This window comes from Ruegeria sp. YTSA075, from assembly GCF_059610245.1.
This window is the reverse complement of sequence record NZ_JBXWNG010000002.1, coordinates 1-57,671: the sequence shown is the minus strand read 5'-3', so window position 1 is coordinate 57,671 and position 57,671 is coordinate 1. Positions and strand designations below refer to the sequence as shown.

Here is a 57,671-nt window from a genome sequence, read left to right as displayed (position 1 = left end):
TTGCAAATTCGCCATGGGCGCCGGGGCCTATCACGGGCGGCTTTACTTCAACAACAGCGACTCGATGAAAGAATCCACCGGCCATGGCTCTCCGCTGCCCCATATGGTCCATGGCGGCCCCGGCCGCGCCGGTGGCGGCGAGGAGATGGGCGGCGTGCGGGGTGTGAAACACTATATGCAGCGCACTGCTATACAGGGGTCTCCTGACATTCTGGCAGCGATCGGGTCCAAATGGGTTCCGGGCGCGACAGAAATCAAAGGCCCCGCCCACCCCTTCACCCGCCGCTTTAACGATCTTGCCATTGGCGAGACACTCCACACACAGCCGCGCATAGTAACGATGGACGACATCGAACATTTTGCGGAATTCACAGGCGATACGTTCTATGCGCACATGGATCAGAATGCGGCGGAGAGGAACCCGTTCTTCCCTGGTCGCGTCGCACACGGATACCTGCTTTTGTCATTCGCCGCCGGGTTGTTTGTCGAACCGAACGAGGGCCCTGTCCTGGCGAATACGGGCCTTGAAGGGTTGCGTTTCATGAAACCGGTTGTGGCCGGGGATACCATTAAGGTGCGCCTGACCGTCAAGTCGAGGACCAAGCGCAATGACGCGTATGGCGAGGTGCGCTGGCACGTCACTTTGACCCAGCAGGATGATGAGCTTGTCGCTGAATACGAGTTGCTGACGATGGTGGCCTACTAAAGGTCTTGGGCCGGATGGCAATTCAATCCGGTCCGCCTATACTGCGGCCATGAAAGACGCGCCTACCGACTGGTTTGACTCTTGTGTCAGTCAACTGACATCCACCGCCTCCCTGCGGGTGTGGTCGGTGTTGGTCACGATTTTTGGCGATCTTGCGCAACACAAATCAGACCAGATCAGCGGTACGCTGATTACGGCGTTGACGGGTCGTGTTGGCATCAAGTCCGAGGCAACAAGGGTTGCCTTGCATCGATTGCGCAAAGACGGGTGGATCGATAGCACCCGCATCGGGCGCGCCAGCACCCATCACCTTACGGAATATGGCCGCAATCAAAGTGCATCCGCCGCGCCGCGCATTTATGGACGTGAAGTAGATATGCCGAATATCTGGCATGTGCTGATTGCAAACAACACCGACACATCCCGAAAAGAACTGGCAGACCTCTTGCTGACCGGGGACTATGTATCGCTCAATCCGGCAAGCGCAATGGCGTCAGGACCAATGCCGGATGGTCTGGAGGAATTGCTGGGTTATGAAACCAGCGCCATTTCGGTTCCTGAATGGTTGCGAGACCTGTTCGGGCCGGAACCGTTGAAAGCCGCATATGCTGATTTCCTTGAATCTGTTCATGTCGTCGATGGTCTTCTACCCAGAACCGGTGCGGATGATCCGATGGAAACCGCGATGTTACGCGTTCTCGTCGTGCACAATTGGCGCCGCATCGTACTGCGCCACCCGGTCTTGCCAGCAAATTTTCTTCCAGTTGATTGGAAAGGGCCTGAATGCCGAGCGGCTGTTTCCGACCTTCTGGACCGGTTGCCCCGGCCAAAGCTCTCTGCGCTGGAAGCTGAATTGAACAGCTAAGCTGGATCACGGACAACTCGTGGCAAGCATCGGTGGTGACGATTCGATATGTTACAGAAATCGTAAAATATGCTATTCTTCGGTAACATAATGCTTGCCGCGAATCGGCGGGAACCCTATAAACCGACCATACGGTCTATGAATAACGTGAGCACGTAGGAGACTTCACGGATGGATGCATTCATTTGCGATGCGACGCGCACTCCGATCGGGCGATATGGTGGTGCGCTGTCCTCGATCCGCACGGATGATCTGGCGGCTATTCCGCTGGCCGCTTTGAAAGAACGGAACCCGCAAGTGGACTGGTCCAGCGTGGATGATGTCATCTATGGGGATGCCAATCAGGCTGGTGAAAGCAACCGGAATGTGGCGCGGATGGCTGCCTTGTTGGCCGGATTGCCGGTCGAGGTGCCTGGAACCACGGTGAACCGTCTGTGTGCCAGCGGGATGGATGCGGTTGGAATGGTGGCCCGCGGGATCAAGGCAGGGGACTATGACCTGGCGATCGCGGGCGGGGTTGAAAGCATGTCCCGCGCGCCATTTGTGATGCCCAAAGCGACATCCGCGTTCACGCGCAGCAATGCGGTTTATGACACAACGATTGGCTGGCGTTTTGTGAACCCCAAGATGAAGCAGGCCTATGGCGTTGATTCAATGCCACAAACCGCTGACAACGTGGCGGAAGACTACGGTATCAGCCGCGCAGATCAGGACAGTTTCGCCGCGCGCAGTCAGGCCCGATGGGCCGCCGCGCACAAAGCGGGTCTGCTCGCGGATGAAATCACCCCGGTCTGGGTTCCCCAGCGCAAGGGCGATCCGGTTGTAATCGATACTGACGAACACCCGCGCCCGGGCACAACGGCAGAAAAACTGTCGGGCCTCAAAGGGGTGAACGCTCCAGAAAACACGGTAACAGCGGGTAATGCATCGGGCGTCAACGACGGTGCGGCGGCGATATTGATGGCGAATGAGGGGGCGGCTGCAAAGAGCGGCCTTACCCCGATTGCGCGGGTCGTGGGTATGTCCGTTGCCGGGGTTGAGCCACGCGTTATGGGGATTGGCCCAGTTCCGGCCAGCCGAAAGGTGCTGGCCCGGGCCGGGCTGACCATCGAACAGATGGATGTGATAGAGTTGAACGAGGCCTTCGCCGCGCAAGGATTGGCAACGCTCAGAGAGTTGGGCCTGCCTGACGACGCAGTGCATGTAAACCCCAATGGCGGCGCTATTGCCTTAGGCCACCCGCTTGGCATGTCCGGCGCGCGATTGGTGCTGACGGCTGCGTATCAATTGCGCCGGACAGGCGGTCGTTACGCGCTATGCACCATGTGCGTCGGTGTCGGACAGGGTGCTGCTTTGATTTTGGAACGGGTTTGACAGGCAGATCACCGAACGGACAGTGCTGATCGGTTCAAGTCTGGGTCACCTGAATGGAGGACACAAGATGTACGCACAAATGGTTAAATCCGAGGCGACGAATGATGACCCCGAAAAGCTTGCCAAATTTCAGGCAAAGATCGACGCGGACATCAAGATTGAGCCGAAGGACTGGATGCCGCAAGGCTATCGCAAAACGCTGATCCGCCAGATTGGTCAGCACGCCCATTCCGAAATCGTCGGACAACTGCCCGAAGGCAACTGGATCACCCGCGCGCCCACATTGGAACGCAAGGCGATCCTGCTGGCCAAGGTGCAGGATGAGGCCGGACACGGGTTGTACCTCTATTGCGCGGCGGAAACTCTGGGCGTCAGTCGGGACGAGTTGACCGAGATGCTGCTGGACGGTCGGATGAAATATTCCTCGATCTTCAACTACCCCACGCTGAACTGGGCCGATATCGGCGCGGTGGGCTGGCTGGTCGACGGGGCCGCGATCATGAACCAGGTGCCGCTTCAGCGGACATCTTACGGGCCGTACTCACGCGCCATGGTCCGGATTTGCAAGGAAGAAAGCTTTCACCAGCGTCAGGGGTACGATGCCATTCGCAAGATGGCCGAAGGCACACCCCAACAGAAGAAGATGGCACAAGATGCCCTGAACCGCTTCTGGTACCCGTCGCTGATGATGTTCGGGCCATCCGACAAGGACTCGGTGCATTCGACCCAATCTATGGCCTGGAAGATCAAGATGAATACCAACGACGAACTGCGTCAGAAATTCGTCGATCAGACCGTGCCGCAGGCTGAATTCCTGGGGCTGACCGTCCCGGACCCGGACCTGAAATGGAACGAAGAACGCGGCCACTATGACTTTTCAGAACCGGACTGGTCCGAGTTCTTTGATGTGATCAAGGGCAATGGTCCTTGCAACACCGACCGTCTGGCCGCGCGCAACAAGGCCTGGGACAACGGGCAATGGGTGCGGGACGGCCTGCTGGCCCACGCCAAGAAGAAACGCGCCCGTCAAGTGGCCGCTGAATAAGCCTGACCTGAGGAGGAAACCCGATGAAAAACGAATGGCCCCTTTGGGAAGTCTTTATCCGCGGTCAGCACGGTATGAGCCATCGTCATGTCGGCTCACTGCACGCCCCAGATGCGGAAATGGCGATCAAGAACGCACGTGATGTCTACACCCGCCGCAACGAAGGCGTGTCGATCTGGGTGGTCGAGGCGAACAATATCTCGGCCTCATCCCCCAGTGACAAAGGCCCGCTCTATGAGCCCAGCGAAAGCAAGGTCTACCGTCACCCGACATTCTTCGACATCCCCGATGAATTGGGGGCGATGTAATGACCCGCGATGAGGCTTTATTGCAGTTTTTGCTCCGGATGGGGGACAATACCCTGATCCTCGGCCACCGCGTCAGCGAATGGTGCGGTCATGCCCCCGTGCTGGAGGAGGATATCGCACTGGCCAATACCGCACTGGATCTGATCGGCCAAACCCAGATGTGGCTTGGCCTTGCAGGCGAAATCGACGGTGGCAAAAGCGCAGATGAGCTGGCGTTCCTGCGCGATGCCTGGGATTTTCGCAATGTTCTGCTGGTCGAGGTTCCGAACGAAGACTTTGGCCGAACCCTGATGCGCCAGTTCCTGTTTGATGCATGGCATTCGATTATGCTGGGGCGTCTGATCAAATCCTCAGACGACCGTGTCGCGGCCATTGCGGCCAAGGCCAGCAAAGAGGTCACCTATCACCTGGAACGCTCAAGCGACACGGTTGTTGGATTGGGCGACGGAACGGCGGAAAGCCACGACCGGATACAAGCGGCGCTGGACTATCTGTGGCCCTATGTTGGTGAAATGTTCTCCGGCGACAATGTCGACGCAGAGATGGCAGGCGCTGGCATCGCCCCCAATCCCGCCGATCTGCGCACCGAATATGACACATTGGTCCAACGTGTTCTGGCGGATGCAACGCTGACCATCCCCGACAGCGCATTTGCACATAAGGGCGGGCGCAACGGGCAAATGCATACCGAACATCTGGGGCACCTGCTGACTCAAATGCAATGGCTTCAACGCGCCTATCCCGGCGCCAGCTGGTAAGCTGATATGGACCGGGTGCCGACAGACCAGATTTGGAAATGGCTGGATGCTGTGCCCGACCCTGAAATCCCTGTGATTTCAGTGGTCGATCTTGGGATCGTGCGCGATGTGCAATGGGATGCTGGAACGCTGACCGTGACGGTTACCCCAACCTATTCCGGTTGTCCTGCAACTTCTGTCATCAGGATGGACATCGAAACGGCGCTGCGGGATCACGGGATCAAGGATCTGAGGATCAAAACCACCATCTCGCCCGCCTGGACCACAGATTGGCTGAGTGACAAAGGCCGCGCCCGGCTGGAAGAATACGGGATCGCCCCCCCGCAACCGGCAGGCGGCCCCGAGCGTTGTCCACATTGCGGCAGCAAGGCAGTTGAAAAGGTCAGCCAGTTTGGCTCGACCCCGTGCAAGGCGCACTGGCGTTGCACCGACTGTCTGGAACCCTTCGATTATTTCAAGTGCATCTGAGGAGAAGAACCGGATGGCACGTTTCCATGATCTGAAAGTCACCGATATTCACAAAACGATCCGCGATGCGGTGGTTGTGACGCTCGAACCCATGAACGGGGCGGCGGATCAGTTCGACTTTACCGCCGGTCAGTACCTGACATTCCGGCGCGATTTTGAGGGCGAAGAACTGCGCCGATCCTACTCGATCTGCGCAGGCAAGGACGATGGCGTTTTGCAGGTTGGCATCAAACGTGTTGATGGCGGCGCGTTCTCGGGCTGGGCAAACGCTGAACTGAGTGTCGGAGACATTGTGCAGGCCATGCCGCCTATGGGCAGCTTCCACGCTCCCATCGATGCTAGTGCCGAAAAGCAATATCTCGGTTTTGCCGGTGGATCTGGCGTGACGCCGGTTCTGTCGATCCTCAAAACCACCCTCGCCCGTGAACCCCAGTCTCGGTTTACGCTGATCTATGCCAACAAAGGCATCAACACGATCATGTTCCGCGAGGAGTTGGAGGACCTCAAGAACCTCTATATGGGCCGTTTGAATGTAATCCATATTCTGGAAACGGATTCCCAGGAAATCGACCTGTTCACCGGGTTGGTCACACAGGAAAAATGCGCGGACCTGTTCAAGCACTGGGTCGATATCGAAAACGTCGATACGGCGTTCATTTGTGGGCCTGAACCAATGATGCTGGGGATTGCCGCCGCCCTGCGCGACCACGGGCTGGATGATGGCCAGATCAAGTTCGAACTGTTCGCCAGCGCGCAGCCCGGTCGCGCAAAGCGCAAGGCGAGCACGGCCGATGCCGACCGGACGGACAATCAGACCAGTGCGTCCATTACGCTGGATGGCTCAACGCAGACCCTGACCATTCCCAAGGACATGTCCGTGCTTGATGCCGCCTTGGAAAACGCAATGGACGCCCCCTTTGCCTGCAAGGCCGGCGTGTGTTCGACCTGTCGCTGCAAGGTACTGGAAGGCGAGGTTGAGATGCTCGCCAACCATGCGCTTGAGGATTACGAGGTTGCGAAGGGCTACGTGCTGAGCTGTCAGGCCTATCCGCTGACAGACCGCGTGGTCGTGGATTACGATCAGTAGCGAGGAACCCGATATGAACGACGCTATGACCCTCGACACCTATCTTGCCTCGGGCGGTGTATTGACCAACCCGTCAAACGTTCCGCCACGCTATCGCGCAGAACTGTTGAAACTGATGGCAACATTTGTCGACAGCGAGCTGGCAGGGGCAGCAGGTTTTGCAGATGTGATCAACCTTGGACCCGGTATCAAGGAACGCATAGCGGCCTCAAAGATCGTGCTTGAAAAAACGGATCATGCAGACCGCGTTTTGAACATCATGGGCGAATTCGGCGTCGATACGGAACGTTATGCCAATCATCACCCCTGGACGGCGCGGCTGAATCGGGATGCGGATATCGGGGCCACCCGATCCGAACACGACATGCGTCTGGCTGTGTTCAACTATCCGTTTTCGGGCTGGTCAGACGCGGTGATCATGAATCTGCTCATGAGCGGTGCTGTGGCCGAGCAACTGGCCGAATACTTAACGATTTCATATCAGCCGCTGGCCGAAGCTTTCCGCACAATCGCTCCGACCGAAGCACATCATGGTGAGTTGGCGAAAGAGGGGGCGATCATACTGATCGAACAAGGCGAGGCTGAGCTTTTGCAAGCCTCGGTCACCTACTGGTGGCCCCGCGTTGCTGGCTCATTCGGTGGTGACGATGCAAAGCGGTTCGCGCTTCTGAAATCACTTGGGCTGCGGCGGAACACAAACGCTTTGTTGCGCGACCGTTGGCACAAGACGATGGCTGAGATCCTGAAAACGTTGGGAATGTCGGCACCTTCCTAAAAACAGGGGGTTGGCTTCAGGTCTCAACACCGTCCAGATCCATGGCCGAGCGCGGCTTGGCCTGCGGGTCCTTGTCCAGAGCATGATGCATGCGCTCCATGACTGTGTAGAATGTTGCCAATTCGTCTGGGCTTGCAACCGCCAGCAAACGGTCTTCGATCTCTCGGGCGGCAGGCAATATGCCAGCCAGCGCTTGGTGCCCGGCATCGGTCAGAGAAATCGAAACAAGCCGCGCATCCGTATCACCCGGCACCTTTGTGACCAACCCGTCCGCTTCAAGCTTGGAAACCGCGCGACTGACCCGTGGCTTTTCAAGATTCACATAGGTACGAATATCGCGGACCGATGCAGTTCCACAGCGCTGCAGATGCACCAGCACCCGCCATTCGGCGGCAACCAGCCCATGCGTCCGTTCATATTCAACCGACAAGCGGCGGCTGACCCGTTCGGACAATATCGCAAGCCGGTACGGTAAGAAGGAAGACAGGTTAAATTCGTCTGACATTTCGGCAGAATCCAAGATCGTTGCATCTAAAACGATATTGACTTTTATCTCATTTGCAAAGACAAACAACTCGTTGCATATGAAACAAACTGCCGTTCAGCGTTCAAACGTGCGGTTGCAAGAGGGAGAAGCCGATCATGGCAAAAGCATTCGCAAGCCAAGGGGATATGTCCGAAAAGAATATCTCTTTCACCGAGATCGGCGATGGGCTTTATGCATTTACTGCCGAGGGCGATCCGAATTCGGGCGTGATCATCGGTGACGACAGTGTCATGATAATCGAGGCTCAGGCCACCCCGCGCCTTGCACAAAAGGTGATCGACTGCGTGCGCAGCGTGACCGATAAGCCAATCTCACATGTGGTTCTGACCCACTACCACGCTGTGCGTGTGTTGGGGGCCTCAGCCTTTGGTGCAGATCAGATCATCATGTCCGATGCGGCGCGCGCCATGGTTGTGGAGCGCGGGCAGGAAGATTGGGACAGCGAGTTTCAGCGTTTCCCACGCCTGTTCGAAGGACATGAAAGCATCCCCGGTCTGACCTGGCCTACAACAACCTTTAACGATCAAATGACCGTCTATCTGGGCAACCGCAAGGTTGTCATCAAGCAGATCGGGCGAGCGCATACGGCGGGTGACAGCATCATCTGGGTGCCCGATAGCCAGACGATGTTCACCGGTGATATCGTTGAATATCACTCGGCCTGCTACTGCGGTGACGGCCATTTCGAAGATTGGGGCGCAACACTGGATGCGGTCAAATCCTACAATCCGCAAAGTATTGCTCCCGGACGTGGGGATGCGCTGGTCGGGCGTCAGATGGTCGATGCGGCACTAGCCAATACCCGCGACTTTGTAGACAGCACCTATAATGCGGTGAAACCTGTTGCTGCGAAGGGCGGCTCGCTCAAAGACGCGTGGGATGCGGTGCGCGCCGAATGTGATCCAAAGTTCAAGGATTATGCCATTTATGAACACTGCCTGCCCTTCAACGTCGCGCGCGCCTATGACGAGGCTCGCGGCATCGACACCCCCCGGATCTGGACCGCCCAGCGCGATCTGGACATGTGGGAGGCCCTGCAGGGGTAAACCGCCATGGTTACAGCGCGATATCAAACGGCCTTTCAGCTTTATCCCTATGAAAGGGTCCCCGATCAGGACGAACCCAGACCCAACCGCCATCCGGTTGTGATCGTGGGTGGTGGCCCCGTTGGGATGGGGCTTGCACTGGATCTTGGTAAAAAAGGCGTTGGTTGCCTTGTCCTGGATGACCATGACGGAGTGGGCATGGGCAGCCGCGCGATTTGCTTTTCCAAGCGAACATTGGAAATTTGCGACCGTCTTGGATGTGGCGATCCGATGGTGGAGAAAGGCGTGGTCTGGAATCTGGGCCGGGTCTACCGTGACACGGAAGAAATATATTCGTTCAACCTATTGCCAGAAGAAGGCCACAAACGCCCCGCCTTCATCAACCTGCAACAACCCTATTTTGAGCAATTCGTCATCGAGGAAATTCGCCGCCAACAGGCTTTAGGCGCACCGATTGAGATTCGCGGACAGAACCAGGTTACCGCGCTGACACAAAACCAAGATCACATCCTTTTGGATGTCGATACCCCGGACGGGCCCTATCAGATCGAAGCCGACTACCTTGTGGCCTGCGATGGTGCGAGTTCGCCCACGCGCGAGATGCTGGGGCTTGGTTTCGAAGGTCGCGTGTTCGAGGACAACTTCCTGATCGCCGATATCAAGATGAAGGCTGATTTCCCGGTCGAGCGTCGGTTCTGGTTTGATCCCCCCTTCAATCGCGGTGAAACCGCCCTCATGCATAAGCAGCCCGACAATGTCTGGCGACTTGATTTCCAGCTTGGGTGGGACATTGATCGCAAGGCCGAACTGGACCCTGATAAGGTCGCCTCCCGTGTATCGGCGATGATCGGGGAAGACGTCGAGTTCGAGCCGGTCTGGTCATCAATCTATACGTTCCGTTGTTGCACGATGAAAGACTATCGCCATGGTCGGATATTCTTTGCAGGCGACAGCGCCCATCAGGTCAGCCCCTTTGGTGCCCGCGGCTGCAATGGCGGCATTCAGGATATCGACAATCTTGGCTGGAAACTGGCAGCAGTAATCCAGGGCGATGCGCCAGATACGTTGCTCGACAGCTACCATACCGAACGCAAGCATGGCGCCATGGAGAACATCAAAAACTCCAGCCGCAGCGCTGATTTTCTAACGCCTCGGAACCCTGCGCATGCGTTGTTCCGCGATGCGGTGCTTGATTTGGTCACCGATTTTGATTTCGCACGCCCTTTGGTGAATTCAGGCCGCCTGTCGGTGCCCTGCACCTATGATCATTCGCCGCTGAATAGTGACGACGGGGTGCCCGATGGGCCAGCCTGCACACGACCCGGCAGCCCGCTACCTGATGCGCCTTTGGAAAACGGGTTTCTACTGGATCGTCTCAACACTGGTACATTCTCGATCCTCGCACTGAATTGCGATCTACCCAAGCAGCTAGAAGTGGCTGAGCAGTCACTGGATTGTCTTACCTTGCAGAACGTCACAGGCCATTTGGCCGAACGCTATCTGGGCGAGGCTCAATCAGTCATTTTGTTGATCCGCCCCGATCAGCATGTCGCCGGTCGTTGGCCACAGTTTGATCCCAGTGTCATTGAGACAGCGATGCAAAAAGCCTCGGGGAGGGGCTAAACCGTGTCACACCTGATCCTGACCCAGAACTTCGACAATGGCGACGATTTCTATGAGGCGCTGCTGAATGCCCATGACGGGTTGAACGAAGCAGACGTCCACGCGCTGAACGCCCGATTGATCCTGATCCTGGCCAATCACATTGGCGATCAGTCGATACTCGAGGCCGCACTGAATGCAGCCCGAAAAGCTGCGAAACCCAATTCTAGCTAGGGGCTTAGACGTGGGGGCAGCCCATTGAACGTCCGACCGATTCAGCTGCGGACAGCCCTCCAGAGCAGTGCGGCTAAACTCTTACTTACGATCGCGCATAGCCGAAGCGGATGGGCATGTTTTGCGAACCAGAGAATACACGCGCATAATGTTGAAGCTTGAAATTTTATACTTGAAATAAATATCAAGCTGAAGAATGCTGGGCCTGAACAAGTGAAAAGGCGGCCCTTATGCGTATTGCATGTCTGGGTGGAGGTCCCGCTGGTCTCTACTTTGCAATCTCGATGAAACTACGTGATCCATCGCATGAGGTCACCGTGATCGAGCGCAACAAGGCAGATGATACCTTTGGCTGGGGCGTGGTTCTGTCGGACGAAACGCTCGACAATCTCGCCAGGAATGATCCCAAAAGCGCCGAAGCAATCCGCGCGAACTTTGCCTATTGGGACGATGTCGCCTTGCACTACAAAGGCCAATGCCTGACCTCCTCAGGTCACGGGTTTTGCGGGATTGGGCGCAAGAAACTTCTGCTTCTGCTGCAGGAGCGGGCGCGCGAACTGGGCGTCGACCTGCGGTTTGAGACCGAGGTCGGCAATGTTGAAACCTATGCCAAAGACTACGATCTGGTGGTCGCCAGCGACGGGCTGAACTCCAAAACGCGCGCGCAGTTCGCCGACACGTTCAAGCCCGAGATCGACCTGCGCCATTGTCAGTTCGTCTGGCTTGGGACCCATCAGCGGTTCGACGATGCATTTACATTCATCTTTGAAGAAACCAACAAGGGCTGGGTCTGGGCCCACGCCTATCAGTTCGATGGCGACACGGCGACGTTCATTGTCGAATGCTCGCAAGACACGTTTGATGCCTATGGTTTTGGCGACCTGAGCCAGCAGGACAGCATCGCAATCTGCGAACAGATTTTTAAGGACCATCTGGGCGGGCACAGCCTGATGACCAATGCAAATCACATTCGCGGCTCGGCTTGGCTGCAGTTTCCGCGAGTGCTGTGCGAAAGATGGCACAAGGATAACGTGGTTCTGCTGGGCGATGCGGCGGCGACCGCACATTTTTCCATCGGTTCCGGGACAAAGCTGGCCTTGGAATCCGCTATTTCACTCGCCGAGCTGCTGCATAAAGAAAACAGTATGCAGGCGGCGTTTGAGCGCTATGAGGAAGACAGGCGGCTGGAAGTGCTGCGCCTGCAATCGGCAGCGCGAAACTCGATGGAATGGTTCGAGACTGTCGAACGGTGTTTTGTTCTGGACCCGGTTCAGCTGAACTATTCAATGCTGACACGATCCCAGCGGATCAGCCACGAAAACCTGCGCGAACGCGATAGTGCCTGGCTTCAGAGTGCGGAACGCTGGTTCATGACACAGGCGGGCGTGCCCGGCGATGCGCCTATACGCGCGCCGATGTTCGCGCCGTTCAAACTGCGCGAAATGGCCCTGAAATCTCGCACCGTCGTCTCGCCCATGGCACAATACAAGGCCGTCGATGGATGCCCAACGGACTGGCATTTGGTCCATTACGGCGAGCGCGCTAAGGGCGGCGCGGGGCTGGTGTTCACCGAGATGACGTGTGTCTCGGCCGAAGGGCGGATCACACCGGGTTGCCCCGGTCTGTATGCGCCCGAGCACGAAACGGCATGGCGATGGTTGACCGATTTTATACATGCGGAAACAGACTCCAAGATCTGCTGCCAGATCGGGCATTCCGGGCGTAAGGGCTCGACCCAACTGGGGTGGGAACAGATGGATGCGCCCCTGCCGCATAACAATTGGGACCTGGTCAGCGCCTCGGCCATCGCCTGGTCAGATCAGAACGAAACCCCGCGCGAAATCACGCAGACCGAGATGGATGAAATCAAGGCGCAGTTCGTGGCATCCGCCCAAATGGCTGAACGGGCCGGGTTTGACATGATCGAGCTGCATGCGGCCCATGGCTATCTGATCTCATCCTTTATCTCGCCCGTGTCCAATCATCGGACCGATGCCTATGGCGGCACGCTGGACAGTCGGTTGCGCTGGCCTCTGGAGGTCTTTCGGGCAATGCGGACGGTCTGGCCGGAAGGCAAGCCGATGTCGGTGCGTATCTCGGCCAACGACTGGGTCGGCGATCAGGGCGTGACACCCGAAGACGCGGTCAAGATTGCACGCGCCTTCGCCCAAGTCGGCGCGGATCTGATAGATGTTTCAGCCGGTCAGACGACGATTGATGCCAAACCCGTCTATGGCCGCATGTTCCAGACACCATTCAGTGACCGCATTCGCAATGAGACGGGTCTGAAAACCATGGCCGTCGGCAATATCTACGAGGCCGATCACGCCAATTCGATCCTCATGGCAGGCCGCGCCGATCTGGTGGCGATCGGCCGCCCGCATCTGGCCGATCCCTATTGGACATTGCGCGAGGCTGCGAAAATCGGGGATCGTCACGCACCCGACTGGCCCCTGCCCTATCTCGCGGGCCGCGATCAAGCGTGGCGTCTTGCCGACCGCGACGCAGAAATGGCCAAGTCATGAGGCGGGTTCTGGTCACTGGGGGCGGCACCGGGATCGGCAGGGCCATCGCCCATGCCTTTGCAGATGCGGGCGATACCGTCACGATCACCGGGCGGCGGCTTAACGTACTCAAGGCGGCGTCTGACGGGCGGTCTATTGTCTGCCACGAGGCGGATGTGACCGATGAAGCTCAAGTCGACGGGCTGTTTGAAGCGCCGTTTGACGTTATCATCGCAAATGCAGGCGGTGGGCCCGCAGCCAAGATCCGCGACACGTCGCTTGCGGACTGGAACACCACATTGGCCGTTAATCTGACCGGCACGTTCCTGACGTTTCGCGCGGCACTGAAGTCCATGACCGCAGGTGGGCGTTTGATTGCCATCGCCTCGACCGCATCGCTTAAGGGCAATCCTTCGGTTCCGGCCTATACCGCCGCCAAGCACGGGGTACTTGGGCTCGTGCGATCTATCGCACTGGACGTGGCCCGCGAAGGGATCACCTGCAATGCAATCTGCCCGGGTTTCACCGATACCGACCTGGCGGAGACCGCAGTTACCGGGCTGATGAACCGGTTCGAGATTGACCGGGGCAAGGCGACACGGATGATCACCTCGGCCAACCCGCAAGCCCGCCTGATTGAACCGTCCGAAGTGGCCGCAACAGCCCTGTTCCTTGCCTCCAGCGCTGCGGCGTCGATCAACGGCCACGCGCTGTCCCTATCAGGAGGTGAGGTATGATGGCTCACCCAAGCCCAACACCTGAACCAATCTCAAAAACAAGGCTGCGCCTTTGGCTGCGGCTGCTAAAAGCATCCTCGGGGATCGAGGCCGAGCTGCGCCGCCGCCTGCGCGATGGCCATGAAACCACCTTGCCGCGTTTTGATGTGCTTGCCGCGCTGTCCCGCCACCCCGAGGGCCTGAAAATGAGCGAGCTGTCAGGATATCTGAAAGTATCGAACGGGAACGTGACAGGAATTGTGGATCGCCTAACCGAAGAAGGGCTGGCGTTGCGTGTGGCCATCCCCGGGGATCGCCGCGCCTACCTGGCACGTCTGACCCCCAAGGGCCAACAGGCCTTTGATAGGCTTGCCCATCATCACGAGGCCTGGGTCAATGAGTTGTTAGGCGGGCTGTCAGCTACGGAATCCGACATGCTAATCAGCCTGTTGGAAAAAGCAGAAACTGCGAAGGAGCAGTCATGAGCCTGTTAGACACAAAGCACTTTCGCTGCGAGATAGAAAACGGCATCGCCCGGATCGCACATGACCGGCCCGAGCGGAAAAACCCGTTCAACTTCGACAGCTATGCCGAAATGCGTGACTGGTTCCGGGCGCTGCATTATTCGGATGATGTGAGTGCGGTTGTGATCCTGCCCAATGGCGGCAATTTTTCCTCGGGCGGTGACGTGCATGACATCATCGGACCGTTGACGAAAATGTCGATGAAAGAGCTGTTGGCCTTTACCCGGATGACCGGCGACCTGGTCAAGGCGATGGTCCATTGCGGCAAGCCGGTGATCGCAGCGGTCGATGGCGTCTGCGCAGGGGCTGGTGCGATCATGGCGATGGCCTCCGATCTGCGGATTGCCGGGCCAGACGCCAAGGTGGCGTTTCTGTTCAACCGTGTCGGGCTTGCGGGATGTGACATGGGCGCGTGTGCTATGTTGCCCAGGATCATCGGCCAGGGTCGCGCGGCCGAATTGCTGTATACCGGGCGGACGTTGAGAGCAGAAGAAGGCGAACGCTGGGGGTTCTTCAACTCGGTCAGTTCCTCCGACACGCTGGAAGATGATGCACTTGCCCTGGCCGCGCGCATCGCGTCCGGCCCAACCTTTGCCAACTCGATGACCAAAACCATGCTGGCACAAGAATGGAACATGAGCCTGGATCAGGCGATCGAGGCCGAGGCGCAAGCGCAGGCGATCTGTATGCAAGGCAACGACTTCCGTCGCGCCTATGACGCGTTTGTTGCCAAAGAAAAACCGGTATTCGAGGGGGACTGATGCCAGACAAGAGTTTTCTCCACTGGCCGTTTTTCAACGATGCCCATCGTGATTGGGCAGCCCATGTCGAAGAGATCGCAAGCGGTTTGCGCATCGATCACAGCGACACCGACGCAGCCTGCCGCCAGCTGGTGGCACAGCTTGGTCAGGCTGGGGTTCTGGCGCCAACCTCCAGCCAGGATGGCTCTTTTGATGTGCGCAAGCTGTGCCTTGCCCGCGAGATTTTGGCCCGCCACGACGGGCTGGCCGATTTCGCCATGGCCATGCAGGGGCTTGGCACCGGGGCGATCACTTTGTTCGGGTCCGCCCAACAACAGTCCCGTTGGCTACCGCTCACCCGATCAGGACGGGCCATTTCCGCCTTTGCGTTAACGGAACCGGGGTCCGGATCGGATGTTGCGGCCAACACAATGACGGCAACCCGTGATGGCGATAGTTATGTGCTGAATGGTGAAAAGACCTGGATTTCCAATGGCGGCATTGCCGATCTCTACACGCTGTTTGCCCGCACGGGCGAAGCGCCCGGTGCCAGAGGGATGTCTGCATTTGTCTTTGTCCCGGACACACCCGGGTTCGAGGTGGTCGAAAGACTGGACACCATCGCGCCACACCCATTGGCGACCTTGCGATTCACGGATTGTCGTATCCCAGCCTCGGCCATGATCGGCGCGCGCGGTCAAGGATTCAAAATCGCCATGTCCGTGTTGGATGTGTTCCGACCGACGGTTGCTGCGGCCGCGCTGGGGTTCGCACGACGGGCGCTGGATGAAGCGTTGGAGCGGGTATCATCCCGGCATGTGCAGGGGTCACCTTTGTTTGATCTGCAAATGGTGCAGGGCCATATCGCCGACATGGCCGTTGATATAGATGCCGCCGCCCTGCTGATCTATCGCGCCGCCTGGGCCCGCGATTCAGGGGCCCCCAAGATCACGCGTGAGGCCGCCATGGCCAAGCTGTTCGCCACGGATCAGGCCCAGCAGGTGATCGACAAAGCAGTCCAGCTGTTCGGCGGCGAAGGCGTGCGATCAGGCGCAACGGTCGAGACTCTGTATCGTGAAATCCGTGCCTTGCGGATCTACGAGGGTGCAAGTGATGTGCAAAAGGTCATCATCGCCCGCCAGACCGCCTCGGCCTTTCAAGGGAGACGATAATGCTTGGACCATCCGCTCATATTGATACGTTCGCACGGGACAATCTGCCCCCTTCGGATCAATGGCCGGAGTTCAATCTACACGGTTTCGACTATCCCGAATGGATCAACGCAGGGGTTGAGCTGACCGACGCCATGGTGGCCAAGGGCTTCGGCGATTACACCGCGCTGATCGGAAACGGGCGGCAACGCACCTACAAGGAACTGACTGACTGGACCAACCGGCTGGCCCATGTTCTGGTCGATGATCTGGGCGTGCAGCCCGGCAATCGCGTGCTGATCCGGTCGGCCAACAATCCGGCGATGGTGGCATGCTGGCTGGCTGCGACAAAGGCGGGCGCGGTCGTCATCAACACCATGCCCATGCTGCGGGCCAGTGAGTTGCAAAAATATGTCGAACTTGCCCAGATCACCCACGCCCTGTGTGATACCCGCCTGCTGGACGAGATGGAGACCTGCGCCGCCGCCTGCCCGGGCCTGCGCGCCACGGGGTTTGACGGCACCTCGAACCACGAGGCCGAGCTGGATCAGCTTGCGCTGGAAAAACCGGTGCGGTTTTCGGCGGTTCAGACCGGGCGCGATGATGTCGCGCTGTTGGGCTTTACCTCAGGCTCGACCGGCACACCAAAAGCCACGATGCATTTCCACCGCGATCTGCTGATCATCGCGGATGGCTATGCCAAAGAAGTGCTGGGCGTTGTCCCTGACGATGTCTTTGTCGGCTCACCCCCGCTGGCCTTTACCTTCGGGCTGGGCGGCCTTGCTATCTTTCCACTGCGGTTTGGGGCCACAGCGACCTTGCTGGAACAGGCCACGCCGCCCAACATGATGGACATCATCCAGAAGTATAAGGCCACTGTATCTTTCACCGCACCCACCGCCTATCGCGTGATGCTGCGCGCGATGGAGGACGGTGCAGACCTGTCCTCGTTGCGGGCAGCTGTCTCGGCGGGTGAGACTTTGCCCGCACCCGTCTATGATGAATGGATCAAGAAAACCGGCAAACCGATGCTTGACGGGATCGGTGCGACCGAGATGCTGCATATCTTCATCTCGAACCGTTTCAACGATCACCGACCTGCCTGCACCGGCAAACCTGTCACCGGCTACGAGGCCAAGGTGGTCGATGCAGACGGAAACGAGGTTCCAGACGGTGAGGTAGGCCGATTGGCGGTGCGGGGTCCGACAGGCTGCCGGTATCTGCGCGGCGACCGACAAGGCAACTATGTCTTGGACGGGTGGAACATCACCGGTGACAGCTTTGTGCGTGACCCCGACGGATACTACCATTTCGCAGCGCGCAATGACGACATGATCGTCTCATCCGGCTACAACATCGCAGGCCCCGAGGTCGAAGCCGCGCTGCTATCGCATGATGCTGTGTCGGAATGCGCTGTGATTGGTGTGCCAGACGCCGAGCGGGGCCATATTGTCGAGGCTCATGTGGTTCTTGCCAGGGACGTCGAAGCCGGAGAACACATTGCGCAAATGCTGCAAGATCATGTGAAGGCAACGATTGCCCCTTTCAAGTATCCCCGCTCTATTGTTTTTTCTGAGAGCCTGCCAAAAACGGCAACTGGGAAGATCCAGAGATTCAAACTGAAAAACCCGGATTAACTGGGTCAACTGTCCAACAGGAAACGGAGAAACCTCATGAAGAAACTGCTTGCTTTGACGACCGCCCTTGCCATGACGGCGGGGGGCGCTTTGGCCGAGACCAAGATCGGCATGATCACAACGCTTTCAGGCGGTGGTGCTGGCCTTGGCATTGATGTCCGCGATGGCTTTATGCTGGCCATTGCGCAATCCGGCCGTGACGATGTCGAAGTTGTCATCGAAGACGACCAGCGCAAACCCGATATCGCGGTGCAACTGTCCGATAAGATGATCCAGTCCGAAAAGGTGGACATCATGACCGGTATCATCTGGTCCAACCTCGCAATGGCGGTTGTGCCTTCGGCGGTGAACCAGGGCGTGTTCTACCTGTCACCAAACGCGGGCCCCTCAGCGCTGGCTGGCAAGGGATGCCATCAGAACTACTTCAACGTGGCCTGGCAGAATGACAACCTGCACGAGGCGGCGGGTGCCTATGCCAATCGCGCAGGCTATGGCAAAAGCTTTATCCTTGCGCCCAACTATCCGGCTGGCAAAGATGCGCTGACCGGCTACAAACGCTTTTTCGAAGGTGACCTGGCCGGTGAGCTCTATACCGAGCTGGGCCAGACAGACTACGCTGCCGAGATCGCGCAAATCCGCGCCTCGGATGCGGATAGCGTATTCTTCTTCTTACCGGGCGGCATGGGGATTTCTTTCCTCAAGCAATATGCAGACAGCGGTGTTGATCTGCCCGTTGTCGGACCGGCCTTCAGCTTTGACCAGGGCATTTTGCAAGCCGTTGGTGGGGCGGCCTTGGGCGTGGTCAACACATCCCAATGGAACAAAGACATCGACAACCCAACCAATACGGCCTTTGTCGAGAGCTTTCAGGCCGAATATGGCCGCCTGCCCTCGCTCTATGCCAGCCAGGGGTTCGATACGGCAAACCTCATCCTGTCGGCGCTTGAGAAAGCAAGCCCGGACGATGCTGACGCCTTCCGCGAAGCACTGCGTGCCGCAGAGTTCGACAGCACGCGCGGCGATTTCAAATTCGGGCCAAACCACCACCCGATGCAGACGATCTATGCGCGCGAAGTGATTCAGGAGGGCGACATCTTTACCAACAAGATCCTCGGTGCCGCGCTGGAAAACCACGCAGACGCCTATGCGGCTGACTGCAAGATGTAAGCAATTGATGCCCCGGATGTGACCCGGGGCATCTTTCCCTGATCTTCGACCAATCTCTCGGATCGCATCCGGGACGGGAAAGCTTTGATGTCAACGATCCTCATCATCGAACAGATCCTTAACGGGCTACAATTCGGTATCATGCTGTTTCTGATGGCCGCAGGTCTGACCCTGATCTTCGGGGTCATGGGGCTGATCAATCTGGCGCATGGCTCACTGTATATGCTGGGGGCTTTTGCAGCCGCCGCTGTCGCAGGTGCGACAGGATCGTTCCTGTTGGGGCTGATGGCCGCCCTTGCGGCTGCAGCCGCGGCCGGAGCTTTGGTTGAGATCGTGGTGATCCGGCGCCTGTACAGCGCGGCCCATCTTGATCAGGTCCTTGCCACCTTCGCGCTGATCCTGATTTTCTCGGAAGGCACGCGTTGGGTCTTTGGATCGTTCCCCTTGTTCCTTGACGTACCCAGCTACCTTTCGGGCCCAATCACGCTGCCCGGTGGCATTCAGTATCCGCTGTATCGCCTGGCATTGATCGGGGTGGGCCTGCTGGTGGCCGTGGGCCTGTGGTGGCTGACGGCGCGTACACGTATCGGCATTCAGATCCGAGCCGGTGAGAATGACCGCGAAATGATCGCGGCCCTGGGCGTTGATATCTCGAAACTCTACACTCTCGTCTTTGCATTGGGTGCGGCGCTTGCCGGCTTGGCCGGTGCCTTGGTTGGTGCAATCCAGTCAGTACAGGTTGGCATGGGCGAGCCGGTTCTGATTCTGGCCTTTGTGGTGATCGTTATTGGTGGCATCGGTTCGATCAAAGGGGCGTTTATCGGGGCGCTTCTGGTGGGCTTGACGGACACATTGGGCGGCATCTTCCTGCCGCAGCTTTTCAAACTGTTCATGGAACCGGGCCCCGCCACGCAGACCGGTTCATCCCTGGCGTCAATGGCCGTCTACGTCTTGATGAGTCTTGTTTTGATCTGGCGACCCACCGGATTGTTCGGAGCCCGCTCATGATCAGGGAAAGCCATATCAACATCGTCGTTTTGCTTGGCTTCATAGCAGTGCCAGGCTGGGCGCTCATCGCCGATGAACCTTTTACCATCACGCTTGCAACCCGCGCTGTTGTATTGGCTCTTGCCGCTGTGGGTCTGAACATCGCACTTGGGATCGGCGGGCTGGTAAGCCTTGGACATGCCGTATTCTTTGGCCTTGGCGGCTATGCGATGGGTATTCTGGCCTATCACGCCCAGACCTACACACCGCTGCAACTGGGGCCGCTGACGATCGAAGGTTCGACCGCGATGCCCGTGATCTGGCTGACGGCGATCATCGTCTCATCACTGGTCGCGCTGGTGATCGGCGTTCTGTCGCTGCGGACAACCGGCGTCTATTTCATCATGATCACGCTGGCCTTTGGGCAGATGTTTTTCTTTTTCTCAATCTCGTGGAGCGCCTATGGCGGCGAAGACGGCCTTTCAATTTATGTAAGGAACGGGTTTCCCGGTCTGAACACGCTGGTCCCGATCCAGTTTTTTGGCCTGTGCTTTGCGGCGCTTTGTCTGGCACTGCTGATCTACTGGAGGCTCCGCGACTCACCCTTTGGTCTTGCACTGAACGCGGCACGCCAGACACCGGCACGGGTTGAAACCGTTGGGTTGAATCCGATGCGGCTGAAGCTTCTGGCTTTTGTCGTCTCGGGCGCGATCACCGGACTTGCGGGTGCGCTTTTTGCTGACCTCAACCGGTTCGTCAGCCCCACCATGTTCAGCTGGCAGCTGTCAGGTGAGTTGATCGTTTTGATCATCATCGGCGGCGTGGGTCGGCTGATGGGTCCCGTGGTTGGTGCCGCACTTTTTGTGACGCTGGAACATTTTCTGGGTGAAATCACCGATTTCTGGCACATCTGGCTGGGCGCCATCCTTCTGCTGATCGTCCTTTTTGCACGCGGCGGGGTGATCGGCATTCTGACCGGAAAGGCTGGACCGCATGTCTGAACCAATTCTGGAAACCCGCAATCTGCACAAGAGCTTTGGCGCGCTCAGGGCGACAGACGATGTGTCGATTGACCTGCGGCCAGGTGAAATCCACGCCATCATCGGCCCGAACGGTGCAGGCAAATCAACCTTGATAGCACAGATTTGTGGCGGGCTGCCGCCCGATAGCGGAAGCGTCCTCCTCGGCGGGCGCGATGTCTCGGGGTTGAGCACAGCGGCACGGGCGCGCGCGGGGCTGGGGCGGACATTCCAGATATCGGCGCTGGCGATGGAAGATACGGTTCTGGAAAACGCGCTGCTGGGCGCGCTTGGTCAATCCGGTCGTCCCTGGCGGGTATGGCAGCCTGCGATTAGGGATACCAACCTGATGAGCCGCGCCATGGGTGCGCTGGAACGCGTCGGGCTGGCCGAGGCCGCAGATCAGGTGACCGCAAATCTCAGCCACGGCCAGCGCCGCCAGTTGGAGGTCGCCGTCGCGCTGACATTGAACCCCAAAGCCTTTGTCATGGACGAACCCATGGCCGGCCTGGGTGCCGAAGGCTCCAAAACCATGACCGCATTCCTTGCTGGCTTGCGCAGCGAGGCCCCGATCCTGTTGGTTGAACATGACATGGATGCCGTGTTCGCCCTGGCCGACCGCATCAGCGTATTGGTCTACGGGCGCGTGATTGCGACCGGCACGGTCGAAGAGATTCGCGCCTCACACGAGGTCAAACAGGCCTATCTGGGGGAAGAAGCATGAGCTTGCTGCGTGTTGAAAACCTCACCGCCAGCTACGGGCCGGTCCCCGCCTTGTTCGGTGTCGACCTTGAGCTTGAGGCAGGCGAAGTCATCGCTTTGATGGGCCGGAACGGCATGGGCAAGACGACAACCGTCAAGGCAATTTGCCGGATGATCGATGCACAAGGCGGACTGAGCTTTAACGGACAGGATCTGCACAGCTTGCCCAGCCACAAGGTCGCCCGGCTGGGGATCGGGCTTGTCCCCGAGGGACGCCGTTGTTTCAAAGACCTGAGCGTCGAGGAAAACCTGATCGCCGCCGCACGCCCGGGCCCCTGGAACTTTGCCAGGGTCGCCGAATTGTTTCCGCGCCTTGCAGAACGTCGCACCCAGATTGCCGCTTCACTTTCCGGCGGCGAGCAACAGATGCTTGCCATCGGTCGGGCACTTATGACCAATCCGCAGCTTCTGATCCTGGACGAAGCGACCGAGGGCCTTGCCCCTATCGTCCGTCAGGAAATCTGGGCCGCAATCAACCGCATCAAGGCGGAAACCGGTATGGCGATCCTGTTGATCGACAAAAGCCTGCGCGAGCTTGCCTCGGTCTCGGACCGCGCCGTGATCCTTGCGCGCGGGAAAACCGTCTGGTCTGGAAAGATGTCTGACCTGACCCCTGAAATCACGCAGACCTACGTGGGGGTTTGATTGGTGTTCGAGATGCAACAAAAAGTGCTGTTCAAACATTGCGATCCGGCGGGGATCGTCTTTTTCCCCCGCTATTTCGAGATGATGAACGATTGTGTCGAGGCGTTTTTCGACGAGGTGCTTGGCCACCCGTTTGAGACATTGCACAAATCCGGTGCGGTACCGACGGCCCAGATCCAGACCCGTTTTACCGCTCCAAGCCACCATGGAGATCACCTGACCCTGCGCTTGCGCATCATACATCTGGGTCGCACATCGGCCCGCTATGTGATGACCGCACATGCAGCCGATGAACTGCGTTTTGAAACCGAAGCGACCCTTGTGAATGTTGATGCAGCGGGCCGCCCCACGGCTTGGCCATCCGAAATTGCCCGAAAATTCAAAGAAACAAAGGAGGCTGACAATGCCCCATGATGTCATTCATCCCGAAGGTTGGCTGCCTGCTGTGGGCTATGCAAACGGTATGCTGACGAAAGACGGGGTCCTGCATATCGGCGGGCAGATTGGCTGGGATTCCCAAAAGACCTTCGTCAGCGACGATTTTATCGTTCAGATGCGGCAGGCTCTGCTCAACATCCGCACCATTGTTGAGGCGGCAGGTGGCAAGGTCGAGGATGTAACCCGGCTGACATGGTTCGTAACAGACAAGGCCGAATATCTGGCCGCACAAAAAGAGGTCGGGCAAGCCTACCGCGAGGTTTTCGGCCGACATTTTCCGGCCATGTCGATGGTCGTCGTCGCGGGGCTGATCGAAGACCGTGCCAAGGTGGAAATAGAAGCAACGGCGCATCTTTCGTAGTCAGATCCGGTGCGCCTATGTGGGTATCATCGCGCGGCAAGCTTAGGTGAGAAAGCCTGCCGCGAAAGCTACGCGCTAGTTCTTTGCGCAGGCCTTTTTTTCGTCCCTTGAGACCTCATGGATATCCAGATCAATATTTTGGGCATCCGCATTGGCAGCGACACCGCGACCGTTGAAGAATGCCTGCAACATGCGGTTTTCATACATCTCGCGTATATCGTCGGTTCCACCAGCGAACGACCCGCCCACGAAAAGCTGAGGAAGGGTCTTCACCCCAGAATAGGTCTTGATGGCCGATCTGAGCTCATCGGCAGCCAGAACATCTCGAACGGTGTATTCGATCTCAAAATGGTCAAGAATCTGAACCATACGCGATGAGTATCCACAGGGTGAATCACCCGGTGTTCCTTTCATGAACAGTACGACATCGTGCGTTTCGACATCTGATTTAATCTGCGCGTGCATCTTGAATAATCCTATGAGGTTTGGAGCGTCAGGGTTGCATTTCTTAATTAGGTATCATAAATGCGTATTTTTGCAGCAGCGATGAGCTTGTCAATGCAATCGCAACCACGTGACACCTGTTGGGGTGACAACCGATGAACGAGAATTCTGAAAATCAGCCGGTTCGGGATACACTGGACATGATGCAATCCGAGTACCTTAAGATCGTGGATGGTGTGGCTGTCGAACCAGACGGTTTTGACCCTGGCAACATCGCGCATCAAAGACGCCTTGAACATCAGCGCGCTGTGGTCGCGCTGGGTTTGACCCCGGATATCCTTGCGGCCATTGTCGATGAGTTTTACCTGCGAGTTCGCGCGCACCCCCTGCTTGCACCAACGTTTGAGGAAAAGATCGGGGATGATTGGGATGCCCATCTGGACAAGATGAAAGCCTTCTGGGTTTCGGTCGCGCTGAACGCCGGGACCTATGCCGGGAAACCAGTGGTTGTTCACAAAGCGCTGAACGGGGTCAAACCAATGCAATTCGGCATATGGTTGGGGCTGTTCCAACAGACGGTCATGGATATCACCCAGTCCGCCGAAGCAAGCGCGTTCCTGATGGCGCGCGCTGAGAAAATGGCTGGAACATTCAAAAAGGCAATGTTCCCCAATGCTCAACCAAAGCCCAAGCAGGAGATTGACGCATGTTGAAGGATAAGCAGCTTCCGTCCGGTGTCACCAAATACAAAGAGACCAATACCTTCACCTCAAGCTCTGTACCCAAAGGGTTCTTGAGGGATCATGCGACCAAAGCCGAAGTTTGGGGGCTGCTGATCGTCCACAAGGGTTCGGTCACCTATGTGGATACGGCATCTGCAGAAGAACGCGATATTCATGCAGGCTCGAACCAGGTAGTTGAACCTGAATCCCGCCATTATATCCGGCCATCTGACGACGCAGAGTTCCACGTGGAATTCCACCAAGCCGCGTCAGACAATGCATCGACCCCGCACAAGGGGAAGCCCCTTTTCTAGTACGGAGTCGAAACACTTCCGCACTGGTATCGGCTATGCATAGGAACATGGCGTCGAGGTCATCAACCGGGCCTTGACCAGCGCTTCGGCGCGGGTAACAGCGCAGGCAAGGCGTGAGCTTTGAAACTCAGAAACCAGTTGAAACAAGGCTGATCAGGATCATCGCCACCCAAAGGCCAATCTATTCGCTTACGAAAACTAACAGATTTGTTATCGGAAGTGAGCGTTGGGACGCCGGGAAATCACCCGCTGGACTTCTGGCCGCACCTGATTATGCGTATCTTTGAAGATATGTGAATGCGGATTTAGTCGATTATGAACCTTCGAGATTTGGAATACGTTTTGGCCCTTGTCGAACACGGCCAGTTCAGACAGGCCGCAAGCGCGAGCAACGTCTCGCAACCGGCCATGTCCAATCAAATCAAGAAGCTGGAGACCGAGCTGGGGAACGAGCTGTTTCTTCGCCTGAACAACGAAGTGCGACCGACAGCATGCGGCGCGCGCATCGCGGAGATCGCAAAACGTATGCTCCTGGATGCCCAAAAAATCCGCGACACGGCGATCGAGTTCCGTGACCCCGAAGCGGTCCCCTTTACAATTGGGATGACGCCAACTCTGGCCCCCTATCTGACGCAGTACTTTTCTGACCTGTTCAATAGCCTGTTCCCAAGAATGCGGGTCGTGATGATCGAAGACCTGCCGCAGAACATGCTTCGGATGGTCGAAGACCACACGTTGGACGTGGCGTTGGTGGCAAAAATCAACAACAATGCATCCCTTGATTTCACGTCAATCTGGTCCGAACCATTGTTCCTTGCCCTGCGGGAAGGGCATCCGCTTTGCGACCTGCCATCGATTGCCCCCCGAAGACGTTCCAGCCCATGATTTCATTCGTCTACCGCATAGCTTTGGCTATGAACTGGAAAACCGGCTGCCCAAACGCAATCCATCGTTTCGCACCAGCAAACGATTTGACCTAACGGCTATGCGGTTTGAAACCGTATGTCGCTACATTTGCCATACCAATGATTGCACCATCGTTTCAGCGCTGGCCGCCGAGCAATTCAAAAGAGACAACTGGCCGCTCTGCTTCATCCCGTTCGACGCGCCCGGTCATTTGCGGGATCTCGGAGCGGCGACCCGCCCGGATTGTCCCAGAAAACCCGTGCTTGAACGCATTGGAATCTACATCCAGCAAAAGCCCCCGGTTGGGGTCATCCCAACATACAAAACATAAGCGCGCGCACCACCGCTATTGGCAAAGCGCCGATACATCTTGGGCAAATAGATGGGCCCGGCATCTGAACTTCCAGTCCTGCAAACACTCATCCCATCTCACCTTGCTATAAAGACCGTTGGCTTTTTTCTGCGAATAAGTGTTCAATCAAGGCTGCAAGGGGATCGAGATGCACAAACCGGAACGGTTCGAAAAGTTTTACTTCGCCAAGGTTGGCATGGGCGAGGCCTGCGGCTGCGCCGAGCGGGTTATCGATGTCTACGAGTTCAATCGCAAAGGTGGAACTCAGTCGAAACAGGCCCTGAAGACGGACAAACGCAAACGTCGTTCGTTTCGATCCTGGGCGATGAAATACGGGTTGCTTAGCCGGAAACCACGGGCTTAAACCTTCATCTGACCATTCCGGCGCAAGGCCTGCCGATACCCTTTATAGATCACCTTGCGTCGCAGACCCAAAGGACATGCCCGTGACAGATCCGTCAATGCAAACCCTCACGCTGGCCGATGTGCGATCGCTTGCGAAATCGACGCTGCAACGGGTGGGTGTGGATGAGGTCGGAAGCGAGATTCTGGCCGATATCATCATGCGATCGGAACGGGATGGGCCACGCAGCCATGGTTTGCGCAATCTGCCGATTTATGCCCAAAGCTTCACATCCGGCTACGCCAACCCAGTGGCTCGACCTGTCATTCAACGCATCGCGCCCAGCGTTCTGCGCGGGGATGCGGATAATGGCTACTACCAGATCGCAGCGCATGCGGCGCGCGACGAACTGATCGACATGACCCGCGAGAATGGCATAGCCGCCTTCACCTGTGCCAATTGCCATCATCTGGGTGCGCTGCGTTTTGACACGGAACCTTTCGCCGAGGCTGGGCTGGTCGCCATAGCCGTCATCAACTCACTGTCGCTGGTGGTGCCGCAAGGCGGCGTGCGTCCGGTCTTCGGCACCAACCCGATGTCCTTTGCCTGCCCCCGTGATGGGGCCGCACCGGTGGTGTGGGATCAGGCCTCGTCCGCCGTGGCGTTTATGGACATCAAGATGGCCGCCGCCGAAGGGCATGATTTGCGGCAACCCGCCGGGCTGGATCGCGACGGGACCCCCACAGCAAATCCGGACGCCATTCTGGAAACTCGCAGCCTGTTGCCGTTTGGAGGCCACAAAGGCGCGGGCATTGCCTTTCTGGTCGAGGTTCTGGGCGCGGCTTTGGCCGGCGGCACCCTGTCCGTCGACAATGCTGAACGTGAGGCACATGGCGCGCTGAATATCAAAGGCGGGGCGACGCTGATTACCCTGGACCCTGCCCGCTTTGGCAATGACGCCTTCTCAGACTACATCACCCGCATCTGTGCCGAGATTGAAGGCAATGGCGACGCCCGTGTGCCCGGCGATGGACGACTGAAAAACCGGACCGAAGCTGAGGCCAAGGGGATCACGGTCAGCTGCGCGGTTTTGGATCAAATCGCAACCCTAAGTTAAGCCGCCTGTTTCCCGCCTGGTCCACCTTGGGCCTTCCGATCTTCACAAATGACACGCTTGGCTGAAAACTGCCTTGTGCCTGCCTTGTTATTCGCGACTTCTTGCTTGAAAAGGGAAGCATTCTTGGCAATGCAGGTCAGCCTTTCTAAGTCAGGGACCTGCACCGCCCGACCTGATTGATGTGGAACGCAGCTTGAAACCTGAACACAGATTGTCGCCCACCCCACGCCATGAATTGCGCACCGTTCGCAATCAGGGGATCACTTTTCTGGCTTTGGCCTTCCTGTTCAGCATCTTCGTCAATCTTCTGATGCTGACCGGGCCGTTGTTCATGTTGCAGGTCTATGACCGGGTGCTCAGCTCGCGCGCGGTTGAGACGCTGACAGCGCTGTTTATCCTTGTCGCGCTGCTTTATGCGCTGATGGCGATGCTGGATTTCGCCCGCGGTCGCATCGTGGCGCGTTTCGGCGCGCGGTTTCAATCCAAGCTGGATGAACGGGTGTTCGATGCCACGTTGCGGCGGTCGCTTAACCCGCAGGCTCGCTCAGCCCCGGCCACCGCCTTGCGCGATCTTGAGTCGATCCAGAACCTGTGCTCGTCGCCTGTGCTGCTTGCAGTGATGGATATCCCGTGGACCCCGGTGTTTCTGGCGGCAATTTTCATATTCCACCCGCTTCTGGGATGGCTGGCCGTAGCCGGCGGCGGGCTTCTGATCGTCATTGCCTTGTTGAACCAAGGCTTGACCCGCCGCAAAGTGGCCGAGGCGCAGGCTGCATCGGCGCGGGCCAACTCCTTCTCGGAACATGCCCGACAAGCGGCCGAGGTTGTTCGATCCCAGGGGATGCAACAGGATGTGACCCTGCGCTGGTTGAACCAGCGCACTGATGCGCTGCGTCAGACAATAGCGGCCAGTGATTGGACGGGCAGCTTTACCTCGCTGACAAAATCGCTGCGGCTGTTTCTGCAATCGGCCATGTTGGCGCTTGGCGCCTGGCTGGTGTTGCAGAACGAATTGTCGCCCGGTGCGATGATCGCAGGGTCGATCCTGCTGGGTCGGGCGCTGGCCCCTGTCGAACAGGCAGTCGGGCAATGGTCCATGATCGAAAAGGCGCGCGCCGCCTGGACCTCGCTCAACCAGTTTCTGGACCAGACCCCGCCCGAACCCAACCGCACCAAGCTACCGACACCCGAGGCACGCCTAGCCGCCAAGGCGCTGACTGTGATCCCTCCGGGCGCGGCGGCACCCACCTTGCGCAATGTGACATTGAATCTGGAACCCGGAACGGCGCTTGGGGTGATCGGCAAAAGCGGATCAGGCAAGACCACGCTGGCCAAGGCGTTGCTGGGCCTCTGGCAGCCCGCTGCCGGGGAAATTCGGCTGGGCGGCGCGACACTGGATCAATATGACCCCACCGATCTGGGCCAGCATATTGGCTATCTGCCGCAGCAAGTGACGTTGTTTAATGGGTCGGTTGCCGAAAACATCGCCCGGATGTCGCAAAACCCCGATCCGCAGGCCGTGGTCGAAGCTGCCAAAAAGGCCAACGCGCATGAGCTGATCCTGTCTTTGGAGAAGGGCTATGACACGTTTTTGGAAGGCAATGACAGCCAGCTATCAGGCGGCCAGAAACAGCGCATCGCACTGGCGCGGGCCCTTTATGGCGAACCGGTGCTGCTGATCCTGGATGAGCCGAACTCGGCCCTTGATGCGGATGGAACCGAGGCGTTAAACGCAGCAGTACGCGGACTGAAAGAGGCGGGAAAAGCAGCCATCATCATGACCCATCGACCTCAAGCCATCTCGGAATGCGATACGCTGGCGGTTGTCGAGCAGGGACAGCTGGTCAAGTTCGGCACCCGTGACGAGGTGTTGAACGCGATGGTCCAGAACGCTGGCGCCATCAAACGCAATCTCAATCAGGTGAACACCGGATGACCGAGCAGACGAAAACCGACGGGCGCACACCCTGGCGGATTACCGTGCCCGCATTAGTGGGTTTCTTGGCCCTTGCCATTCTGGTCGGCGGTCTTGGTATCTGGTCGGTATACACCCAACTGGCCGGTGCAATTGTATCCTCAGGTTCGATCGAGGTGCAAAGCAACCGGCAAGTGGTACAACATCCTGATGGCGGCGTCGTGGGCGAGATATTTGTGCGCGACGGCTCGGTCGTGTCCAGCGGCGATCTGCTTTTGCGGCTGGACGATACGTTCCTGTCTTCGGAAAAAACCATCGTCGAGGCGCAGCTGTTCGAACTGCTCGCACGTCGTGCCCGGCTGGAAGCGGAACGGGACAGCGCCAGCCCCGAAGACCTGGCCACTCAACTGGACGCCGTTCAGCAAGAACATGGCATCCAGCGCGACCTGATCGACGGTCAACAACGCCTGTTCGAGGCGCGGGTGAACACAATGACCCAGCAAACCGATCAGCTGAAAAAACAGCTGGTCCAAACCGAAAGTGAGATCGACGGCACCAAGGCGCAGCTGGTCTCGCTCCGCCTGCAGGTCGAGCTGATCCGCGAAGAACTTGAAGATCAACAAAGCCTGCTGAGCCGCGGCCTGACACAGGCCAGCCGGGTCCTGGCCCTGCAACGGGAAGAGGCCAGCCTAAGCGGTGAGATCGGACGCCTTGAGGCCGCAATCGCGCGGCTCAAAGGCCAGATCGCAGCAACTGAAATTCGGATCGTCGAACTGGGCGCCACCCGCAGGGAAGAGGCGATTACAGCCCTGCGCGACGTGCAATCGCAGGTCGCGGAACTGTCGGAACGGCGGTTGTCTCTGACAGAGCGTCTGTCCCGGCTGGACATTCGCGCCCCCGTATCCGGCGCGGTTTACGGCAGTCAGGTCTTTGCCCTGCAATCGGTGATTCAGCCCGCCGAGCCCATGATGTATGTCGTGCCGCAGGACACGCCCTTGCTGGTGGCCGCGCGGGTGGATGCGATCCACGTCGATCAGCTGCATGTGGGCCAACCCGTCGCCCTGCGCTTTCCCGCCTTCAACCAGCGCGAAACGCCAGAGCTTGACGGCCATGTGGTCAACGTCTCGGCCGATACATTCACCGACGAACAAACCGGTTTCACCTTCTACCGAGCCGAGTTGGTCCCCGATGAAGGACAGATCGAACGATTGAACGGTCAGGTTCTTCTGCCCGGCATGCCGGTAGAGGCGATGATCAAGACCGACGAGCGCACGCCCCTGTCCTATTTGGTCAAGCCCATGGCTGACTATTTCAACCGCGCCTTTCGCGAGTGATCAGCTTTGGCATCCCCCGAAAACCGGGCGGCGTTTTGCTAGAAATTACATAGCCTGCCCTTTCATTGGACCGACTTGACCGACCCCAAAAGCAATCAATGCATGGCTTCGGTCCCTTTGAAGCTCTGCACAGACTAAATTGGATAGGGTATATCTACGTTGGAAATCGCAATATCCAGACTTGGAATCTACTCTGCGTTAGAAGCCCAACCCAAAAAATTGATTTTAGAACGGGTGGCTGCAAGCATACTAAAAGATGAGGTCTAGTTGTTGCTTATGCTGAGTGAAGTTCGAGTGAGGAAACGCGCTATAGAATTTTGGGCGTGCTGCGCAATTATTGTGGCGATGGTAGCCTACCGATGGAAAACAGGTGCCAGTTACCTTTCTGTCGACCTTGTCTGTGCATTGAGTTTCATGGTTTTAGCATATTTTTATTACTTCAAGTTCAAAGGAAAGAAGTGATGAGCGTTGATCCATCTATTGTGTATATCGCTCACGCACCAATGTTCAATTTAGAGACTATGACCCCGCCTTCTGCGCCCCTTCGCGCATCTGGCTGAGGGTCTGCCTTGGGGTCAGCGCCTCAGGCGAAATGTTCAGGTCCAGAACAGCCCCTGTATCCGACGCCAACGCCCTTTCGAACGCGGCCTCGAAATCCTCGGTCCGCTCAACCCGCTCGCCATGATAGCCATAAGACCGGGCGAGTGCTGCGAAATCGGGGTTATCCAGCGTGGTCCCTGAAACGCGGGCGGGATAGGTTTTTTCCTGATGCATTCGAATGGTGCCGTAGGTGCCATTGTTCAGGATCAAAACGATGGGTTGCGCACCCGCCTGCATCGCAGTCCCAAGCTCCTGACAGTTCATCTGAAAATCCCCGTCCCCGGCAAAGCAAACAACGGTCCGCTCCGGATGCGCCACTTTGGCGGCAACGGCTGCGGGCAGGCCATATCCCATCGCACCGGATTGCGGGGCCAACAGGCGTTGTTGGGGACCGTATTTGAAAAACTTGTTCGGCCAGACGGTGAAGTTCCCCGCACCATTGGTCAGGATTGCATCATCGGGCAGGCGATCGCGCAAATAGGCCGAAACCTTGCCCATATCGACGGGGCTGGGCAGGTCGGGCAGGTCGAAACCAGCCTCATAGTCCGCACGCGCCTGCGCGCGCCAATCTGCCCATCCTCCACTCGCCACATGCTCGGACAGGGCGGTTGCGAAGGCATTCGGACCGGATTGAATACCCAAATCGGGAATGTAGACCTTGCCAAGCTCTCGGTCCGAGGCATGGACATGGATCAGCTTCTGTTCCGGCTTAGGCACGCGCAGCAAAGTGTAGCCTTCGGTTGTCATCTCTCCGAACCGCACGCCGATGGCCAGGAGCACATCCGCGCCTTGTATCTGCGCCCGCGTGGCCGGTGTCATCCCGGTTCCGGCATCGCCGACATAGCTGGGGGAGTGGTTGTCAAACAGGTCCTGAAACCGGAACGCGGCCACAACGGGGATGTCAGAGCTTTCGGCAAAACGCTGCAATGCTGCACCTCCTTCGGCGCGCCAGCCGCCCCCTCCAACCAGAATCAACGGGCGATCCGCACCGGACAGGGCCGAGATCACGCCAGCAATGGCCTCGGGCGTTGGACCGGGCTCATGTACGACCGCCGGGCCCGAAAGCGCGGGCACATCGGTGACATCGGTTAACATATCCTCGGGCAAGGCAACGACGACCGGACCGGGGCGGCCCGAGACGGACGTGGTCCAGGCGCGGGCGATGATTTCGGGGATACGGTCAACCGCTTCAATCTCGGTCACCCATTTGGCGACGGTCCCAAAATAGGCACGATAGTCGATCTCTTGAAACGCCTCGCGCCCTTTCATGTCGGTGCCCACCTGACCCACAAACAGGATCATCGGCGCGCTGTCCTGCATCGCCGTATGCACCCCAATCGACGCATTGGTCGCCCCCGGACCACGTGTGACGAAACAGATGCCCGGCTGTCCGGTCAGTTTGCCGTAGGCTGCTGCCATAAAGGCCGCACCCCCCTCGTTCCGGCACAGTGTGAAATCTAGCGCTCCATTGGCCCCCGCCCGCGCGCTACCGGTATCATGCAGCGCATCCAGCACCGCCAGATAGCTTTCACCCGGCACACCAAAACTGTGCCGTGCGCCCAGCGCCTGCAAGCATTCCACCAGCACAACGCCACCGTTCCGTTCTGTCATCTCGGGCTTTTCCTTCGAACCGTCCTGTGAAACGCACGCGTCAGTCCGACATCGAGGGCGTTCCTATCGCGGCCAACTTGGCCGAAGAAGGCGTTGCAGGTAAATCCGGAAATCCATGAATTGGGAAAAATATTCGACACACCAGGTCGGGATCATCTGATAAACCGCTTATGACCCCTCATTGCAAAGACCAGCCCCCTGATCTAGCACGATTTAAGGAGAGGATCATTGAAGGCTGCCATGAATATCCTGTTCATCATGTATGAGCAGCTGCGGTTCGACTATCTCGGCTGTGCCGGGCACCCTCATCTGGACACACCGAACTTTGACCGGGTTGCAGGGATGGGCGTGCGTTTTACCAATGCCTATGTGCAATCGCCGATCTGCGGGGCGAGCCGGATGAGCTGTTACACCGGGCGCTATACCTCCTCCCATGGTGCGCAATGGAACGGGTATCCGCTGCGCGTCGGCGAGGTCACGCTGGGCGATCACTTAAGGGACGCGGGTATGGGGTGCTGGCTGATCGGCAAGACCCATATGAAAGCCGACGCTGCCGGAATGGCGCGTTTGGGCTTGTCGCCCGACAGCATCATTGGCGCACGGCAGGCTGAGTGCGGATTTGACGTCTGGGTCCGCGATGACGGGCTTTGGGGCGAAGGGCCCGACGGGTTTTACGACGAAAAACCCGCGCCCTATAACGACTATCTCAAATCCAAAGGCTATGAGGCCCAAAACCCTTGGGCCAATCATGCCAATGCAGGGGTTGAAGATGGTGAGATCGCCAGCGGCTGGCTGTTCCGAAACGCAGACAAAGCCGCCAACATACGCGAGGAAGATAGCGAAACGCCCTGGCTGACGGATCGCGCAATTGACTTCATTGATCAGGCCAAAGGGCCCTGGTGCGCCCATGTCAGCTATATCAAACCGCATTGGCCCTATATTGTGCCAGCCCCCTATCACAACATGTACGGACCGGCCCACGTGCCACCGGCCGCGCGGGCAGAGGTCGAGCGGGACGACCCCCATCCCGTCTACGCTGCGTTCATGAACAACAAGATCGCCGCCGCCTTTCAAAAGGAAGAGACCCGGCAAAAGGTCATCCCTGCCTATATGGGGCTGATCAAGCAATGCGACGATCACCTTGGCCGCCTGCTGGATCACCTGGAAGCCACGGATCAGATGCAGAACACGATGATCGTACTGACTTCGGATCATGGCGACTATCTGGGCGATCACTGGCTGGGTGAGAAGGATCTGTTCCACGAGCAATCTGTGAAAGTGCCTCTGATCCTCTACGATCCACGTCCTGAAGCAGACGGAACCCGCGGCACCACCTGTGATGCGCTGGTCGAACAGATCGATCTGGCGCCTACCTTCCTTGAGGTCGCAGGTGGGGAACCGGCGGGTCATATCCTCGAAGGGCGTAGCCTGATGCCGTGGGTGCGTGGGGAAACACCTGACTGGCGCGACTTCGTGATCAGCGAATATGACTATAGCCTCACACCGATGCGTCAGGCGCTTGGGCTTTCGAACCCGGACGCACGGTTGTTCATGGTCTTTGACGGTCGTTTCAAGATGATCCATGCCGAAGGCGGGTTCCGCCCGATGCTGTTCGATCTGCAAAACGATCCGGACGAGTTCAACGACCTTGCCAAAACAGACAGCCACACAGATCAGATCGACCGCCTGTATGGCATGCTGGCGACATGGGGGCGGCGCATGTCTCAGCGCGTCACCCGCTCCGACACCGATCTGGACGCGATGCGCGGTCGGTCACTGCGCAGGGGCATTCTGCCGTTTCTGGTCGATGGAACCGAAGTTCCAGACGAACTGATGGAAAAGTATCGTGGGCCAGTGTCTCAGGACTTCACCCCAAAGGACAACTAGCGGGGCCCGGATCAATGGTCGAGGCGACCCATTACGCTTTCAAGATATCGCGTCGAATGCCAAGTCTGACTGGCGCAGAAGATCCCCGCGCAGCCGCGCAGTTTCAGGCTGACGGCCGAGGCGTTTTGGATTGTGCCTCGATACATTCGCCCGGTTTCCGGGTCGCGCAGCTGACCCTCCCAGACTTCACCATTGAACTTCAGCCCGGTCAGGATCAGATCACCGATCCGCGCATGTGGCGTATCGGCCTGATCCCAGACCCAAAGCAATCGACCACAGGTCGCGGCCTTGTCTGAGGGGCAGTCTTCAAACCGAACCACCACACCCAAACCCGGCGAGGCGTAGCTGCCGCTTAGATCAAACGCCTGCGACCGGTTAGCCAATAGGCCCGCTATCAGCGCAACGATCAGACCAACAATGCCCAGCCGGGCCCTCGACAAACGCGGCGCTGTTTGGGCGTAACTCTCATGATATTGCGGATGCTCGGTTTTCATCAACCGATCCCACCATGAGAAGTAAAGCCCCAGATTGTACCCCGCATGGGCATGGTGCAGATCGTGATGCGTGACGGTGGTCATCCAGCCAAAAACAGGCCGCCCATCGGACCGGGCCGGAAACACCTCGACCCCGCAATGCCCCAAAGCATTACGCAGCATCATATGGGTGACAAAGATGAACAGCGCGATGGGATGCGCGGGCAATATGATCAGCACAAGCGGCAGGTAGATCGCATTCACGATGGCCTCGCCCACGTCAAAACTGTACGAGGTGAAAGGCGTCGGCTGATGCGATCTGTGATGCAACCGGTGAAACCGCCGGAACAGAGGCGGATGGTGCAACAGGCGATGGCTCCAGTAAAACCAGGCGTCATGCAAGATGATCAGCGCCGCCACGCTGAACAGAAGATACCCCCATCCGCGATCTGCAATCTCGGGATAGATCGTCATCAAACCAGCCCGCGCGCCCAGCGCAACCGACGTCCCGGCAGCCGCGAAGATCAGAACCGTGCGCAGGCTGGCCAGCAATTCGCGCCTGATTTGCCCCTTGGGCGGGTCCGTGGGCCTGATCTTTTGCCGACTCAACCGGCGTGACAGCAACAGATTGATCAGCAGATAAGTGCCGCCAGCACCGATGACATAGCGCAGAAGGTCTGCACCAAACACCTCGGCATAAAGGGTCATGATGTTCGAAAGGGTCAACATAATACGCTCCGTCGTCTGAATAGATACGAGCGAAGGTTTGGCACCCGCCACTGCACATGACCTGCCGATTTCAAAATCCGGCGGGTTTTCTTCAGAATCGGCGAGGGTTTTCTGAAATCGACCAGCCCAAACCGTTGACCCGGGCAGGAAACGCCCGTTCTGTTGGGGTCAGAATGTCCGATCTGGCAATGTTTGATATCTTTCTCAGAGGTGCCGCCCTTGGCGCCCTTGTTTTATGCGCCTGTATCTTCCTCAACGGTCGCGTGAACAGAAAGGGACTGTCTGTCGTAGCGCTCTGCTTGTGCCTTTGCCCCTATCTGATCGTATCCACACCAGATATCCCGCTGCACCCGATGGCGCAGGCCGCGCTGATCTGGGTGGCCGCGCTGGTGCCGGTTCTGCTGTATTGGGCTGCGCTTGAGCTTTTTCAGGATCATGTAAATGTAAAGCCATGGCAGATCGGGCTTGCGGTGATGATTGTCACCTCGGCCTGGTTTTCGCATTTGCATGTCTGGGTCGCAGCACTGCGTGGACTCGCTGCGCTTTTGCTATTTTTACACATGCTCAGTGTGGTGATACGCGGGGATGCGGATGACCTGATCGCCCAGCGCCGCCAGTTCAGGCGGTGGTTCTTGGTCTGGGTTCTGGGTCTTGCCAGCGTCATCACTGCCGTTGAGATCCTGCAACTGGACCGCACAATGCCGCGCGGGCTGTTTGCCCTGCAAGCGGGCGTCATATTTCTGTCCGCGGCGGCGTTTCTTGGATGGTCGGTAGACTTGCGCCCGGATATTTGGCGCACCGCACCACGCAGCGCTTCGGAAAACATACCGGCCAACCCGGCCCAAGCAGCTTTAGCACAACGCATTCAACACGCCATGGAACAAGGGTTGTGGCGTCACGAGGGGCTGACCGTAGCCCAGCTTGCGGCGCATCTGCACACGCCAGAGCATCGCATCCGGGCCGCGATCAATCAGGGCATGGGGCACCGGAACTTCCCAGGCTACGTCAACACGTTCCGCATTATCGAAGCGCAGAAACTGCTGATCGAACCCGAAATGGAGGGCCGCACCGTGCTCAGCATCGCCTTTGATGTGGGCTTTTCCTCACTCGGTCCGTTTAACCGTGCTTTTCGGGATCAAACTGGAACAACACCAACTACATTTAGAAAACAGCACTTAGAAAGAACAAGAACGTTGGACGCGAGCAGTGCCTAGACTGCCAACGCAATAAGCAGTACTCGACTCACCAAACGTTGAAATTGTTCGCAAAAGAAAAGATTTTTGACTAAATTGTTCGCGAGGTCGACATTTGTCGATCGCGCCCATTCAATCCAAGATTTGTTGTTGCATTACGTAACCGCCTTGGTCTTAAATCTTTCGGACAGATCAATGAAATCCGCAAAACGCGGATAATCATTTGACGCTACAGGGGGTCTTGTGACCGAATCTATGAACGACGCCGCGTTTGTCGAATTCCAACGCGTTCAAAAATCTTATGATGGCGAAAACCTCGTCGTCAAAGATCTTAACCTCGCCATGCCAAAAGGTGAATTTCTGACCATGCTGGGCCCCTCGGGTTCGGGCAAGACAACATGTCTGATGATGCTGGCCGGGTTTGAAACCGCCACCCATGGTGAAATTCTTCTGGACGGCAAGCCGATCAACAACATCCCGCCGCACAAGCGTGGCATCGGCATGGTCTTTCAGAACTATGCCCTGTTCCCGCATATGACTGTGGCCGAGAACCTCTCGTTCCCGCTTGAGGTGCGCAAACTGGGCAAGTCCGAGCGCGAGGAAAAGGTCAAACGCGCGCTGGATATGGTTCAGATGGGAGCCTTTGGCGGCCGCCGTCCGGCGCAGCTTTCCGGGGGTCAGCAACAGCGGATCGCACTGGCGCGTGCGCTGGTGTTTGAGCCTGAGCTGGTCTTGATGGACGAACCGCTGGGCGCGTTGGACAAACAGCTGCGCGAGCATATGCAGTTCGAAATCACCCGCCTTGCGCATGAGCTGGGCATCACGACGGTCTACGTAACCCACGACCAGACCGAAGCGCTGACCATGTCAGATCGCGTCGCAGTGTTCGATGATGGCCGCATTCAGCAGCTGGCCCCGCCGGATCAGCTGTATGAGGAACCCGAAAACAGCTTCGTTGCGCAGTTTATTGGTGAAAACAATACAATGGAAGGCGTGATCAAATCGATTGATGGCGACACCTGCCTTGTGCAACTGGATGACGGGTCCGAGATTGATGCGGTTCCAATCAATGTGAACGCTCCGGGTGACCGGACCAAAGTGTCTATCCGGCCCGAACGCGTCGAATTCAACAAGGACCGCCTGCATGCCGATGCACATACGCTAAAGGCAACGGTCAAGGAGTTCATCTATATGGGTGATGTGTTCCGCTTCCGCATGTCGGTTGCCGGGAATGATGAGTTCATCGTCAAGACGCGCAACGCCCCCGATGCCATTCGCCTTCAGCCCGGTCAAGAGATCGACATTGGCTGGCTGGCAAAGGATTGTCGTGCGCTTGACGCATAGACCAAACCGCGCAGTACAAGCGCGGTTTCACCGAGGGACCGGCTGGCGAGAACCCGTGCGCCAGCTGACAACACAACAAACGGGACTTACTGGGAGTATCATATGAAACCGACAAAGACACTACTGACGGTGGCCGCGCTTGCGACGGCTGCTGGTGCCGTTTCAGCCGAGGAGATGACAATCGTCTCGTGGGGCGGTGCTTATTCGAAGTCTCAGCTGAAAGCGTATCACGAGCCCTATTCGGAAAAGACCGGCGTCACCATCCTGAATGATGACAGCTCGGCCGAAGCGGTTGCGAAACTGCGCGCCATGAACGAAGCGGGCAACATCACATGGGATGTGGTGGACGTGGTTGCCGCTGACGCGATCCGCCTGTGCGACGAAGGTCTGGCACTGGAAATCGACCCCGACACAATGCTGGCACCGGCACCCGATGGTACACCAGCTTCGGAAGATTTCGGTGATCTGCTGGTCAGCGACTGCTTTATCCCGCAGATCGTTTATTCGACCACCTTCGGCTATCGCACCGATCTGGTTGGCGACACTCCGCCCACCGATGTCTGCGCGGTTTTCGATCTGGAAACTTATCCGGGCAAGCGTTCGCTTGAGAAGCGTCCGATCAACAACATGGAATGGGCTCTGATCTGTGACGGCGTCGCCAAGGACGATGTCTATGACGTGCTGGCCACTGAAGAAGGTCAGAACCAGGCACTGGCCAAGCTGGGCACCATCAAAGACAACGTTGTCTGGTGGTCTGCCGGTGCTGACACGCCGCAGCTGCTGGCCGATGGCGAAGTTATCATGGGCTCCACCTACAACGGTCGTCTGTTCAGCGTCATCGAAGAGCAGAACCAGCCCGTCGCCATGCTGTGGGACGCGCAGGTGTTCGATCTGGACGGCTGGATCATTCCCGCCGGTCTAAGCGAAGAGCGTCAGCAGCAGGCGCTGGACTACATCATGTTCGCGACCGATACGCAGCGTCTGGCAGATCAGGCCAAATACATCTCGTATGGCCCGGCTCGCGCCTCCTCGGCGCCGCTGGTTGGTCAGCATGCCGATCTGGGCATCGACATGGCACCGCATATGCCGACCGATCCGGAAAACGCCAAGAACACGTTCCTCTATAACTACGAGTTCTGGGCTGACTACCGTGATGACATCGACGCCAAATTCCAGGCGTGGCTGGCACAATAAGCCGGGCTTGACGCCATAAAACCGTCGGGGGCGGTGCGCCGCCCCCAGACCAAGACAAAACAGGGTACAATGATGACGGACGCAAGCGAAAACGCAGGGCCAATGCTGGCTGCAGACGGTACGCCGCTGAAACAGTCACTGGCGCGGTCATTGCGGCGGCAAAAGCTCAGGGCTTTGATGCTGATCGCCCCGCTGCTTCTGTTTGTCATGTTCTCCTTCATCGTTCCTATCGCCTCGATGCTGTTCCGTTCGGTCGAAAACAGCATAGTCGCCGAAACCCTGCCGCTGACGGTTCAGGCCTTGGGCGAATGGGATGAAAAATCCGGTGAATTGCCGGATGAGGCCGTCTATGACGCCTTTGTTCGCGACATGGTTGTCGCCATCGACAACAAAACGCATACCCGTCTGGGCTCGCGTCTGAACTACGAAGAAACAGGCATGTCTTCGATGTTCCGCAGGTCAGGACGTAGCATCAAGAAACTGGACCCGGAAACCGATGGTCCGTTCAAAGAGCAACTGATCGAAATTCACGACGGATGGGGCGAGCCCAATACATGGGCCGTCATCAAAACCCATTCGCCTGCAATCACCAATGGCTATTTCCTCAATGCGGTCGACATGCGCCGCACCCCCGAGGGCGCGCAGTCACAGCCCGAAGACAAGCAGATCCTGATCAAGCTGTTCGGCCGGACCCTGTTCATGTCGCTGGTGATCACCGCCTCGTGCATCCTGCTGGCCTACCCGGTCAGCTACTTGCTGGCGACATTGCCGATGCGCGTATCGAACATATTGATGATACTGGTTCTCCTGCCGTTCTGGACGTCGCTTCTGGTGCGAACCTCGGCGTGGAAAGTCATGCTGCAACAACAGGGGGTGATCAACGAAACCCTTGTCTGGCTTGGTCTGGTGGCTGACGATGCGCGGCTGGTGATCATCAACAACCAGATTGGCACGATCATCGCGATGACGCATATCCTGCTGCCGTTCATGATCCTGCCGATGTATTCGGTGATGCAGACGATCCCGCCCGCGTACACCCGCGCGGCGAAGTCCATGGGGGCCACCAACTGGACAACCTTCTGGCGCATCTATTTCCCGCAATCTATTCCAGGCATCGGTGCGGGATCGATCCTCGTGTTCATTCTGGCGATCGGCTACTACATCACGCCGGAAATCGTGGGCGGCACCAAGGGTGTCTTCATCTCGAACCGGATCGCCTACCACATCTCGTCCTCGCTGAACTGGGGACTGGCCGCGGCATTGGGAACGATCCTTCTGGCGGTCGTGCTGCTGCTCTACTGGTGCTACGACAAGATCGTGGGCATTGATAACGTGAAGCTGGGATAATCGAAATGGCCGCACTTACTCCGATATCCCGCAAACCACTTTCGATAGTCCTACCCAGCGTCGCACTGGCCGGGGCCTTTGCCGGCGTCTTTGTCGGCGCAGGCAACGGATCAATTTTTCTGGGCATTTTGATCGGCGCCGCCCTGATCGCCGCGCTGGCCTGGGTCTACATCACCGTCCTGAAGAACGAGCAACTGGCCCGCTGGATCAACATCCTGGGCTTCGGGATCGGAGGGTTCCTGCTCGCCGGACCCCTTGGCGGAGTTCTGGGCCTGTTGGGCGGGTGGTTTTTTGCCTGGTTCACCTATTGGCTTTATGAAGGCCGCTATCGTCAGAAGCTGCTGCCTTATCTGACCGCGAAACAGGTGTTTTACCACTACCTGTTCCGCGTGATCTGCGGCGCGATCTTCGTGTTCCTGATCACGCCCATCCTTGTGGTCTTGCCGCTGTCGTTCAACGCGCAGGACTTCTTTACCTTCACGCCGGAAATGCTGCGGCTCGACCCCGAGGGGTACTCGCTCAAGCATTATCGCGACTTCTTTACGAACAACGAATGGCAGCGCAGCTTCAAGAACTCGCTGATCATCGCGCCGATCGCGACCGTCCTGTCAGTGACACTGGGCACACTGGCCGCCATCGGGCTCAGCCAATCCCACGTGCCGGGACGGCGCGCCATCATGGGTATTCTGATTTCCCCCATGATCGTGCCGCTGATCATTTCAGCCACCGGCATGTTCTTTTTCTACAGCGACATTGGCCGCTTCCTAGAAGGGACATTGGGCATGAATAAGAACTTCGTGGGCTATCTGAAGGTTATCCTGGCCCACGCCGTTCTGGGTATTCCATTCGTCATCATCACCGTCACTGCGACGCTGGTGGGCTTTGACCGCTCGCTGACCCGCGCTGCCGCGAATATGGGTGCAGGACCGGTACGGACCTTCTTCAAAATCCAGATGCCGCTGATCCTGCCGGGCGTGATCTCGGGCGGGTTGTTTGCCTTCATCACCTCGTTTGACGAGGTCGTCGTGGTCCTGTTCGTCGGCTCCGCCAGCCAGAAAACCCTGCCCTGGCAGATGTTCACAGGCCTGCGCGAACAGATCAGCCCGACCATTCTGGCGGTCGCCACAATCCTCGTGGTTCTGTCCATCGCGCTGCTGACCACGGTCGAGCTGCTGCGTCGTCGATCGGAACGTCTGCGGGGTCTTTCCCCCGCTTGACGGATCGCATCGTCTGATCTAACGATTTCCCTGTTCACCCTCGCTGCGATGGCGTCGCGGCACGTAAGGGGGTGATCGGCTCTCGGACCCCGAGACCGCCTGTCCTGAACGCCGGGACATGTGGCCGGGTTCTTGCTTTTCCCGGCAAAGATGAGAGACCATATGATGAAAGACCTATCCAATCGCCCCGAATTCTTCACCTGCCACAATGGTGACAAGGCCCCCCTGCCCTTTAGCAAAGGCGAATATGATCGCCGCCTGTCCAAGCTGCGGGCCGTGATGGCGCAGCGGGACATTCCCGCCGTCCTGCTGACCTCGATGCAGAACATCGCCTATTACTCGGGGTTTCTGTACTGCGCCTTTGGCCGCCCCTATGGTTGCGTCGTTACACAGGACGCCTGCACAACCGTATCGGCCAATATCGATGCGGGTCAGCCCTGGCGCCGCTCGGTCGATGAAAACGTGATCTACACCGACTGGCAGCGCGACAATTACTGGCGCGCGGTGGCCAGCCTGATCAGTGGCGCAAAACGCATCGGCATCGAAGGCGACCACATGACGCTGGCCGCCCGCGATACCGCCCTGCGCATGCTGGACGCACCCGAACTGGTGGATATCGCGCCCGACACCATGGCCGCCCGCATGGTGAAATCCGCAGAAGAGATCGCGCTGATCAAAGGCGGCGCGCGCACCGCCGATGTGGGGGGTGCCGCCATCCACGCCGCGATCCGCGAAGGCGCGACCGAGATCGAAATCGCCATGGCAGGCCGCGATGCGATGGAGGCTGAAATCGCCCGCGCCTATCCGCAGGCCGAATACCGCGACACCTGGGTCTGGTTCCAGTCGGGTCTGAACACCGACGGGGCCCATAACCCGGTGACCAAACGCGCGCTGCAAAAGGGCGATATCCTGTCTCTGAACACCTTCCCGATGATCTCGGGCTACTACACCGCGCTGGAACGCACCTTGTTTCTGGGCGAGCCCGATGCCGACAGCCTGCGCCTGTGGCAGGCCAACGTGGCCGCGCATGAACTGGGCCTGAGCCTGATCAAACCCGGCGCGACCTGTTCCGGCATCACCGCCGAGATCAACCGCTTCTTCGCTCAGGAAGGCCTGCTGCAATACCGCTCTTTCGGCTACGGTCACTCGTTCGGCATCCTCAGCCATTACTACGGGCGTGAGGCCGGTCTGGAACTGCGCGAGGATATCGACACAGTATTGGAACCCGGCATGGTCGTCTCGATTGAGCCGATGCTGTGGATCCCCGAAGGCCAGCCCGGCGCGGGCGGCTATCGCGAACATGACATTCTGATCGTGGGCGACGATGGCGCTGAAAACATCACCGGCTTCCCCTATGGACCCGGCCACAACATCATCGGCGCCTAAAGCGCTTCGGCGGGGCCCCGGCCCCGCCCATCTTTCCTAAACGCTCTTGCGCAAGAAAAAGATGTTGGATGCGATAGCTATCAAATCACGAACGAATCTCAGATCAATCTCGCGCAAATATTCGTCAATTTAGCTCGCCCCACACACATTTTTTAGTTTTCCCAATTTTGATCCATGAAAATGAAAAAATAAGCTATCTTGCATTTTCAGTGATTTACGCGGTTTCCTGACCTACCGAAAAACATTTTCGAGAAAATTGCAGTTCTGACCCCCGGATAGGACACTCTTCTCAAAGCAGAGGAAGTGACAATGTCCAACCAGAACCCGGTCTTCATTCCCGGCCCCACAAACATCCCCGACCGTTTGCGCCTGGCGATGCAGGTCCAAACTCAGGACCACCGCGCCCCGGATTTCGTTGAGACCTTCGCGCCAATCCTGGAAGGCACCAAAAAGGTCTTTGGTACCACGACCGGACAGATCGTCACCTTCCCGTCCAGTGGAACCGGTGGATGGGAGGCCGCAGTGACCAACACGCTCAGCCCCGGCGATGCAGTTCTGGTCGCCCGCTACGGCATGTTCAGCCACCGCTGGATCAACCTGTGCCAACGTCATGGGTTGGATGTTCGGATCATTGAATGCGCCTGGGGCAGCGGCGCGCCGGCGGCGAAATTTGCCGAGGCTTTGGCTGCCGATACGGGCCATGAGATCAAGGCCATTCTGGTCACCCATAATGAAACCGCCACCGGTGTGCGATCTGATATCGCCGCCATACGCAAGGCGATGGACAGCAGCAATCACCCGGCGATGCTGTTTGTGGATTGCGTCAGCTCGCTGGCCTCGATGCCATTCGAGTTTGATGACTGGGGCGTTGATATCGCAGTGTCCGGCTCGCAGAAGGGCTTCATGTTGGCGACCGGCATGGCGATCCTGTGCGTCAGCCCCAAAGCGCTTGCGGCGATGGAAGCGGCCAAGCTGCCGCGTACCTTCTTTGACTTCCGCGACATGATAAACGCCAACGCATCGGGAGGGTTCCCCTACACCCCGCCATTGCAGCTGATCTATGGTCTGCGCGAAAGCCTGAAGATGCTGTTCGAAGAAGGCCTGAACACTGTCTATGCCCGCCACTTCCGTCTGGCCGAAGGCGTGCGCAAGGCCACCGCGGCCTGGGGGCTGCAGCTGGTGGCACAGTCGCCGGATCTCTACTCGGATACGGTCAGCGCAATCTATGTGCCAGAAGGCTTCGACAGCAATGCGCTGACCGACCATGCCTTTACCGCCTATGGCGTCAGCTTTGGCATCGGGCTGGGTGAGATGAACGGGAAAGCCTTCCGCATCGGCCATCTCGGCAGCCTGACGGATGTGATGGTGTTGTCCGGTCTGGCTACCATCGAAATGGCCATGGCCGATCTGGACTATCCGATCAAGCTGGGCAGTGGTGTCGCGGCGGCGCAGGAATACTTCCGCGCAAGCCACGCCTCCCCCATGCAATCCGCAGCATAAGGTGGGGCCTGATGCTTGACGCGATGACCTCGGCTGATTGCCTGACCCTAGCCGATATGCGCGAAGCGCATGAGCGGATCAAACCACATATCAACCGCACCCCGGTGCTGCGATCCGCCTATCTGGACGATCTGACCGGCGCGCAGTTGTTCTTCAAATGTGAAAACTTTCAGGAGGCGGGCGCCTTCAAAGTGCGCGGCGCCTGCAACGCCGTCTTTGGGCTGAATGATCAGGCCGCCCAGCGCGGTGTCTGCACGCATTCTTCCGGCAACCATGCGCTCAGCCTGTCTTATGCCGCCGGGCGCCGGGGCATCCCGTGCAACGTAGTGATGCCGCGCACAGCGCCGCAAGCCAAGAAAGATGCGGTGCGCCGTTATGGCGGGATCATCACCGAATGCGAACCCTCGACCACATCGCGCGAGGCAGTTTTTGCCGAAGTGCAGACGCGCACAGGTGGTGAGTTCGTGCACCCTTACAACGATCCCCGGGTGATCGCGGGGCAAGCGACCTGCTCGGCGGAACTGCTGCACCAGACCGACGGTCTGGATGCCGTGGTCGCGCCGATTGGCGGCGGCGGCATGATCTCGGGCACCTGCCTGACCCTGTCGAACCTCGCGCCTGAAGTGAAGATCTATGCCTCGGAACCGGAACAGGCCGACGATGCCTATCGCAGCTTCAAAGCGGGTCACATCATCGCTGATGACGCGCCGGTCACCATCGCCGACGGGTTGAAAGTGCCGCTAAAGGAAAACACCTGGCACTTTGTGTCGAACTTCGTCAGCGACATTCACACCGCCAGCGAAGACGAAATCATCGCAGCGATGAAGATCACCTGGAAATACCTGCGCATCGTGATGGAGCCCAGCTGCGCGGTGCCGCTGGCGACCATCCTGAAGCACCCGGAGGTGTTCAAGGGCAAACGCGTCGGCGTGATCATCACCGGCGGCAATGTGGATCTGGACAAACTGCCCTGGATCAAGGGTTGAGGAGGACATCATGAACACGCCCGCAAACATCGAACAACTTGAAGTCGGCTACGACATCCCCGCTGCCATCGGCATGGACGCATCCGACATCCAGACCCCGGCGCTGGTGCTGGATCTGGATGCGCTGGAGCGTAACATCAAGAAGATGGGCGATTATGCCAAAGCCCATGGCATGCGCCACCGGGTGCATGGCAAGATGCACAAATCCGTCGATGTGGCCCGATTGCAGGTCGAGCTGGGCGGTGCCTGCGGCATCTGCAGCCAAAAAGTGTCCGAGGCTGAGGTTTTTGCCCGGGGCGGTATCAAGGATGTGCTGGTGTCCAATCAGGTGCGTGATCCGGCTAAAATCGACAGGCTGGCGCGGATGCCCAAGCTAGGCGCGCGGATCATCTGCTGCGTCGACGATATCGACAATGTCGCCGACCTGTCCGAAGCGGCCCAGCGCCACGGCACCCAGATCGAATGTCTGGTCGAGATCGATTGCGGCGCGGGTCGTTGTGGCGTGACCACCACCCCCGAGGTCATCGCCATCGCCAAGGCCATCGACGCGGCCTCCGGGCTGAAGTTTGCCGGTCTCCAGGCCTATCAGGGCGCGATGCAGCACATGGACCTCTACGAGGATCGCAAAGCCAAGATCGACATCGCCGTGGCGCAGGTGAAAGGCGCCGTGGATGGATTGAAGGCCGAAGGGCTGGACTGCGACATCGTCGGCGGCGGCGGCACGGGGTCCTACTACTTCGAGAGCACGTCGGGCGTGTATAACGAACTGCAATGCGGCTCTTACGCCTTCATGGACGCCGATTACGGCCGCATCCTCGATGAAAACGGCAACCGCATCGACCGGGGAGAATGGGAGAACGCATTCTTCATCCTCACCAGCGTCATGAGCCATGCCAAGGCAGACAAGGCCATCGTCGATGCGGGCCTCAAGGCGCAATCGGTGGACAGCGGCTTGCCGGTGATCTTTGGCCGCACGGATGTGGAATATGTCAAATGCTCGGACGAGCATGGCGTGGTTGCCGACCCGGACGGTGTTCTCAAGGTCAATGACAAGCTGCACCTGATCCCGGGCCACTGCGACCCGACCGCCAATGTGCATGATTGGTATGTGGGTGTTCGGAACGGCAAAGTTGAAGCGCTTTGGCCGGTCTCTGCCCGCGGCAAGGCTTACTAAGCCGCCGCACATGCGTCCCGGGCGGCAGTTTTCCCTTCCCCTGCCGCCCGGACCTGCACCCCAGAGCTTAAGGAAAAGGTCATGAAAGATATGACAGACACACCCCTGCTGATCGTCGGAGAAGACCTGTGCCAGCAACTGGTTGGCCGCGCCGAAGCGTTTGACGCCGTGCAGGATGTCTTCGCTGCCATGGCGCGCGGCGATGCCTATAACTTCCCGGTCATCCGTGAGGCCATCGGCTATGCCGACGCGCTTTATGGTTTTAAATCCGGCTTCGACCGCACCGGGCAGGTGCTGGGCGTCAAATCAGGCGGCTACTGGCCGGGTAACATGGACAAGGGTCTAACCAACCACCAATCCACCGTCTTCCTGTTCGATCCCGATACCGGGCGCCTGTCGGCGCTGGTCGGTGGCAACTATCTGACCGCGGTGCGCACGGCGGCATCCTCGGCTGTCTCCATTGCGCATCTGGCGCGTAAGGAAGCTAAGGTACTGGGCATGGTCGGCGCAGGCCATCAATCAACCTTCCAGCTGCGCGCCGCTGCCGAACAGCGCGATTTTGAGAAAGTTGTCGCCTGGAACCCCCACCCCGAGATGCTGCCCCGTCTGGGCGCGGTTGCGACCGAGCTGGGTCTGGGCTTTGAGGCCGTCACCCAGGAAGAGCTGGGCGCGCAGGCGGATGTGATCATCACCATCACATCCGCCTTTGAACCACTGCTGATGAAAGAGTGGGTCAAACCCGGCACCCATCTGGCCTGTATGGGCACCGACACCAAAGGCAAACAAGAACTCGACGCCACGCTGGTCGCTTCGGCAACTGTCTTCACCGATGAGGTCGCGCAGTCCATCACCATCGGCGAGGCCCAACACGCCATCGCAAACGGCACCCTGACCGAGGATCAGATCACCCCCATCGGGGCAGTCATCAACGGTGATCATCCGGGCCGCAGCAGCGATGACGAGATCACGCTGTTCGACGGCACCGGCGTTGGCCTGCAGGACCTGGCTGTCGCCTCGGTTGCCGCCCATCTGGCGGGCAAGGCCGGGCTGGCTGAACAGGTGGTACTCTAGACACACGCTTCTTCCAAGCGGGCTTTGGGCAGGTCGATCCGTCGGCCTGTCTGCCATGCCGGATCAGCAAGATTGCAATCAGTTTTTCTTGACTAGCCGATGCGTGTTTTTTTCAAGCAGCCCCCACCGCTCCAGCTTGTCTGGGTTTTCTCTAAGCGGATCATCGGGGTCGCGCTCTGACGGGGATTGTTGGAAGGCGATCGCACCGGATCGCACAAGCAATCTGCGCAGCTCATCATCCTCAAACCCTCTTATATGTGACTTGATGGTGTAAAAGCTTCGCAACTCCCACCCTTGGCGGTCCAGCAGATGAATGATCGCCGCTTCGGTTGAGGTTTCAAGCTTCAGTTCTTCGCGTATTCTGACATGTTCGTGCCGTGACTGATAATGCGCGGTAAGATATGCAACGATGATCGAGGCAATGATCGCCACGAACCATTGGTTTTTCGAAACCCACTCCCAAACGACGTTTAGCCAATCCATGTCTTCACCCTCAGCTACTGCTCTGACACCAAAGCCTCAGCTGCGTGTTTTGGCAAGATCGTCGCACCGGATCGCAGGATGAAGAATTGCAATGCTGCGCGCCAGGCACTTCTGGCGCCCCCTTCGGGTCGCGCCCACCGTGACGTAGAAAGGCGGCAGGATGGAACCCGCCGCCATGGACCTGGATCTACCCGTTCTTTCCAACCACCTGGATCCGTATGGACCCCATTGAGTTTGATACATACTCAACCGTGTCACCAATTTGCAAAAACCGGTTTGATGCCAGTTCCTGACGTATGAAGCTTTCGATAACGCCTTCATATCCAGACATGGATGAAAGGAATGAAGCCGAACCGATATAGTTCAACACGCCACGGGTGATCTGCCTGACCGAGGGTGGCATAAAGATCACCCCCTCCGGCGTACCGGACATCAGCGCCTGACCTTGATGAATCTTGGCATCATCCACCAGCAGCCAATTCTGATCCTGATAGACAAAGCGGGTGGATGTAGTGTCAGACAGTACCTTTTCTACCAGCTTGTCAAAGCCCAGTGTCATTTCACCACCATGGGCATCCTGTCTCAGGATACCATCTCGGTAGGTCTGGATACGCTCGGCTTTGACAAAGTCTTCCCAGTTCGATGGGATGACCAGAAACGGCCCGCTGGGAAAGAACCCAACTCCGCTTTTTGAATCGCTGAACCCAAGGCCCGAGTCAAAGTTATCGGTGTCGATCATACGCATCAGCTTGGACCGGTCCGTAAAGTCGCCACACAGGAAAAAGCCTTTCTGCGCATGCGCGAAATCTTCCATCGTCGCGATATCACGATCAAAGCGGGTGCAAATCTCTACCTCATAGTCCAGAAGAACGCCCGGTTCGTATGAAACAGTTGTCACCGGAGGGGTCGAACGCCCAAATTTGGGAAAGTTGAAAACCAGTTCGCTTTGGGTTTCTGCGGCATGTTCCGGAAAGTTGGTGCCTGAACCTATGTGCCGATCAGCGTCTCCTGCGGCCGGTAACAACTGATCAATGCGATAAGTCTCGGTCACTACATCGCCGCTGCCCGAAAGGCTGCGCTGGTACAAGCTTTGCAGTTCATCGCGGCCCAGCTGATTCAGCACGTGAAACGGGCTGACATCCAACGAAGCACCATAGGCCGACAGATCGACACCCCGTACTTCATCATTTTCCAGACCCGTCACCAGAACTGCCCTGATCTGACCTTCCGCATCCAGGGTCTGAGAGAATGTAAGCGCTTGCTCGGGCGGCAATACACCCGAGACCATGGGCTCGTCTGCAACTGAAATTGCATTCACCCGGTTGGGGTCCTCATCAAAGGCATACGCCCACACCAGAACACTGCCAAACAGCCCCGCCAAAGCGCCCAGGACGACTCGTTTCATGTTTTCACCTTGCTGTTAAGAGTATGGGCAATGCGCCAAGCTGCGAATTGCCTATCTGTGTTTTGCCCCGTCGATGACGGGCCGTGGTCAACCAGGCCTAGAAGTTAAAGGAAACTCCGATCCGAGCGCTCAAGATGTCGTCTTCATCGATGATGGGGCTGTCAGATACCTCGCCAGGAAGAAAATCAGCTCTTAGCCCGCCGACCAGAACCCAGCGGTCATTGATCGGGCGAACCGCGTTGATTTCCGCAAACGGTATATACACATTCCCCGGCGCATATGCTGGGCGGCCCGGGCGGCTTTCGGCATCAGACACACCCCAAACATATTCGCTCAGGCCGTCGCTCTGCCATCCGACACCGCCGACAAATTCCAGTGAAAGTTTGCCAAGCTGTGTGCCGTATCGCGCGTCCAGCACGATTTCCTGCCCTTCGTGTTCGCCGGTCACTTCCTGACGAAATGTTGCGCCTGCGCCAAAGCCCCGACCCAAATCATAGTCGAGTTCTAGAGCCAGATCGCCTGTGATCTCTCGGTCGATCCCGTCCAGCTCTGGTGCGTCGGTGGAAAACAGGCCGGAAAAACGCGGCACCAGCCCAAGTGAAACGGACAGACCGTTTGCATCATAGGCCTCATACTCGATCCCAAGCGTACCGATCGAAAGGGGGCCATTGCGGTAGGTGATCAGCGGATAGGGAACAACCTCGGTGTCTTCGCCCAGATAAGGGTTTGTCGCGATCCCTGCGACCAGACCAAGCTGCCACTGGCCTGACGGTGCAGCGTCTTGCGCAAAACCGGGGCTCGCAAGACCCGCAACTGACGCAGCAGCAGTGAGGAATTTTAGATTTCGCAAGTTATGTTTCCTTCTAACGAGGTTCTTGGTCTGAGATGGTGATCATCTCTGGGTGCGCGCGCAGGATTGCCCCTGCGGCTGCTGCAAGAGGTAATTGGGCTTCGATATTTCAGCAGGTGCGTTCGGATCATATTTTTGGTGCAATCGGCGCGTATCCAGACAGGTGCGACACCTGACCCGGTTTTCACCGCAATGCCTAGACAGCGAATGGAGGTGCTGCGTCAGGTTGGCAAAACACCGTATGCCGGCCACGCTCGGCCACAAATGATTTCGGGGGAACACATGAAGACAGATCACCCAGGCGATACCGACAGGCTTGTGACCTGCACCCCCTCTGCCCTATCACTTCATTATCATTGTCCGACGCACGACCCGCGTAGGGCTCAGATATTTACGGACCTGGCGCGCACCACCTGCGTCAATGTTCAGAACAAGGAATTTAAAACATGCCGATCGTGACACAGCCCTGCACCGCTTTTGCGGGCCAGAAACCCGGAACCTCGGGACTGCGCAAAAAGACGCGGGTGTTTATGGAGCCGGGCTATCTGGAGTGTTTTGTCCAGTCGATCTTCAACGCCATTGACGGTGGCGTGGGCAAAACGCTGGTCATTGGCGGCGACGGTCGGTTCTTCAATGCCGGGGCCATCCAGATCATCCTGCGCATGGCCGCAGCCAATGGCACGGCCCGGGTGATCGTCGGCCAGAATGGTCTGCTGTCTACACCGGCCGCGTCGAACCTGATCCGCAAGCGAAAGGCCGATGGCGGCTTTATCCTGTCGGCCAGTCACAATCCCGGTGGCATCGATGCGGATTTCGGTCTGAAGTTCAACGGGTCGAACGGCGGCCCAGCCTCGGAAAGCCTGACCGAGAAATTCTATGCGCAATCACAAACCATCGCCGAGTATCACACGCTAACAACCGACGATATCGACCTCAGCCAGATTGGCACATCTCAGCTTGAGGGGATGCAGATCGAAATCGTCGACCCGGTCACCGATTACGCCGATCTGATGCGCGAACTGTTCGATTTTGATGCGATCCGGGCCCTTCTGTCCGATGGCTTTACCCTGCGCTTCGACGCGATGCATGCGGTGACGGGACCTTATGCAACCACGATCCTTGAGCAGGAACTCGGCGCGCCAACGGGTTCGGTGCTCAACGCAATACCCTCCGTCGATTTCGGCAAGGGCCATCCTGACCCCAACCCCATCTGGGCCAAGCCGCTGGTCGATCTGGTCATGTCACCCGACGGGCCGGATTTTGCCGCAGCCTCTGACGGAGATGGCGACCGCAACATGATCCTGGGTAAAGGCATCTATGTCACCCCATCGGACAGCCTGGCGGTTCTGGCTGCCAATGCGCAGCTGGCCCCGGGTTATGCCAAAGGTTTGGCCGGCGTCGCCAGATCCATGCCCACAAGCACCGCGGTAGACCGCGTGGCCAGCCATCTTGGCCTCGATTGCCATGAAACTCCAACCGGCTGGAAGTTCTTTGGAAACCTGCTAGACGCCGGTCGGATCACTTTGTGCGGAGAAGAGAGTGCAGGGACCGGATCGGATCACGTGCGCGAAAAAGACGGATTATGGGCAGTACTCCTGTGGCTGAATATTCTCGCAAAACGCCGGGTTTCGGTCCGCCAGGTCATGGAAGACCACTGGCAGACCTATGGGCGGAACTATTACTCGCGCCACGACTACGAAGGCGTGGACAGCGCCAAGGCTGATCAGATGATGTCGGAGCTTATCGCACGGCTAACAGACCTCCCCGGCAGCGGCACGGATGGGCTTGTGATCGCGACCGCAGATCAATTTTCCTATCACGACCCCGTCGATGGATCGGCCAGCCATAATCAAGGCATCCGCATCGTCTTTGAAAACGGCAGCCGCGGTGTGATCCGCCTGTCCGGTACCGGTACGGATAACGCCACCATCCGCGTCTACCTGGAAAGGTTCACGCCAAAGGATGGCGATCTGGGGGCCGATCCGCAAAGTGCCCTGAGTGGGGTTGCCAATGTCATCGTCGCGATTACCAGGTTGCAAGAGATTTGCGGGCGGTCTTCTCCGGATGTGATAACCTGATTGCATGACCGGCCTATTCAGAGGTCTCAAAACGTAGCGTTCGTATGCTCGGATCAACCCGGCTGTAGGCGGCCAGAAGCCGTGCGCTCCATTTCTGGGCAATGTAATCTGCCATAAAACGCGATGGGGCGATCAACGTGGCAACACCCCCTGCCCTTTCGGCTTCGCTGAGATGTTGGAACCAACTCGCCCAAAGTTCTGGGTCTCGGCCATGTAGAATGGCTTGCACCTGAGTCCAGACATCATCTGCAGCCCCATCAGGCGATACCGGTTTGGCCTTGAAGGGCACGATATTGGTGGCCGCTTCGGGCTCTTCGGTCATGCGCGCCTGGAAATCAGTGCCAATCACAGGCCAGACCTCTGAGGTGTCCAGCATCAGCTGTTTCAAATCCAGCTCGTATACCGCCACGCGCCCGCGCGCAGCTGGTCGTTTGACCACGATCCACCCCATCGCGCGAAACTTCGCCATTTCGCGTTTTACTGTGCGTTCATTCACCGACCACAGCCGCGAGATTTCTTCTCGTCCAATCGACAGCTCATTGCTACGCCAGTTGTACCGCGTGGTGATCAGGGCGACGATACGAAGGATACTGCGCTGGCGATGCTTGTCGCCCGACAGCGCATGTACCGTCAGTGCCGATAGAATATCGTACTTGAGGGCGGGTGCATTACGCCCGACCGGTTTTGCAAGCTGCATCCTCTTTCTCACCGCTCTGGTCTGCCTCATGCGGGTCTTACCGCCGTGTCACGCTGTTTGCCAACGCTTTTCATCATCTTGCAGCGATTAGCGTCCAAAGCTTCGATTCTGTCAAGCAGAGTCTCAATTCAGACCAGTTTGAGAACAGATCCAGATCCAATCAATAAAAGAAATTTGGTGAAGTATTGGTGAAGGGGGACGTCCTGGATGTCCCCCTTATTTGGCTATGTTGTCCCCCTAAATGGGGTTACCTACACATTAGTGACCCCCTAATTGTGGGCGGGGCGGTGATGCGCGGCTGTGTCGTTCAGTGCCCCTGGCTCCGAATCGCTCAGCGTTGCGATGACCCTTGTTTTCTTACCCGTGGGTAAGTTTCATCTTCATGATATTTTCTTTTGCGTAAAGTGCAAATCGGGCGTAAATAGAAAAAAGGCAACAAATAGCGTCCTATTAAACGAGAGCTGAGGCATGTACACGCACCAAGATCTAAACGCATTGCGCAATCAATCGCTGAAACTGCAGGGCTGGATACGGCAGCAGACCTTCAGCCCCGAGATGGAGAAGACGCTCCGTCGCTTCTCTAGCTGGGAAGTGTCCGAGCTGATCTTTCGGATCAACCAGTCGACCTTCCGCGGTAAGCTTGCCGCTGACCCTTCGCTGCCCGGTGGTGAGGTCGAGCCAGATGGCCGACAGCGCTGGTTCAGCCTGGAAGAGGTGAACGAGCTGCGTCGCAGGCTCAAGGTGAACCGCAAATCCCTGATGCCGCCTCGCCCCGCTGGCAAGCGCGCCATGCGCGCGGCTGTCGCCAATTTCAAAGGTGGTGCCGGGAAATCGACCGTTGCCTTGCATCTGGCGCATGCGGCTGCGTTGGATGGGTACCGTGTGTTGGTGGTGGATTTCGACCCGCAGGCCACCCTGAGCCATTCGATGGGCCTGACTGATGTGGCCGAGGATTTTACCGTCTGGGGTATCATGGCGCGTGATCTGATCCGTGAAACAGAGCGGATGAACAACCGTCCCGCCGCGGCCGAATCCGGTACCGCCCTGCCCCGCCGGGAGTTGCCACCCGCTATCACTGGCATGGGGCTGGGTGATCTGCGGGTTGCCGACTTTATTCGGCAGACCTCCTGGTCGACGATCGATGTGATCCCGTCCTGTGCTAATGCGGCTTTCGTCGAATTTGCATCGGCTCAGTACCGGCACCTGAACCCCGAATGGTCGTTCTTTGCAGCGGTGTCGCGTTACCTGGATCAGATCCCGGATGACGCGTATGACCTGATCCTTTTTGATTGCCCGCCCGCGATTGGCTATCAGTCTATGAACGCGGTCTTTGCGGCGGATATGCTCTATATCCCTTCCGGGCCGGGGTATTGGGAATACGACTCGACCACCTCTTTCATCGGTCAGCTGGCCGAGGCGCTTGAAGATTTGGCCTATGGGTTCGACAAGACCTTACCCACGGGTAAGATCGGTCTTCCCAAAACCTTCTGCGAGCTTCGCTTTCTGCTGACGCGTTATGAGCCGGGCAACGCCCTGCACCTTGCGATGTTCGAAGCGTTCCGCAAGGTCTTTGGCGATAATGTCGCGCAGCACCCGGTGGAAATGACCCGCGCGGTTGAACAGTCCGGCCGTTTCCTAAGCTCGGTTTACGAGATGGATTACCGCGAGATGACGCGCGAAACCTGGCGCCGCGCGCGTTCGACCTTTGACAATGTCTATGAAGAATTCCGGGACGTCATGCTGACGGCCTGGGACAAGCTGGAGGATGACGCATGAGCCGTAAACGCAGAATGTTCGACATCGATATGCCGGCGATGGAGGACATCCCCGTCGGCAGGGTTCCTGACAAGATTCTGGACAAGCGGCGCGGTCCTATGGCCGCGGCGATCTCTGAAAACGCGGATGCCTTGCGCGATCAGCAATCGACTGAAGATACGATCCGTGCCGAAAATGATCGATTGGCGCATGAACTGGTGCGGTTGCGATCTGAAGGTTTGGTGACCGAGCGCGTGGCGCTTTCGAATGTCGTCACTGAAAAGCTGACGCGGGACCGCAAAGATGGACCGGATGCCGAGTTGGAGGAATTGAAAGACTCGATTCGCGATATCGGCCTGTCAAATCCAATTCGGCTGGAACGTCGCTCGGATGGGCGGTTTGACCTGATACAGGGCATGCGCCGCTTGTCTGCCTATCGTGCCCTATACGAGGAAACGGGTGAGGAGATTTACGCAGAAATCCCGGCGGGCATTTCGGACGCTGCGGATATCAACGACAGCTACCGGCGTATGGTGGATGAGAACCTTATCCGCAAGGATATCTCTTTTGCGGAAATGGGCGCTTTGGCGCGCGCCTATACAGAAGATTCGGCAAATGAATGCGCGGATGTGGATAAGGCGGTGGCAATTCTGTTCAAGTCTGCCAGCTACACCAAGCGCAGCTATATCCGAGCGTTTGCGAGTTTGTTGATGATGTTGGACAAGGTGCTGATGCATCCAAATGACATCCCGCGTAATCTCGGTGTTGAGCTGAAACGTAAACTGGACGCTGATCCTGGTTTGGTACGTCAAGTGAGCACCGCTGTGATGAGCGAACCGGAACGGGACTCCGCGCGTGAAATGGCGATCCTTCGATCGTTTTTAGAGGTTCAGACGGGGGGCGAAAAAAAACCAGCACCGAGCAGCCCTGGAAAAACACGCCGTGCAAAAACGACGTTTCAAGTCTCTGGGCGGGCAGGGGTTGCTAGATGCTCTGCTTCGAATGGGCGCATCGAATTAAAGTACGACCTTGATTTCACACGAGTGGATCGCAGCAAGTTGGAACAGGCTGTTGCCGTCTTACTTGATGGCCTTCAAGAAGAGGATGATCTTACCCACGGGTAAGGAATTCGTTTAGTAAGGCGAAGTCAAGCACCGGGCTAGAAGCCCGGTGCTTTTCGTTCAAGCTCCATCAAATGGTCAACGGCGGAGGGGGGGTAGGGCAGGGACCTACCAAAACACTCAGACCTTGGTACGGGAGTGTTTCGGTCAGACCGGATCAAGCAATCTGGCGTGTTTAATCATTTGGCGCAGGGCCAACCATTCTGTTGTCTGCAGGTTGCACGAGAGTAGGGCGGTGGCCTCCAAAGCCGCTGCAAACGGGCGCTTGGACATATAAATTATTAACAACGGATGTCGGCCTATGGCGCTGACCGAAGAAACCACCAGGAGTGAATGCTGCGCATGCGACCCGGGCTAGGCAGGGCAGGGGACGGGCTGATGAGTTCTAGCCCGCCACTTTGAGCCCCTGTCTGGGCAGAATGGGTTGCGCGTGACAACGGTTTACATTCGGCTCCTCCATGGGTGCCCAAAGGTGCTCAAAAAGTATATATTATGCGCATTAAAGTAATGTGGAGTAGGAAAAAAACGGGCGGGATGGACTCTGTTGGGATGTGTCGCAAACTCTGGGGTCTATTTGAGGTGGTTCTGTCGCAATTTTCTTTGAAGGCTGATGATATCGCGCAGGCGGGTCTATTCCCCTGCCAGTTGGGCAAATTG

The 57,671-nt window shown here is 57.9% G+C and carries 55 protein-coding genes (1 of these 55 running past the window's edge); 47 read left to right on the top strand and 8 right to left on the bottom strand.

Going from position 1 to position 57,671, the window contains the following annotated elements; translation table 11 throughout:
- The 9 genes from paaZ to AC2FGE_RS03380 all read left to right on the top strand — a co-directional run.
- Window positions 1-706, top strand: the end of a protein-coding gene (paaZ, locus tag AC2FGE_RS03420; RefSeq protein WP_496817790.1) for a phenylacetic acid degradation bifunctional protein PaaZ. It extends 1,325 nt beyond the left edge of the window; 706 of the gene's 2,031 nt are visible here — the last part of the coding sequence; its start codon lies off the left edge, out of view; the stop codon is at window positions 704-706.
- 49 nt (window positions 707-755) lie between these two features.
- Entirely contained in the window at window positions 756-1,571 is an 816-nt protein-coding gene (locus tag AC2FGE_RS03415) for a PaaX family transcriptional regulator C-terminal domain-containing protein (protein ID WP_496817789.1), read from the top strand.
- A 171-nt stretch (window positions 1,572-1,742) separates the two neighbouring features.
- Complete coding sequence (pcaF, locus tag AC2FGE_RS03410; RefSeq protein ID WP_496817788.1) at window positions 1,743-2,945, top strand: 3-oxoadipyl-CoA thiolase; 1,203 nt, start codon at window positions 1,743-1,745, stop codon at window positions 2,943-2,945.
- A gap of 67 nt (window positions 2,946-3,012) precedes the next feature.
- Entirely contained in the window at window positions 3,013-3,990 is a 978-nt protein-coding gene (gene paaA / locus AC2FGE_RS03405) for a 1,2-phenylacetyl-CoA epoxidase subunit PaaA (protein WP_496817787.1), read from the top strand.
- A 23-nt stretch (window positions 3,991-4,013) separates the two neighbouring features.
- Entirely contained in the window at window positions 4,014-4,298 is a 285-nt protein-coding gene (gene paaB, locus AC2FGE_RS03400) for a 1,2-phenylacetyl-CoA epoxidase subunit PaaB (protein WP_496817786.1), read from the top strand.
- Window positions 4,298-5,056 carry a 1,2-phenylacetyl-CoA epoxidase subunit PaaC gene (gene paaC, locus AC2FGE_RS03395; RefSeq protein WP_496817785.1) on the top strand — a complete coding sequence of 253 codons (759 nt, stop codon included), beginning with the start codon at window positions 4,298-4,300 and terminating at the stop codon, window positions 5,054-5,056. The genes paaB and paaC overlap by 1 nt, the downstream gene beginning before the upstream one ends.
- A 6-nt stretch (window positions 5,057-5,062) precedes the next feature.
- Complete coding sequence (gene paaD, locus AC2FGE_RS03390) at window positions 5,063-5,524, top strand: 1,2-phenylacetyl-CoA epoxidase subunit PaaD (protein WP_496817784.1); 462 nt, start codon at window positions 5,063-5,065, stop codon at window positions 5,522-5,524.
- A gap of 13 nt (window positions 5,525-5,537) precedes the next feature.
- Window positions 5,538-6,611, top strand: a complete 1,074-nt coding sequence (locus tag AC2FGE_RS03385) for a 2Fe-2S iron-sulfur cluster-binding protein (RefSeq protein ID WP_496817783.1) — start codon at window positions 5,538-5,540, stop codon at window positions 6,609-6,611.
- Window positions 6,612-6,624: 13 nt separating this feature from the next.
- Window positions 6,625-7,386, top strand: a complete 762-nt coding sequence (locus AC2FGE_RS03380) for a Phenylacetic acid catabolic protein (RefSeq protein ID WP_496817782.1) — start codon at window positions 6,625-6,627, stop codon at window positions 7,384-7,386.
- A gap of 16 nt (window positions 7,387-7,402) precedes the next feature.
- On the opposite strand, the gene AC2FGE_RS03375 is transcribed toward AC2FGE_RS03380, so the two are convergent.
- Complete coding sequence (locus AC2FGE_RS03375) at window positions 7,403-7,891, bottom strand: MarR family winged helix-turn-helix transcriptional regulator (RefSeq protein ID WP_496817781.1); 489 nt, start codon at window positions 7,889-7,891, stop codon at window positions 7,403-7,405.
- 137 nt (window positions 7,892-8,028) lie between these two features.
- On the opposite strand from AC2FGE_RS03375, the gene AC2FGE_RS03370 reads away from it, so the two are divergent.
- From AC2FGE_RS03370 to AC2FGE_RS03295, 16 genes are all read left to right on the top strand, one after another.
- Window positions 8,029-8,979 carry an MBL fold metallo-hydrolase gene (locus AC2FGE_RS03370; protein WP_496817780.1) on the top strand — a complete coding sequence of 317 codons (951 nt, stop codon included), beginning with the start codon at window positions 8,029-8,031 and terminating at the stop codon, window positions 8,977-8,979.
- A gap of 6 nt (window positions 8,980-8,985) precedes the next feature.
- A complete protein-coding gene (locus tag AC2FGE_RS03365; RefSeq protein ID WP_496817779.1) occupies window positions 8,986-10,602 on the top strand; it encodes an FAD-dependent oxidoreductase in 1,617 nt (538 codons plus the stop codon).
- A 3-nt stretch (window positions 10,603-10,605) separates the two neighbouring features.
- The gene (locus AC2FGE_RS03360; RefSeq protein ID WP_496817778.1) at window positions 10,606-10,815 is read left to right on the top strand and encodes a DUF2783 domain-containing protein; all 210 of its coding nucleotides are present in this window, start codon (window positions 10,606-10,608) and stop codon (window positions 10,813-10,815) included.
- Between the two features lie 230 nt (window positions 10,816-11,045).
- Entirely contained in the window at window positions 11,046-13,340 is a 2,295-nt protein-coding gene (locus AC2FGE_RS03355; protein WP_496817777.1) for a bifunctional salicylyl-CoA 5-hydroxylase/oxidoreductase, read from the top strand.
- Window positions 13,337-14,056: an SDR family NAD(P)-dependent oxidoreductase gene (locus AC2FGE_RS03350; RefSeq protein WP_496817776.1), complete on the top strand. Its 720-nt coding sequence runs from the start codon at window positions 13,337-13,339 to the stop codon at window positions 14,054-14,056. The genes AC2FGE_RS03355 and AC2FGE_RS03350 overlap by 4 nt, the downstream gene beginning before the upstream one ends.
- Window positions 14,053-14,520, top strand: a complete 468-nt coding sequence (locus AC2FGE_RS03345) for a MarR family winged helix-turn-helix transcriptional regulator (RefSeq protein WP_496817775.1) — start codon at window positions 14,053-14,055, stop codon at window positions 14,518-14,520. Before AC2FGE_RS03350 ends, AC2FGE_RS03345 begins: the two co-directional genes overlap by 4 nt.
- A complete protein-coding gene (locus tag AC2FGE_RS03340; RefSeq protein ID WP_496817774.1) occupies window positions 14,517-15,320 on the top strand; it encodes an enoyl-CoA hydratase family protein in 804 nt (267 codons plus the stop codon). Before AC2FGE_RS03345 ends, AC2FGE_RS03340 begins: the two co-directional genes overlap by 4 nt.
- The gene (locus tag AC2FGE_RS03335; RefSeq protein WP_496817773.1) at window positions 15,320-16,471 is read left to right on the top strand and encodes an acyl-CoA dehydrogenase family protein; all 1,152 of its coding nucleotides are present in this window, start codon (window positions 15,320-15,322) and stop codon (window positions 16,469-16,471) included. Before AC2FGE_RS03340 ends, AC2FGE_RS03335 begins: the two co-directional genes overlap by 1 nt.
- The gene (locus AC2FGE_RS03330; protein WP_496817772.1) at window positions 16,471-18,087 is read left to right on the top strand and encodes an AMP-binding protein; all 1,617 of its coding nucleotides are present in this window, start codon (window positions 16,471-16,473) and stop codon (window positions 18,085-18,087) included. Before AC2FGE_RS03335 ends, AC2FGE_RS03330 begins: the two co-directional genes overlap by 1 nt.
- Window positions 18,088-18,123: 36 nt before the next feature.
- Complete coding sequence (locus AC2FGE_RS03325; protein ID WP_496817771.1) at window positions 18,124-19,254, top strand: ABC transporter substrate-binding protein; 1,131 nt, start codon at window positions 18,124-18,126, stop codon at window positions 19,252-19,254.
- Between the two features lie 87 nt (window positions 19,255-19,341).
- Window positions 19,342-20,262: a branched-chain amino acid ABC transporter permease gene (locus tag AC2FGE_RS03320; RefSeq protein ID WP_496817770.1), complete on the top strand. Its 921-nt coding sequence runs from the start codon at window positions 19,342-19,344 to the stop codon at window positions 20,260-20,262.
- Window positions 20,259-21,242, top strand: a complete 984-nt coding sequence (locus AC2FGE_RS03315) for a branched-chain amino acid ABC transporter permease (RefSeq protein WP_496817769.1) — start codon at window positions 20,259-20,261, stop codon at window positions 21,240-21,242. Before AC2FGE_RS03320 ends, AC2FGE_RS03315 begins: the two co-directional genes overlap by 4 nt.
- On the top strand, window positions 21,235-21,984 hold the full coding sequence (locus tag AC2FGE_RS03310) for an ABC transporter ATP-binding protein (protein ID WP_496817768.1): 750 nt from the start codon (window positions 21,235-21,237) through the stop codon (window positions 21,982-21,984). The genes AC2FGE_RS03315 and AC2FGE_RS03310 overlap by 8 nt, the downstream gene beginning before the upstream one ends.
- Window positions 21,981-22,667 carry an ABC transporter ATP-binding protein gene (locus AC2FGE_RS03305; RefSeq protein WP_496817767.1) on the top strand — a complete coding sequence of 229 codons (687 nt, stop codon included), beginning with the start codon at window positions 21,981-21,983 and terminating at the stop codon, window positions 22,665-22,667. Before AC2FGE_RS03310 ends, AC2FGE_RS03305 begins: the two co-directional genes overlap by 4 nt.
- Before the next feature lie 12 nt (window positions 22,668-22,679).
- Window positions 22,680-23,081 (top strand): acyl-CoA thioesterase, encoded by a 402-nt coding sequence (locus tag AC2FGE_RS03300; protein WP_496818289.1) that lies wholly within the window; start codon window positions 22,680-22,682, stop codon window positions 23,079-23,081.
- Window positions 23,071-23,466, top strand: a complete 396-nt coding sequence (locus tag AC2FGE_RS03295) for a RidA family protein (RefSeq protein WP_496817766.1) — start codon at window positions 23,071-23,073, stop codon at window positions 23,464-23,466. Before AC2FGE_RS03300 ends, AC2FGE_RS03295 begins: the two co-directional genes overlap by 11 nt.
- A 75-nt stretch (window positions 23,467-23,541) precedes the next feature.
- Here AC2FGE_RS03295 and AC2FGE_RS03290 read toward each other — a convergent pair whose 3' ends face one another.
- Window positions 23,542-23,931 (bottom strand): glutaredoxin family protein, encoded by a 390-nt coding sequence (locus AC2FGE_RS03290; protein ID WP_496817765.1) that lies wholly within the window; start codon window positions 23,929-23,931, stop codon window positions 23,542-23,544.
- Between the two features lie 134 nt (window positions 23,932-24,065).
- On the opposite strand from AC2FGE_RS03290, the gene AC2FGE_RS03285 reads away from it, so the two are divergent.
- From AC2FGE_RS03285 to AC2FGE_RS03250, 8 genes are all read left to right on the top strand, one after another.
- Window positions 24,066-24,623, top strand: a complete 558-nt coding sequence (locus AC2FGE_RS03285; RefSeq protein ID WP_496817764.1) for a group III truncated hemoglobin — start codon at window positions 24,066-24,068, stop codon at window positions 24,621-24,623.
- Entirely contained in the window at window positions 24,617-24,946 is a 330-nt protein-coding gene (locus tag AC2FGE_RS03280; RefSeq protein ID WP_496817763.1) for a TehB family protein, read from the top strand. Before AC2FGE_RS03285 ends, AC2FGE_RS03280 begins: the two co-directional genes overlap by 7 nt.
- A 315-nt stretch (window positions 24,947-25,261) precedes the next feature.
- Complete coding sequence (locus AC2FGE_RS03275; protein WP_496817762.1) at window positions 25,262-25,831, top strand: LysR family transcriptional regulator; 570 nt, start codon at window positions 25,262-25,264, stop codon at window positions 25,829-25,831.
- Window positions 25,803-26,183, top strand: coding sequence for a hypothetical protein (locus tag AC2FGE_RS03270; protein WP_496817761.1), 381 nt, complete (start codon window positions 25,803-25,805; stop codon window positions 26,181-26,183). The genes AC2FGE_RS03275 and AC2FGE_RS03270 overlap by 29 nt, the downstream gene beginning before the upstream one ends.
- A 139-nt stretch (window positions 26,184-26,322) precedes the next feature.
- On the top strand, window positions 26,323-26,568 hold the full coding sequence (locus AC2FGE_RS03265; RefSeq protein ID WP_496817760.1) for a hypothetical protein: 246 nt from the start codon (window positions 26,323-26,325) through the stop codon (window positions 26,566-26,568).
- An 82-nt stretch (window positions 26,569-26,650) separates the two neighbouring features.
- A complete protein-coding gene (locus AC2FGE_RS03260; RefSeq protein ID WP_496817759.1) occupies window positions 26,651-27,664 on the top strand; it encodes an Ldh family oxidoreductase in 1,014 nt (337 codons plus the stop codon).
- Window positions 27,665-27,875: 211 nt separating this feature from the next.
- The gene (locus tag AC2FGE_RS03255) at window positions 27,876-29,600 is read left to right on the top strand and encodes a type I secretion system permease/ATPase (protein WP_496817758.1); all 1,725 of its coding nucleotides are present in this window, start codon (window positions 27,876-27,878) and stop codon (window positions 29,598-29,600) included.
- Window positions 29,597-30,913 (top strand): HlyD family type I secretion periplasmic adaptor subunit, encoded by a 1,317-nt coding sequence (locus tag AC2FGE_RS03250; protein ID WP_496817757.1) that lies wholly within the window; start codon window positions 29,597-29,599, stop codon window positions 30,911-30,913. Before AC2FGE_RS03255 ends, AC2FGE_RS03250 begins: the two co-directional genes overlap by 4 nt.
- Window positions 30,914-31,432: 519 nt before the next feature.
- On the opposite strand, the gene AC2FGE_RS03245 is transcribed toward AC2FGE_RS03250, so the two are convergent.
- On the bottom strand, window positions 31,433-33,124 hold the full coding sequence (locus AC2FGE_RS03245) for a thiamine pyrophosphate-binding protein (RefSeq protein ID WP_496817756.1): 1,692 nt from the start codon (window positions 33,122-33,124) through the stop codon (window positions 31,433-31,435).
- Between the two features lie 240 nt (window positions 33,125-33,364).
- Here AC2FGE_RS03245 and AC2FGE_RS03240 point away from each other — a divergent pair, with 240 nt between their 5' ends.
- Window positions 33,365-35,011, top strand: coding sequence for a sulfatase-like hydrolase/transferase (locus tag AC2FGE_RS03240; RefSeq protein WP_496818288.1), 1,647 nt, complete (start codon window positions 33,365-33,367; stop codon window positions 35,009-35,011).
- Between the two features lie 11 nt (window positions 35,012-35,022).
- On the opposite strand, the gene AC2FGE_RS03235 is transcribed toward AC2FGE_RS03240, so the two are convergent.
- Window positions 35,023-36,213, bottom strand: coding sequence for a sterol desaturase family protein (locus AC2FGE_RS03235; protein ID WP_496817755.1), 1,191 nt, complete (start codon window positions 36,211-36,213; stop codon window positions 35,023-35,025).
- Between the two features lie 173 nt (window positions 36,214-36,386).
- On the opposite strand from AC2FGE_RS03235, the gene AC2FGE_RS03230 reads away from it, so the two are divergent.
- From AC2FGE_RS03230 to bhcD, 10 genes are all read left to right on the top strand, one after another.
- A complete protein-coding gene (locus tag AC2FGE_RS03230; RefSeq protein ID WP_496817754.1) occupies window positions 36,387-37,427 on the top strand; it encodes a helix-turn-helix domain-containing protein in 1,041 nt (346 codons plus the stop codon).
- A 234-nt stretch (window positions 37,428-37,661) separates the two neighbouring features.
- Window positions 37,662-38,750 carry an ABC transporter ATP-binding protein gene (locus AC2FGE_RS03225; RefSeq protein ID WP_496818286.1) on the top strand — a complete coding sequence of 363 codons (1,089 nt, stop codon included), beginning with the start codon at window positions 37,662-37,664 and terminating at the stop codon, window positions 38,748-38,750.
- A 102-nt stretch (window positions 38,751-38,852) separates the two neighbouring features.
- Window positions 38,853-39,944: an extracellular solute-binding protein gene (locus tag AC2FGE_RS03220; protein ID WP_496817753.1), complete on the top strand. Its 1,092-nt coding sequence runs from the start codon at window positions 38,853-38,855 to the stop codon at window positions 39,942-39,944.
- Between the two features lie 72 nt (window positions 39,945-40,016).
- A complete protein-coding gene (locus AC2FGE_RS03215; protein ID WP_496817752.1) occupies window positions 40,017-41,291 on the top strand; it encodes an ABC transporter permease in 1,275 nt (424 codons plus the stop codon).
- Between the two features lie 5 nt (window positions 41,292-41,296).
- Complete coding sequence (locus AC2FGE_RS03210) at window positions 41,297-42,508, top strand: ABC transporter permease (protein ID WP_496817751.1); 1,212 nt, start codon at window positions 41,297-41,299, stop codon at window positions 42,506-42,508.
- 165 nt (window positions 42,509-42,673) lie between these two features.
- Entirely contained in the window at window positions 42,674-43,894 is a 1,221-nt protein-coding gene (locus AC2FGE_RS03205) for an aminopeptidase P family protein (RefSeq protein WP_496818285.1), read from the top strand.
- Between the two features lie 309 nt (window positions 43,895-44,203).
- The gene (gene bhcA / locus AC2FGE_RS03200; protein ID WP_496817750.1) at window positions 44,204-45,394 is read left to right on the top strand and encodes an L-aspartate--glyoxylate aminotransferase BhcA; all 1,191 of its coding nucleotides are present in this window, start codon (window positions 44,204-44,206) and stop codon (window positions 45,392-45,394) included.
- Between the two features lie 11 nt (window positions 45,395-45,405).
- Entirely contained in the window at window positions 45,406-46,380 is a 975-nt protein-coding gene (gene bhcB / locus AC2FGE_RS03195; protein ID WP_496817749.1) for a beta-hydroxyaspartate dehydratase BhcB, read from the top strand.
- Window positions 46,381-46,390: 10 nt separating this feature from the next.
- Window positions 46,391-47,554, top strand: a complete 1,164-nt coding sequence (gene bhcC, locus AC2FGE_RS03190; RefSeq protein ID WP_496817748.1) for a 3-hydroxy-D-aspartate aldolase BhcC — start codon at window positions 46,391-46,393, stop codon at window positions 47,552-47,554.
- A 90-nt stretch (window positions 47,555-47,644) separates the two neighbouring features.
- Window positions 47,645-48,625, top strand: coding sequence for an iminosuccinate reductase BhcD (gene bhcD / locus AC2FGE_RS03185; protein WP_496818284.1), 981 nt, complete (start codon window positions 47,645-47,647; stop codon window positions 48,623-48,625).
- 78 nt (window positions 48,626-48,703) lie between these two features.
- Here the strand turns inward: bhcD and AC2FGE_RS03180 are convergent, their stop codons facing one another.
- The 3 genes from AC2FGE_RS03180 to AC2FGE_RS03170 form a co-directional block, all read right to left on the bottom strand.
- Complete coding sequence (locus AC2FGE_RS03180) at window positions 48,704-49,108, bottom strand: hypothetical protein (RefSeq protein ID WP_496817747.1); 405 nt, start codon at window positions 49,106-49,108, stop codon at window positions 48,704-48,706.
- Window positions 49,109-49,295: 187 nt separating this feature from the next.
- Window positions 49,296-50,513, bottom strand: coding sequence for a fumarylacetoacetate hydrolase family protein (locus tag AC2FGE_RS03175; RefSeq protein WP_496817746.1), 1,218 nt, complete (start codon window positions 50,511-50,513; stop codon window positions 49,296-49,298).
- A 97-nt stretch (window positions 50,514-50,610) separates the two neighbouring features.
- Complete coding sequence (locus AC2FGE_RS03170) at window positions 50,611-51,363, bottom strand: MipA/OmpV family protein (protein WP_496817745.1); 753 nt, start codon at window positions 51,361-51,363, stop codon at window positions 50,611-50,613.
- A 446-nt stretch (window positions 51,364-51,809) separates the two neighbouring features.
- Between AC2FGE_RS03170 and AC2FGE_RS03165 the strand changes: the two genes are divergently transcribed.
- Window positions 51,810-53,441: an alpha-D-glucose phosphate-specific phosphoglucomutase gene (locus tag AC2FGE_RS03165; RefSeq protein WP_496817744.1), complete on the top strand. Its 1,632-nt coding sequence runs from the start codon at window positions 51,810-51,812 to the stop codon at window positions 53,439-53,441.
- A 13-nt stretch (window positions 53,442-53,454) separates the two neighbouring features.
- Here AC2FGE_RS03165 and AC2FGE_RS03160 read toward each other — a convergent pair whose 3' ends face one another.
- Window positions 53,455-54,138: a DnaA N-terminal domain-containing protein gene (locus AC2FGE_RS03160; protein WP_496817743.1), complete on the bottom strand. Its 684-nt coding sequence runs from the start codon at window positions 54,136-54,138 to the stop codon at window positions 53,455-53,457.
- A 468-nt stretch (window positions 54,139-54,606) separates the two neighbouring features.
- On the opposite strand from AC2FGE_RS03160, the gene AC2FGE_RS03155 reads away from it, so the two are divergent.
- Window positions 54,607-55,914: an AAA family ATPase gene (locus AC2FGE_RS03155; RefSeq protein ID WP_496817742.1), complete on the top strand. Its 1,308-nt coding sequence runs from the start codon at window positions 54,607-54,609 to the stop codon at window positions 55,912-55,914.
- Complete coding sequence (locus AC2FGE_RS03150) at window positions 55,911-57,017, top strand: ParB/RepB/Spo0J family partition protein (RefSeq protein WP_496817741.1); 1,107 nt, start codon at window positions 55,911-55,913, stop codon at window positions 57,015-57,017. Before AC2FGE_RS03155 ends, AC2FGE_RS03150 begins: the two co-directional genes overlap by 4 nt.
- The last annotated feature ends 654 nt before the right edge of the window (window positions 57,018-57,671 follow it).

Bases quoted from the DNA above. Each gene is read 5' to 3' on its own strand.
- AC2FGE_RS03415 (WP_496817789.1), top strand. From the start codon at position 756: ATGAAAGACGCGCCTACCGACTGGTTTGACTCTTGTGTCAGTCAACTG.
- pcaF (WP_496817788.1), top strand. From the start codon at position 1,743: ATGGATGCATTCATTTGCGATGCGACGCGCACTCCGATCGGGCGATAT.
- paaA (WP_496817787.1), top strand. From the start codon at position 3,013: ATGTACGCACAAATGGTTAAATCCGAGGCGACGAATGATGACCCCGAA.
- paaB (WP_496817786.1), top strand. From the start codon at position 4,014: ATGAAAAACGAATGGCCCCTTTGGGAAGTCTTTATCCGCGGTCAGCAC.
- paaC (WP_496817785.1), top strand. From the start codon at position 4,298: ATGACCCGCGATGAGGCTTTATTGCAGTTTTTGCTCCGGATGGGGGAC.
- paaD (WP_496817784.1), top strand. From the start codon at position 5,063: ATGGACCGGGTGCCGACAGACCAGATTTGGAAATGGCTGGATGCTGTG.
- AC2FGE_RS03385 (WP_496817783.1), top strand. From the start codon at position 5,538: ATGGCACGTTTCCATGATCTGAAAGTCACCGATATTCACAAAACGATC.
- AC2FGE_RS03380 (WP_496817782.1), top strand. From the start codon at position 6,625: ATGAACGACGCTATGACCCTCGACACCTATCTTGCCTCGGGCGGTGTA.
- AC2FGE_RS03375 (WP_496817781.1), bottom strand. From the start codon at position 7,891: ATGTCAGACGAATTTAACCTGTCTTCCTTCTTACCGTACCGGCTTGCG.
- AC2FGE_RS03370 (WP_496817780.1), top strand. From the start codon at position 8,029: ATGGCAAAAGCATTCGCAAGCCAAGGGGATATGTCCGAAAAGAATATC.
- AC2FGE_RS03365 (WP_496817779.1), top strand. From the start codon at position 8,986: ATGGTTACAGCGCGATATCAAACGGCCTTTCAGCTTTATCCCTATGAA.
- AC2FGE_RS03355 (WP_496817777.1), top strand. From the start codon at position 11,046: ATGCGTATTGCATGTCTGGGTGGAGGTCCCGCTGGTCTCTACTTTGCA.
- AC2FGE_RS03350 (WP_496817776.1), top strand. From the start codon at position 13,337: ATGAGGCGGGTTCTGGTCACTGGGGGCGGCACCGGGATCGGCAGGGCC.
- AC2FGE_RS03345 (WP_496817775.1), top strand. From the start codon at position 14,053: ATGATGGCTCACCCAAGCCCAACACCTGAACCAATCTCAAAAACAAGG.
- AC2FGE_RS03340 (WP_496817774.1), top strand. From the start codon at position 14,517: ATGAGCCTGTTAGACACAAAGCACTTTCGCTGCGAGATAGAAAACGGC.
- AC2FGE_RS03335 (WP_496817773.1), top strand. From the start codon at position 15,320: ATGCCAGACAAGAGTTTTCTCCACTGGCCGTTTTTCAACGATGCCCAT.
- AC2FGE_RS03330 (WP_496817772.1), top strand. From the start codon at position 16,471: ATGCTTGGACCATCCGCTCATATTGATACGTTCGCACGGGACAATCTG.
- AC2FGE_RS03325 (WP_496817771.1), top strand. From the start codon at position 18,124: ATGAAGAAACTGCTTGCTTTGACGACCGCCCTTGCCATGACGGCGGGG.
- AC2FGE_RS03320 (WP_496817770.1), top strand. From the start codon at position 19,342: ATGTCAACGATCCTCATCATCGAACAGATCCTTAACGGGCTACAATTC.
- AC2FGE_RS03315 (WP_496817769.1), top strand. From the start codon at position 20,259: ATGATCAGGGAAAGCCATATCAACATCGTCGTTTTGCTTGGCTTCATA.
- AC2FGE_RS03310 (WP_496817768.1), top strand. From the start codon at position 21,235: ATGTCTGAACCAATTCTGGAAACCCGCAATCTGCACAAGAGCTTTGGC.
- AC2FGE_RS03305 (WP_496817767.1), top strand. From the start codon at position 21,981: ATGAGCTTGCTGCGTGTTGAAAACCTCACCGCCAGCTACGGGCCGGTC.
- AC2FGE_RS03300 (WP_496818289.1), top strand. From the start codon at position 22,680: ATGCAACAAAAAGTGCTGTTCAAACATTGCGATCCGGCGGGGATCGTC.
- AC2FGE_RS03295 (WP_496817766.1), top strand. From the start codon at position 23,071: ATGCCCCATGATGTCATTCATCCCGAAGGTTGGCTGCCTGCTGTGGGC.
- AC2FGE_RS03290 (WP_496817765.1), bottom strand. From the start codon at position 23,931: ATGCACGCGCAGATTAAATCAGATGTCGAAACGCACGATGTCGTACTG.
- AC2FGE_RS03285 (WP_496817764.1), top strand. From the start codon at position 24,066: ATGAACGAGAATTCTGAAAATCAGCCGGTTCGGGATACACTGGACATG.
- AC2FGE_RS03280 (WP_496817763.1), top strand. From the start codon at position 24,617: ATGTTGAAGGATAAGCAGCTTCCGTCCGGTGTCACCAAATACAAAGAG.
- AC2FGE_RS03275 (WP_496817762.1), top strand. From the start codon at position 25,262: ATGAACCTTCGAGATTTGGAATACGTTTTGGCCCTTGTCGAACACGGC.
- AC2FGE_RS03250 (WP_496817757.1), top strand. From the start codon at position 29,597: ATGACCGAGCAGACGAAAACCGACGGGCGCACACCCTGGCGGATTACC.
- AC2FGE_RS03245 (WP_496817756.1), bottom strand. From the start codon at position 33,124: ATGACAGAACGGAACGGTGGCGTTGTGCTGGTGGAATGCTTGCAGGCG.
- AC2FGE_RS03240 (WP_496818288.1), top strand. From the start codon at position 33,365: ATGAATATCCTGTTCATCATGTATGAGCAGCTGCGGTTCGACTATCTC.
- AC2FGE_RS03235 (WP_496817755.1), bottom strand. From the start codon at position 36,213: ATGTTGACCCTTTCGAACATCATGACCCTTTATGCCGAGGTGTTTGGT.
- AC2FGE_RS03230 (WP_496817754.1), top strand. From the start codon at position 36,387: ATGTCCGATCTGGCAATGTTTGATATCTTTCTCAGAGGTGCCGCCCTT.
- AC2FGE_RS03225 (WP_496818286.1), top strand. From the start codon at position 37,662: ATGAACGACGCCGCGTTTGTCGAATTCCAACGCGTTCAAAAATCTTAT.
- AC2FGE_RS03220 (WP_496817753.1), top strand. From the start codon at position 38,853: ATGAAACCGACAAAGACACTACTGACGGTGGCCGCGCTTGCGACGGCT.
- AC2FGE_RS03215 (WP_496817752.1), top strand. From the start codon at position 40,017: ATGACGGACGCAAGCGAAAACGCAGGGCCAATGCTGGCTGCAGACGGT.
- AC2FGE_RS03210 (WP_496817751.1), top strand. From the start codon at position 41,297: ATGGCCGCACTTACTCCGATATCCCGCAAACCACTTTCGATAGTCCTA.
- AC2FGE_RS03205 (WP_496818285.1), top strand. From the start codon at position 42,674: ATGAAAGACCTATCCAATCGCCCCGAATTCTTCACCTGCCACAATGGT.
- bhcA (WP_496817750.1), top strand. From the start codon at position 44,204: ATGTCCAACCAGAACCCGGTCTTCATTCCCGGCCCCACAAACATCCCC.
- bhcB (WP_496817749.1), top strand. From the start codon at position 45,406: ATGCTTGACGCGATGACCTCGGCTGATTGCCTGACCCTAGCCGATATG.
- bhcC (WP_496817748.1), top strand. From the start codon at position 46,391: ATGAACACGCCCGCAAACATCGAACAACTTGAAGTCGGCTACGACATC.
- bhcD (WP_496818284.1), top strand. From the start codon at position 47,645: ATGACAGACACACCCCTGCTGATCGTCGGAGAAGACCTGTGCCAGCAA.
- AC2FGE_RS03180 (WP_496817747.1), bottom strand. From the start codon at position 49,108: ATGGATTGGCTAAACGTCGTTTGGGAGTGGGTTTCGAAAAACCAATGG.
- AC2FGE_RS03175 (WP_496817746.1), bottom strand. From the start codon at position 50,513: ATGAAACGAGTCGTCCTGGGCGCTTTGGCGGGGCTGTTTGGCAGTGTT.
- AC2FGE_RS03165 (WP_496817744.1), top strand. From the start codon at position 51,810: ATGCCGATCGTGACACAGCCCTGCACCGCTTTTGCGGGCCAGAAACCC.
- AC2FGE_RS03160 (WP_496817743.1), bottom strand. From the start codon at position 54,138: ATGCAGCTTGCAAAACCGGTCGGGCGTAATGCACCCGCCCTCAAGTAC.
- AC2FGE_RS03155 (WP_496817742.1), top strand. From the start codon at position 54,607: ATGTACACGCACCAAGATCTAAACGCATTGCGCAATCAATCGCTGAAA.
- AC2FGE_RS03150 (WP_496817741.1), top strand. From the start codon at position 55,911: ATGAGCCGTAAACGCAGAATGTTCGACATCGATATGCCGGCGATGGAG.